This window comes from Mycobacterium sp. FW102-FHT13B02 (assembly GCF_058790275.1).
On the sequence record NZ_JBYTCM010000015.1, the window covers coordinates 1 to 57671 of the forward strand.

A 57671-nucleotide genomic window follows, 5' to 3' on the forward strand; every position below is an offset into this window, starting at 1 on the left:
AACCGAAGATGACACGCCGCGACCCCACTCAAAACCCGAGTGCATCAACCACGCAACACAAAACGCAACAGCCACCTGCCGCGGAAAATCGTGCACAAATCACTACTTCTTGGGCTTGTCGCTCGCCGCGTCGGAAGACAGGGCCGCGACGAAGGCTTCCTGCGGCACCTCGACCCGGCCGATGGTCTTCATGCGCTTCTTGCCCTCCTTCTGCTTCTCCAGCAGTTTGCGCTTACGGGTGATGTCACCGCCGTAGCACTTGGAGAGCACGTCTTTGCGGATGGCCCGAATGTTCTCGCGGGCAATGATTCTCGAACCGATGGCCGCCTGCACCGGCACCTCGAACTGCTGACGCGGGATCAGCTCCTTGAGCTTGGTCGTCATCTTGTTGCCGTACGCGGCCGCACCGTCCTTGTGGACGATGGCCGAGAACGCGTCGACGGCCTCGCCCTGCAGCAGGATGTCGACCTTCACCAGGTCGGCCTCCTGCTCGCCGGCCTCCTCGTAGTCCAGGCTGGCGTAGCCGCGGGTGCGCGACTTCAGTGAGTCGAAGAAATCGAAGATGATCTCGCCGAGCGGCATGGTGTAGCGAAGCTCGACGCGCTCCGGGGACAGGTAGTCCATGCCGCCGAGCTCACCGCGCCGCTGCTGGCACAGCTCCATGATGGTGCCGATGAATTCGCTGGGCGCGATGACCGTCGTCTTCACCACCGGCTCGTAGACGGCGCGGACCTTGCCCTCCGGCCAGATGGACGGGTTGGTCACGACGAGCTCGGTGTTGTCCTCTTTGACCACCCGGTACACCACGTTGGGCGCCGTCGAGATGAGGTCGAGGTTGAACTCGCGCTCCAGGCGTTCGCGGGTGATCTCCATGTGCAGCAACCCGAGGAAGCCGCAGCGGAACCCGAAGCCAAGCGCCACAGAGGTTTCCGGCTCGTAGGTCAGGGCGGCGTCGTTGAGCTGCAGCTTGTCGAGCGCCTCCCGCAGCACCGGATAGTCCGAGCCGTCGACCGGGTACAGGCCCGAGTAGACCATGGGCTTGGGCTCGCGGTAACCGGTCAGCGCTTCGGTGGCACCGTGGCGGGCCGACGTCACGGTGTCGCCCACCTTGGACTGGCGGACGTCCTTCACACCGGTGATCAGATAGCCGACTTCCCCCACGCCGAGGCCGTCGGAGGCCTTCGGCTCAGGCGAGACGATGCCGACCTCGAGCAGCTCGTGCGTCGCCCCGGTGGACATCATCTTGATCTTCTCGCGGGGATTGAGCTTGCCGTCGACGACGCGCACGTAGGTCACCACGCCGCGGTAGATGTCGTAGACCGAGTCGAAGATCATGGCCCGCGCGGGCGCATCCGCATCGCCAACGGGCGCCGGGATCAGCCGCACCACCTCGTCGAGCAGCTCACGCACGCCCTCACCCGTCTTGCCGGAGACGCGCAACACATCGGACGGTTCGCAACCGATGATGTGGGCGATCTCACCGGCATACCGATCGGGGTCGGCGGCCGGCAGGTCGATCTTGTTGAGCACCGGAATGATCGTCAGGTCCCGGTCCAGCGCCAGGTACAGGTTGGCCAGCGTCTGCGCCTCGATGCCTTGGGCGGCGTCGACCAGCAGCACGGCGCCCTCGCAGGCCTCCAGTGCGCGCGACACCTCGTAGGTGAAGTCGACGTGCCCCGGGGTGTCGATGAGATGCAGCACGAACTGCTCGCCGTTGACCTCCCACGGCAGCCGCACGTTCTGCGCCTTGATGGTGATACCGCGCTCGCGCTCGATGTCCATGCGGTCCAGGTACTGGGCCCGCATGTCCCGGTCGGCGACCACACCGGTGATTCCCAGCATGCGGTCGGCCAAGGTGGACTTGCCGTGGTCGATATGGGCGATGATGCAGAAGTTCCGAATCTGCGCCGGCGCAGTGAACGTCTTGTCGGCGAAACTGCTGATGGGAATCTCCTGGTGACGATGGGTCTGCGCGTATCACGCGCGGCTACCAGGGTATCTAGCGAGGACCCCGGCGGCTAAATCGCGGCCCCGAAACTCCCCTATGCTCGATGGCATGGCGTCGCAGTGGAGGACGTTCCAGCGTCTGGCGGAACAATTGGTGTTCAACGAGGCGCCCAAGCTCATCCGCACCTTGCAGCAGCCCGACGGGTTGTCCCGGACCATCCAGCAGGGCATCCGGTTCGGCATCGAGGTGGGTCTCACCGCACTCGGCGCGGTTTCGACGGAGCCTCAGGCGGCCATCACCGCCGGACGCCCGGTCACCGAGAACATCGTCCCCACCGCGCACCGCGCCCGGCGCATCGTCTACTCACCCAACCTGGACGGCCAGGCCGATCCGGGCGAGATCGTCTGGACCTGGGTCGTCTACGAAGACGACCCGACCCGCGGCAAGGACCGCCCGGTGCTGGTCGTGGGCCGCGATCGCAGCACCTTGCTGGGGCTGATGCTGTCCAGCCAGGACCGGCACCAGGGCGACCCCGACTGGGTCGGCATCGGCTCCGGCAGCTGGGACTACGAGGGACGCGCCAGCTGGGTGCGCCTCGACCGCGTGCTCGACGTGCCGGAGGAAGGCATCCGCCGCGAAGGCGCGGTCCTCGAACGCGATAAGTTCGAGATCATCGCCGCCCGCCTCCGCGCCAGCTATTCCTGGAGCTAGGCCCCCTTCCGCCCCTTTCCGCGAGCGTGCGTGTCTGTACCGCAATACGCCGCGTTCCGCGTACATTTTGGGCGCCCTCGCGGCCGCTGACGGTGCGCGCAGTGCGCTTTATCGCGCCGGCCGCCACATCGGAATCAGGCTGGGCCCGCCGTTCGGCAGCACCATCTCGCCGGTGACCTCGAATCCGAACCGCTCGTAATACGGCACGTTCACGGGGTTGCTCGACTCCAGATACGCGGGTGCATGTTCGGCGTCGACCCGGTCCAGCCGGGACTTCATCAGGGCCTGGCCGAACCCGCCGCCGCGAACAAGAGGGTCGCTGCCGATCACCGCCAGATACCAATGCGGCTCTTCAGGATGATGCTTCTTCATCAGTTCGGAAGCCGCCTGCCCGCGCAGCACGGCCGCGCCCAACGTCAGCAGCATGATGGGCGCGATCCGCAGTTCGTCGCGGCGCGTCTGCTGCCACGCCCCCGGGGGATCCCACAACGCCGCCGCGCCGATGCCGTCCGCCGACGAAGCGATCTCGATGCCGCCATGGTCCAGATGCTGATACTTGGCGAGCGCCGCGAACAGGCGCGGCAATCGGCGTCGACGCGCTGGGTCGTCGGGAATCATCCATGCCATGACCGGGTCGTCGGCGAAGGCGCGGGCGAGGGCGTGCGACAAAGCCCCGACGTCGGAACGCGTGGCCGCGCGGGTCTGAATTTCAGGCATGCCGCCAGCTTGCCGCGAACCGTCACGCTGATGGAAGATTCAGCCGCCCTGAGTGATGTAGTCCTGCAAGTGCTGCTGCTCGGTCTCGAGCTCTTCCATCCGGGTCTTGACGACGTCGCCGATGCTGACGATGCCGGCCAGCCGGCCGTCGTCGAGGACGGGCACGTGCCGCACCCGGTTCTGGGTCATCAGCACCACGAGGTGGTCAACGGTGTCCCGCGGCGTGCAGGTCGCCAGAACGGTCGTCATGATCTCCGAAACCGGCTGGCCCAGTAGGCCGCCGCCACGCTTGTGCAGCTCGCGGACCACGTCGCGTTCGGACACGATGCCGGCCAGGCCGTCCGGTCCGACCACCACCATGGCTCCGATGTTGAGCGCCGCCAGGCTGGCCAGTAGTTGGGACACCGTGGTTTCGGGGGCGATGGTCGCTACCGCGGCACCCTTGTTGCTCAGTACGTCCGCGATCCGCATTGCGCGCCTCCGATCGTGATACACCTCACACCAATGGTAGTCGGGCGCACACGTACAGAAGGGATTTAGCGCACCTGTCAGATATCAGTGTGAGTACGTCGACGCCGTCTCCGCGAGGCTCTTGCCCGCAGTCTCGGGCGCGAGCCACTGCGACAGCGCGGCCCCGACAAACGCGACCCCGGCAGCGACCAACATGCTCACCGACATTCCCAGATGCGCGATCGACCACGGCAACAGAAACGTGCCCATGCCCGCGCCGATCCGGCTGAATGCGGCCGCGAAGCCAGTACCGATGCCACGAACCTCGGTCGGGAACACCTCCCCCGGATAAACCTGGGTGAGCGTCGTGTAACCGGCATTGAAGAACGAGAAGGCGAAGAACATCACCAGCACGGCCATCGCCGGCGCACCGCTCCACAGCGCGATCAGCGCCAACAACACGGCACACAGCCATTGGGTGGGTACCGACAGCACGCGCCGGCCGAGCTTGTCGAGCAGCAGCGCGGTGCCAAGGACGCCGAGACAGGCAAGTGCCGACAAGCCGACCCCGCTCGCCAGGCCCTCGCCCATGCCGTACTGCTTGAGCACCTTGTCGGCGAAGGTGGCGATGGCGAAGTACGGGGTGACCGCGCAGAACCAGAAGCCGGAAGTGAACAGGGTGGCCTTCCAGTTGGCCCGATTGAACAGCATCGCGAACGTGCCGTCGACTCCCCGCTTGTTGTCGCAGCCCTCGCTCTCGCGGGTCACGGCGGCGGCCTCGAAAAGGTCCATGTACTTGTTCGCGATGGCCAACGCTTCTCTGCGCCTGCCCTTTTGGATCAACCAGCGCGGCGATTCGGGAAGGCCGATGCGGGCCAGGAACAAGCCAGACGCGATCACCGTGCTGGAGCCGATGATGATCCGCCAGTTCACCTCCGCGTCCATCAGGGCGTGCGCGACGATGAACGCCACCATGAACCCCACATACCAGGCCACCAGGGTTGCGCCGAGCAGACGGCCCCGCAGCCGCGCCGGTGCGAACTCGGTCATCAGCGGGAAGCCGATCGAGTACTCGCCGCCGATCGCGATGCCCATCAGAAAACGGATGATCAGCAACTGAAGCGCTGAGGTGATGAAGAACTGACCGAGCGCCACAAAAAATTGCAGGAACGACGCGATCACGAACAAACCCATGTCGATGAGGAACATGGGCTTGCGGCCGAACTTATCGGTCATCCAACCGCCGATCGGGGCGCCGACGAAGATGCCGAAAAGAGTGCCGGCAGCAATCAGCCCGATCCACAGATCGCTGACGCCGAGGTCGGACTGGATCAGGACGGTCGCCGGCCCGATGATGCCGAGGATGTAGCCATCGAGGAACATGCCGCCGATGAGCACAGCGGTGAGCCTGATGAGAAAACGGCGCCGGAACTCCGGCGTGCTGGTGGCGACGCCCTCGGCGTCCTTTCCAGCGGGGCTCGTGTCGGTCGTCTCAAGCACCACGTGTCTCCCCACGTTCTGTATGTGACGCAAATAGCGCAACGAACCGCGCCATATGCAACAGTGCGGGGTAGGTCACACAACGTGTCAAGGTGAGAGGTTCGGCACTCTCCCCCAGGTTCAGGCCAGCCGGGTGATCTCCACGACGACATCCAGATCAGTGGATCCCTCGCCCGAGTAGATGCCCTTCAGCGGTGTGACGTCCGCATAGTCCCGTCCCACTGCGACGGTCACGTACTGCTCGTTGATCTCGACGTCGTTGGTCGGGTCGTAGTCCCACCAGCCCCCGGTCCACGCCTGCACCCAGGCGTGGCTCTGTCCTTCGATGGTGTCGCCGACCTCGGCCCGGCGCTGCGGATGCAGGTAGCCGGACACGTACCGCGCCGGAATACCCATGGTGCGCAACAAGATCAGCGTCAGGTGCGCGAAGTCCTGACACACCCCCTTGCCTTCACGCAGCGCGTCCAGCCCGGACGAATGCACGCCAGTGGTGCCCGGGACGTAGTCCAGTTCGGTGTTGACCCAGTTCGCCGCGGCAGTCACCGCTTCCTGCGGGTCGTAGTACTTCATGATCCGCTGGCCGACCCGCTGCAGCCGCTTGCTGACCGGCGTGTACGCGGTCGGCACGAGCAGTTCGTCGAATCGGTCACGCACGCCGCCACTGGCCAGGTCGTCCCACGTGACCAGTTCGGCAGGCATCTCGCCCTTGTCGGTCTCGACGACCGACGACGACGTCACCTCCAGTTCGGTGTGCGGCGCATGCAGATCGAAGGTGGTCACCGCGGTGCCCCAGTAGTCGATGTACCGGTACGAGCGGGTGGCCGGTACGGTCTCCACCCGGTTGAGGATGACGTTCTGCCGCGAGTCCGAGCGTGGCGTCAAGCGAGCTTCGTTGAACGACGCCGTCACCGGTGACTTGTAGGCATACCCCGTGGCATGGACAACCCTGAGCCGCCACATATCAGATCTCACCTTCCTCGATGACCGCCACCGGGTGGCCCGCGTCGGTCCACGCGACCCATGGCGCCGCGTGAAAGTACTCCAGCGCCAACGCCTCTCCGATTTCCCGGCAGCTGCGTTGCAGACCCGCCAGGCGCGCCTCCAGGGAGTCCAGCAGCAGACCCGGCCGCAGGAACTCCAGCTCGCTGCGGGCCCGGCCGAGCAGGCGCTGCGCCTCCCCGGTGGCGCCGACCCGGTCATGCGGCCGGTGGTGCAGTTCATCCAGATGCCGCTCCGCCACCCGGAGCGAGTAGAACACCGACCGCGGAAACAGCCTGTCCAACAACATGAATTCGACGACACGGCCGGCGTCCAGCACGCCGCGGTAGGTGCGCAGATAGGTGTCGTGGGCACCGGCCGAGCGCAGCACCGTCACCCATGCCGGCGACGACGCACTGTCACCGACGCGGGCCAGCAGCAGGCGCACCGTCATGTCGACGCGCTCGATCCCCCGGCCCAGCATCATGAAGCGGTAGCCGTCGTCACGCGACAGCGTCGAGTCGGCCAGGCCGGCGAACATCGCCGCGCGTCCTTCCACGAAGCTCAGGAATTCGTGCGGCCCGAGCTTTCTGGCGGCCCGCTCGCGGTCCGCCAGGGCGTTGAAGGTGGTGTTGAGGCACTCCCACATTTCGGTGGACGTGACTTCTCTTGCACCGCGGGCATTTTCCCGCGCGGCCGAGATCGACTCGACGATCGAATTCTGTCCGTCACCCCGGCCGAACGCAACCAATTCGGTCAACGACCACATGTCCAAGGGCGCCGCAGGTGGTTCGATTCCCAAGACCCGCAACAATGTTCGGGACGCCAGGTCGGGGTCGACGCTCGAGTCCTCCAGCAACTGGTGCACAGTGACGTCCAAGATGCGGGCGGTGTCGTCGGCCCGCTCGACGTAGCGGCCGATCCAGTACAGCGATTCCGCGTTGCGTGCCAACATCAGTACATCACCTCCTGTTGCTGTTGCTGTTGCTGTTGCTGTTGCTGTTGCTGTTGCTGTTGGTGGGCGGTTTGCACGGCCTGCTGCGGGGGCCCGTCATCGGCCGCCTGACCGCCAGACGGCAGCGCGCGGACCACTTCGGCGGCGGCGAGTTCACGGTCGGCGGTCGATGCCCGCGATGCCAGCACCCAGGTGTCCTTCGATCCCCCGCCCTGGCTGGAGTTGACCACCAGCGAGCCCTCGGGCAGTGCCACGCGGGTCAGCCCGCCCGGCAACACCCACACGTCGTCGCCGTCGTTGACCGCGAACGGCCTCAGGTCGACGTGCCGCGGGGCGAGCTTGTCGCCGATCCGCGTCGGCACCGTCGAGAGCTGGACCACCGGTTGGGCGATCCAGCCGCGCGGGTCGGCGCGGACCTTCTTCGAGATCGCGGCGATCTCCTTCTCCGAGGCGTCCGGCCCGAAGACGATGCCGTAGCCGCCGGACCCTTCGACCGGTTTGATGACCAGTTCGCGAATCCGGTCGAGCACTTCCTCGCGCTCTTCGTCGAGCCAACAGCGGTAGGTGTCCACGTTCGCCAGTAGCGGCTTCTCGCCCAGGTAGTACTCGATGATCGTCGGCACGTAGGTGTAGACCAGCTTGTCGTCACCGACCCCGTTGCCCACCGCGCTGGAGATGACGACGTTGCCCGCCCGCGCCGCGTTGAGCAGTCCCGCGACGCCGAGCACCGTGTCGGGCCGGAACTGCATGGGGTCGAGGAACATGTCGTCGATCCGGCGGTAGATGACGTCCACCTGGCGCTCGCCTTCGGTGGTGCGCATGTAGACGACGTTGTCGCGGCAGAACAGGTCGCGGCCCTCGACCAGTTCGACGCCCATCTGCCGGGCCAGCAGAGAGTGCTCGAAGTAGGCCGAGTTGTAGACGCCCGGAGTGAGAACCACCACGGTCGGGTCCGCCTCGTTCGATGCCGCGGCGTTGCGCAAGGCCCGCAGCAGGTGCGACGAGTAGTCACCGACCGCCCGGACCCGGTGGGTGGCGAAGAGGTTGGGGAAGACCCGCGCCATGGTGCGCCGGTTCTCCATGACGTACGACACCCCGGACGGCGAGCGCAGGTTGTCCTCGAGCACCCGGAAGTCGCCCTTGTCGTCGCGGACGAGGTCGATACCCGCGACGTGGATGCGGACACCATTGGGCGGGACGATGCCCGCGGCTTCCCGGTGGAAGTGCTCGCACGAGGTCACCAACCGGCGTGGAATCACGCCGTCACGCAGGATCTCCTGGTCGCCGTAGACGTCGTCGAGATACATCTCGAGCGCCTTCACCCGCTGCTTGATGCCCTTTTCCAGCTTCGACCACTCGGTGGCCGAGATGACCCTGGGCACCAGATCCAGCGGGAACGGCCGCTCCTGACCGGACAGCGAGAACGTGATGCCCTGGTCGGTGAACGCACGGCCGAGTGCTTCGGACCGGGCCGCCAGTTCGGACGCGTCGGACGGCGCCAACTCGGCGAAGACACCCTTGTAGAGACCGCGAACGACGCCGTCGGCGTCGAACATCTCGTCGTACGCATCGGCATAGCTGTCGACATCGTCGTAGCCGCCGAACACACCGTCGTAGCGATTCCCTGGTGTGGTGCGCCGCGTCCGTACGGGGCCACTGTGCGATGTCCGTGGGCTCATGGCAGACATGCTGCATCAACCTGGCAGTTTCGGCAGGGCAACTTGGCATTCACCGATATGCTCGGGTCATCGCCAGTCAGTGCGCGGGCGCCGCGCTTTGGGGATTTCGCGTGGACGCTGGTAACCTGAACAGTCGCTGCCCGTGGACGGGCGAAGAGCGCAGACTTAAGACCGAGCATGCTCGTCCCAGAGCATGCCCAAATTGAGATTTAGAAGGAACGACACGCGTGGCCAACATCAAGTCGCAGGAAAAGCGCATCCGCACCAACGAGCTCGCACGTCTGCGCAACCAGTCGGTGAAGTCGGCGCTGCGTACGGCCATCCGCGGTTTCCGTGAGGCCGTCGAGGCGGGCGAGAAGGACAAGGCCGGCGAGCTGCTCGTCGCCACCAACCGCAAGCTGGACAAGGCCGCCACGAAGGGTGTCATCCACAAGAACCAGGCCGCCAACAAGAAGTCGGCGCTGACCCTGGCCTTCAACAAGCTCTGATCTGAGCCTGTAAGTTTTCGCGGAACCGCGGCCCGTTGATCGGGCCGCGGTTTTGTTGTGTCCGCCTCAGCTCTGGCGGCACATTCGGCAGCTCAGCTGTCGGCCAGCTCAGCGACGCGGCGCACCGCCGATTCCAACGCGTAGTCCGCGTTGGCCGCGACACCCTTGACGTCCGCGTTCAGCGCCGCGACCACCCGCAAGGCCTCGGCCACGGTGTCCCGGTTCCACCGCCGGGCCTGCTTCTGCGCCTTCTGCACGCGCCAGGGCGGCATACCCAGCTCCCCCGCCAACCGGTACGGGTCACCCGACACGCCACCGACGCGCGCGATCGAGTGCACCGCCTCGGCCAGTGCGTCGGCCAGCACCACATGCGGGACGCCGCCCGCCATCGCCCAGCGCAAGGCTTCGGCGACACCGCTGACGTCGCCCGAGACGGCCTTGTCGGCGATGTCGAAGCCGTTGACCTCCGCCTTGCCGGAGTGATAGCGGCGCACGGCCGCCACGTCGATCTGCCCCCCGGTGTCGGCCACCAGCTGTGAGCACGCCGCGGCCAATTCGCGGATGTCCGAGCCGACCGAGTCGAGCACGGCATTGATGGCGTCGTCACTGACCTTCACCTTCAGCGACCGGAATTCCTTGCGGACGAAGTCGGCACGCTCGGCTGCCTTGGTGATCTTGGCGCACGGATGCACCTCGGCGCCAAGCTTTTTGAGCTGATCCGCCAGCGCCTTGGCCCGGCCGCCACCGGAGTGCACGACGACGAGCATGGTGCCGCCCGGCAGGTCGGCCGCGGCGTCCGCGATGAGGGCGACGGCGTCCTTACCGGCTTCGGCGGCGGACTCCAGAACCACAACGCGTTCCTCGGCGAACAGCGACGGGCTCAGCAGTTCGGCGAGCTCGCTGGTGGACACGTCGCCGGCACGCAGTCGGTCGACCGGCACATCGTTGTTCATCGCCCCGCCGTTGCCGGCCTGCTTACGCGCATCGCGCAACACGGCCGCCACAGCACGCTCGACCAGCAGTTCCTCGTCGCCCAGCACCAGATGCAACGCCTCGGTCGATCCACTCACCCGTTGATCGTTTCATGGCGCGCTGACAAGCCCTCGCACGCACTCACACACTCCAAGCCAAACGGAACTTCTCGGCGAGTTCGGTGTCGGAGAGGCCGCCGTAGTTCTGGTGCTCGTAGCCGCGCACACCGAGGACGGCATCGGTGGCCGCGTTGCCGAGGATGTCGCGGACCACATCGCTGCTGCGCAGCGCGTCGAGAACCTCGATCTGCTTCACCGGCAGTGTCACCACACCGGCGCGCTCGCGTTCGGCTTCGGTCAGGGAACCCGGGTCGACGGTGACTTCGGGCGGCAGCGGCAGTGCACGGGTGATGCCGTCGAGCGCCAGCCCGAGGATGGTTGCCGACGCGAGATACGGATTGGCCGACGGGTCGATGATCTTCACCTCGACATTGGCGCCGTACGGATTACCGGATGCAGCGCTGACGAACCGCACCGCGGCCTCTCTGTTCTCGGTACCCCAGCAGACGTTGGCACCGGACCAGCTCCCCGGCTGGATGCGCAGCCCGGACACGATGGAGCCGCACAAGACCCCCTGCGCGCCAGGCAAACCGGCCAGCAGCCCCGCCACGGCGGCCTCGCCCGCCGGTGTCATCCCGCGCATCCCCGAACCGCCGGAGAACACCGGCACTCCATCATGATTCAACGAAAAATGCTGATGTGCACCAGAACCCACGCTGCCGGCGAAAGGCACTGGCGACAGACTGATCCGCAGGCCGTGGCGGCGGGCCACCCGTCCGATGATGATCCGCGCGAGCACCAGCTGATCGGCGGCGGCCACCGGATCGCGCGGTTCCAGCGAGAACTCGAATTGGTTCGCGCCGTATTCAGGGTGGAACTGTTCGATGGACACCCCTGCGGCGCCGGTCGCGTCCATCACGTCACGGACAAACCCTTCGAATTCGAGCACGCCGGCCAATCCGTACTGCGCCCACAGAACGGACGGCAGCTGCGCGCCGTCGGGGCCGACGACCACGAACTCGACCTCATGCCCGACGGAGGCCGTCAACCCGGCGGCCGCCAATCGCTGCGTAACCCGTTGCAGCACACCGCGACCGCAGTGCGGGTCTCGGTTGCCGTCCTGGGTGAAGAACGCCCCGGGCGCCCAGGCGAGTCCGTCGCCGAGGAGGTGTAGGCCCGCCAGGTCGATGCGCACCCGCCGGTCCCCGACCACACCGATCTGATCGCTCACCACGATGCCGGTCTGGTCAATGGCGAACACATGCCATGTCGGGCTGGTGCCCAGCCCGTGGTCAGCGAACACCGCCACCCGGCTGAGCGGAACCACCTTCGCTTGCGTCAGGCCCGCGGCGTTGACCACGGTGCCGATCAGGGTCCCGACGCCGGCCGCTTCGAGCGCCGCTACCGTCGCGGCCGCAGAGTCAGGAGAATGGTCGTCCACGTCAATAATTCTGCAACGCGGCGCCAGAGTTCACGGCCGTATCGCATTTCCTCGTCGTCGACGCCACGCGGCCAGCAGCAGCGCCACCCCCACCGTCGTCGTACCGAGCAGGAGAGCGCCGCCCCAACCCGACGGGACACTCACCGCCGCCCCGGGCACCGCGGCACTCCACCGCGCGACATGCAGGAGCCACCATAGTTCCGGCCCGGTGAACCGGATGAGCAGTTGCGCCGCGGCAGGCCAGAACCAGCCCACCGCGGCAGCCGCGGTACCGAGAATGGTGATGGGCGGAATAACCGGAGCCACAAGGAGATTGGCCGCCACCGCAACCAGACTCAGGCTTCCCGATATCGCCGCCACCAACGGCGCCGTCACAAGTTGCGCGGCAACGGCCACGCATACCGCGTCAGCGACCGGCTTCGGCCAGCCGCGGCCCACCAGCCGGCGCGACCAACCCGGCGCGATCACCACGAGTCCCGCCGTCGCCACCACCGACAGCGCGAATCCCGCATCCACGGCGAGCGCCGGTGAGATCACCATCAGCACCAGCACACTTGCCGACAACGCTGGGATCGCCTGCCGGCGCCGATGCACCAGCAGGCCCATCAGCATCACCGAACCCATTGCCGCAGCGCGCAATACGCTCGGGGACGGCTGCACGATGACGACGAACGCAAACAGCGTCAGCGCCGCCAAAGCCACGGCGATCCGCGGCCCGACCAGCGCCGCGCTCAGCAGAACCGCGCCGCACACGATGGTCACGTTCGCTCCCGACACCGCGGTCAGATGCGTCAGTCCGGATCGCCGGAAGTCCGCTGTGGTGTCCGACTCGACCGCCGACACATCACCCAGGACCAGGCCCGGCAACATCGCAGCCTGATCCGGCGGCAGCGCCAGTCGAGCGGCCTTGCCGAATTCCGCCCGCACGTGCGCCGCCGCGCGCTGCCCGGTCGAGGCCGTCCCGAACCGCGGCTGTCCCACCGCGGCCAGCACAGCCACGGACAGGTCGCGTCTCTTGGGCCGGGTGACCCTGGCCCGGAACGCCATCGGGCGGCCCACACCGACCTCCGAATACCCGACAGCAGGCGCGAAAACCATGACCCGCCCTGATGATTCGACGTCCTGAAGCCTCTGCAACGAGGCCGTGAACATCAGGCGGCCGCCCTGGATGGCCTTCGGGGACTCCGATGGCGTGACCGTGACCGTCACGGTGGTGCCGAACCGGGAAGCCAGCGGATGGGTGTCGACCGCATGCACACGCACCGTCGCGACGATCGCGAAGGCCGCCCCCACCGCCGCCACGGCGAGCACTGCGCGCCAGCGCACGTCGCCCATTCGCAGCCCGACTCCCACGACGCCTGCCACCGCGACCACCACCGCCGCCAGCGCCGCCCACGGCCCCCACCACAGCCCGACCGCGGTCACCGTCCAGCACGTCAGGGCTGCCGGCACCAACCGCAGGTCGACGCCCGGGACGTCCGGCGCGGGACTGCCCGTCACACCTTGACCAGTTCACGCAGTTTCTCCAGCCGACCCGGCCCGATGCCGTCCACCTCACCCAGCTGATCAACGCTCGTGAACCGGCCGTTGGCCACGCGCCACGCCACGATCGCTTTCGCCATGACCGGACCAATACCGGGCAACGCGTCGAGCTGCTCCTCGGTAGCGGTGTTCAGATCGACCGGCCCTTTGGGGCCAGCGCCTCTTCCATCACCGGACGGCCCCTTCTCCGGCGGTGCGGCCGTCGCGCCTGCCGAACTGCGCATCACCGCCGGCGCACCCACCGGAGCGGTGATGCCGACCAGGATCTGCTCGCCGTCGGCCACCTTGCGAGCCATGTTCAGGCCGACGAGGTCGGCGCCGGCCAGCGCTCCCCCGGCGGCGGTGACCGCGTCGGCGATCCGCGCACCGGCAGGGAGCGTCACCAGCCCCGGCTTGTGGACCAGGCCGGCGACGCTGACCACGACGTCCTCGGCCTTCACCGGGGGTGCGGGCGCTCCCGGTGTGCTGGACGAAACCATCTGCACCGGAGGCAGTCTCGCCGCGGTCACGGGCGGCTTGTCATCACCGAGCACCGCGATCACGGTCACCAGGACCGCGACCACGCCGACCACCGCAAGCGCGATCACCCCAGCACGCCCGGGGTCGGCCCGCACCGTCGCCAGCCACCCCGGCCCACCTGACACCGTGTCGGGCAGCCATCGCGACAGCGAGGTGTCGTCGTTCTGGTCTGGTTCTCCGTCGGGTTCCGTCGCGTCGCCTGGCTGTGCGGTCAGCCGCCGCTGCGCCCGGTCGACCGGTGTCTGAGTGACCATGTCCGCGACGTTAGGCACCGCCACCGACCGAAACGCCGCGAAAATGCCGCCACGCCGACTGCCTGTGGATCAATCGCGATCTGTGGATGATGTCGAGATGGAGCAAGGATTGATCAGACGCGCCTGCACACTTTCACAAATGTCGTGCGTGTCGCGTGGGCTTGTCAATCTTCGTTGCAAATGTACAGGCAAGACCGGCTTTGCTCATTGCCGTCAAACTTGCGCGATATGCATCGAGTAATTGACCGTTTATTCCACTATTCTGCCCGCAAATCGTGGTTCAAATACTCCCTCGACATCATTCATCGATTGCAGTTGAGATCAACATACGCAGTTTTATAGCGAATGAGATTTCCGACGTTCCCGGTCGGGCCTCGCTGTATCCAGGAGTGCTTGACAGCAGTGCCCTCCCGCACCGCGATCACCGTACATTGCTCGATGGGTGCGTTACCGATCTTGTTGACTATCGGCCGAAGTCCTTGTGCTTCCAGCTCACTGATCGTGGCCTGGGCCGATGCCTGCACCTCGGGCGCAGCCAGCGCCGGTGCCGCCGAGCCCAGATTCAACACGATCGCTACAGACGCAACCCCGGCACTCTTGGTAATACCGCCGCCCAACAATTCGATTTCCTTTCCCACATTGAGAACCGTTTATCTGCGCTTATCTCAAAGTTCAATTTTAGCCAGGATCGAACATGTGTCGAGATACTCATATGCGACGCATAATGATCGCCATGTCAATTTCATAATTGATTCATAGCCGTTTCAGAGATCGCCAGCTCATGGCGTCCGGATGAGAGGACTTGTCAATCTGTCTTGCATCTCGACAATGCGACGAATCGTCCGGCCGCCGGGACCCCCGACGTCGGGTAGACACCTGCGGCATAGTGTCTAGCGAAAGCGCACAGCCCCAACGAGGAGGCATCCATGACCAACGACCGACCGCTCCGCGTCATCCAGTGGACCACCGGCAACATCGGTAAGCGATCCCTGCACGCGATCATCGCTCGTGACGACATGGAATTGGTGGGCGTCTACGCGTACGGTGCCGACAAGGTCGGGGTCGACGCCGCCGATCTCGCCGGCTGGCCGGAGCCCACCGGCATCAAGGCCACCAACGACATCGAGGAACTGGTCGCCCTCAAGCCGGATGCCTGCTGTTACAACCCGATCTGGCCCAGCGTCGACGAACTGGTCCGCCTGCTCGAATCCGGCATCAACGTCTGTTCCAGCGCGGCCTGGATCACCGGCGGCAAGCAGTCCCCCGAAGATCTGGCGCGCATCCAGAAGGCCTGCGAGGCAGGCAATTCCACGATCTTCGGCAGCGGCGCACACCCTGGCCTGACGAACATGATGGGCATGGTGCTGTCCAGCGCGTGCGAGAGCGTCGACGAAATCCGCATCACCGAGTCGGTGGACTGCGGCGTCTACGAGTCGGCGGGAACCATGGCCGCGATGGGCTTCGGCAAGGACCCGGAGACCCCCGGGCTGGCCGAGAGCGTGCGCCTGGAGAGCGAAGTGTTCGCCGAGTCGGCCGCGATGATGGCCGACGCCATCGGCGCCAAGCTGGACAACATCACGTTCGACGTCACCTTCACCCCCGCGACCGAAGACTCCGACCTGGGGTTCATGCAGATCCCGAAGGGCACCGTGGCCAGCGTCTACGGCTATCACCGTGGCTGGGTCGGTGACAAGAACGTGGTCAGCGTCGGTTTCAACTGGATCATGGGCGAACACGTCACGCCGCCGAAGCCCGTCGCGCACGGCCATGTGATCCAGGTGTTCGGCGTGCCCAACATGCGCACCGTCGTGTACTGCCTGCCGTCGAAGGACTGGAGCGAGGTCAGCCTCAACGGGCTCGGCATGATCTACACCGCGCTGCCGGTCACCAACGCGGTGCCCGCGGTGGTTGCCGCCGCGCCGGGCATCCTGACCCTGAAGGACCTGCCGCCGGTCACCGGACGGTTCGCCGGCTAGGGAAATGCCGTTCTCAGCCGGTTGACCAACCACCGGGGTGCGGTGGGCCTGCCCGGGTCACTGACCCGGGTGGCGCTGCTCCTGCAAGTTGACGATCACGCCGACAGCCCCGGAGCCGACGTGCACCGCCAGCACCGGCCCCATGTCGGTCACCACGAGTGATTCGACCTGGGGCAGACGGGAAGTCAGGGCGGCACCGATCGACGCGGCGTCGTCGTGATTGTCGACGTGGTGCACGGCGATGGCTGCAGGCCGGTCACCGACCAGCGTGGTCACCCGGTCGATCAGCGCGGCATGCGCCTTGGCCACGGTCCGAATCCGCTGATCCAGCACCAGTCGGCCGTCGATGTCCAACTGCAGCAACGGCTTCAGCGACAACGCGGTGCCCAACCAGGATGCGGCCGTGCCGATGCGGCCACTGCGGCGCAGGTTGTCCAACCGATGCACGACGATGAAACCGTGTTGCTTGCCGGACTCCGACCGGGCCTGCGCCTCAACGGCGTCAAGGTCCGCTCCGGCCGCCGCGGCCCGGGCCGCGGCGAGGGCGACGAACCCGACCCCCATGGCCGCCGATCGTGAATTGACCACGCGCACGGCAGGACCCAGTTCCCGGCCGACGGCCGCGGCGGCGCTGAACGTGCTCGACAGGCCGGCCGACAGGTGCACCGCGACCACGCCGTCGCCGCCGCTGTCGGCCAGCGCCTGCGTGTAGACGTCGGTCAGATCCGCGGGCGCCGCGCCCGCGGTGGACACGTGCGACCGGTCCTGGATGTCCTGCGGAATCGGGTCGACCCCGTCCTGGTAATCGATACCGTCCTGCAGCACGTGCAGGGGGACCACCCGAATGTCCCAGCGCTTCAACTGATCCGGGTCAAGCCGGGCCGACGAGTCCGTGACCACCACCACGGTCATGACTAGTCGTCAGTCCGCTGCGACACCACACCGGCCTCGGCCAGCCCCTTGAGCATGAGTTCGGCAACCGCGCGGTGCGCCTCGAAGTTCCAGTGGATGCCGTCCGGATTCGCCCGGCCCGACATCACCTCGTCACCGACGGCGGCCTTGAGGTCGACGACCGGAATCTCCTTCGCGTCAGCCCAATCGGTGATCGCCGCCACCGTGGCGTCGCGCCACCGGTGCGAGCTCCCGTAGGTCTCCGCGATGTGCACCGACGGAATCGTCGCGACGAACGGAATACCGGGACGGTTGAAATCGATTGCCCCGCGGGTTTCTTCGAGGTATTCGACAGTCAGGTGCGCCGGCAGCGCGGGCCGGGCGATCGGCGACAGCCGCGGCTGCAGCCAGCCGTAGCCGTCCCGCACGATGGGGCGCAGCCACGACGGACGCACGTAGCGGATGAGCTCCCGCAGTGCCGTCGGCAACGGCGACGGCAAGGAGTCCATGCCGCACGTCGCGAAGATCACCGCGCCGGCCTTCGGTAGCGCCGCCCAGGAACGCGGGTCCTGGGTCGCCGCCCACCACACGTCGCGGCAGGTCCAGCCGATCCGGCCGATCAGCTCCAGGTCCCAACCGAGTTGGGAGGCAACGATGTTCGGCCAGATGCGCGGATCGTCGGACGGCAGGCCGCCCGTCGGGCCGTAGTAGGACAACGAGTCGCAGAAGACGAGCAGGACAGGACGGTCAGAGGACATCGTTGGCCACCTGAGCCGAGGCGTTCCAGACGTCCAGGCGCCACGTCACAGGATCGCCGTCGGCCAGTCCGGCGCTGTGTCCCGACAGCTGTACCCAGCTGGCGTTGCCCATGCCGCCGAGCACCGGCCAGTTGTCCACCGGGAGGTCCAGCAGGGCGGCGGTCAGCGCCGCGATCAGGCCGCCGTGCGCCACGAGCACCACTGGGCGGTCGACCTCGTCGACGCCCCACTCGGGCAGCTTGCGCAGCTGCTCGATCACCACCGGCAGACTACGATTCGCGACGTCCACCCGACTCTCGCCGTTGTGCGGCGCCCAGCGGGCATCCTCCCGCCAGGCCAGCCGCGCGCCGGGTGCGACGGCGTCGACCTCCTGATGCGTCAGGCCCTGCCAGTCGCCCAGGTGCGTCTCGCGCAACCGCTCATCGACGGACACCGGCATGCCGGCCTGGTCGCCCAGCGTGGTCGCGGTATCGAGGGCACGGCGCAGATCGGACGACACGATCACCAGTGGCTGCCGCTTGGCCAGCACCTCGGCAGCGGCGACTGCCTGGGCCCGGCCCAGATCACTGAGGTCGGTGTCGAGCTGGCCCTGCATTCGGCTGGTGGCGTTGTACTCCGTCTGGCCGTGACGCAGCAGCAGGAGCCGCCGGTTCCTCACTCGCCGTCCTCGTCCGACGCGTCGCCGTCGGGGTTCACCGGGAGCTCACCCTCGAGGTCTACTTCGACGGTCGGGCAATCCCGCCAGAGCCGGTCCAGCGCGTAGTACTCGCGCTCCTCCTGGTGCTGGATGTGCACGACGATGTCGACGTAGTCGAGCAGCACCCAGCGGCCCTCACGGGCGCCTTCGCGGCGGGCCGGCTTGTGGCCTGCCCAGCGCATCTTCTCCTCGACCTCGTCGACGATGGCGTTGACCTGGCGGTCGTTGGACGCGGAGGCGATCACGAAGTAGTCGGTGATGACCAACTGGTCCGACACGTCGATGACGCGGATGTTCTCGCCGAGCTTGGCGGCGGCCGCACGGGCGGCGACCGTCGCCATGTCGAGGGCTTCGGGGGTGGCCGTCATGTGTTCTCCTGCTGGTTCGCGGCCTGGTAGAGCCTCCGTTTGGATACGTATTGGACGACGCCGTCGGGCACCAGGTACCAGATGGGCCGGTTGGCCTGGGCGCGGCGACGGCAGTCGCTCGACGAGATGGCCAGCGCGGGCACCTCGACCAGGGTCAGGGCGTCGGGTGGCAGTTCTTTCTGTGCTTCCTCGATGTGCTTGCCGTCCAGCTCGTAGCCGGGCCGGCTGACGCCGACGAACCGGGCCGTGGAGAACATGTCCTCCCAGTTCTGCCAGGACAGGATCGAGGCCAGCGCGTCGGCGCCGGTGATGAAGAACAGGTCGGTGTCAGGGTTCTGCCTGGCCAGGTCGCGCAGCGTGTCCTTGGTGTAGGTGGGACCGCCTCGGTCGATGTCGACCCGGCTGACCGAGAAGCGCGGATTGGCAGCTGTGGCGATGACCGTCATCAGATACCGGTCCTCAGCGGCGGTGACGTGCCGGTCCCGCTTCTGCCAGGGCTGTCCGGTGGGCACGAACACCACTTCGTCGAGCTGGAACAGGTCGGCGACTTCGCTGGCCGCGACGAGGTGTCCATGGTGGATGGGATCAAAGGTCCCACCCATCACTCCCAGCCTGCGTCGAGTCACGATTGGCCAGCTTACGGCAGTGTTCGGAGCCAACTCGGGGGCAGGACCTCGCGGGCTAGACGGGCAGCAGGTTGTCGATCACCGCGGCGAGCTGCTTGGCGGACCGGCATTCGTGCATGGTGATGACGTCCTGGTACTTGGCCGTCGCCGAGTCCCCGCTGCCCCACAGGTGCTTGGGCTCGGGGTTGAGCCAGTGCGCATGGCGGCTGGCATTGACCATGTGCGCCAGCAGGTCGGCCTGCGGGTTGCGGTAGTTGTTGCGGCCGTCGCCGAGCACCAGCAACGCCGTGCGAGGCGACAGCGCACCCGGCCACTTGTCCATGAACGAGACGAAGGCGTGGCCGTAGTCCGAGTGCCCGTCCCGCGTATAGACCGCCGCCTCGCGGGTGATCTTCTGCACTGCCACGGCCAGGTCGGCATCGGGCCCGAACAGCTCGGTGACCTCGTCGGTGGTGTCGATGAAGGCGAAGACGCGCACCCGCGAGAACTGCTGACGCAGCGCATGGACCAGCATCAGCGTGAAGTGGCTGAAGCCCGCGACGGAGCCGGACACGTCGCACAGCACCACCAGTTCAGGGCGCGCCGGGTGCGGTTTCTTGAGGACGACGTCGATGGGCACGCCGCCGGTCGACATCGACTTACGCAGCGTCTTGCGCAGGTCGATCTGGCCGGAGTGAGAACGACGCCGACGGGCGGCGAGCCGGGTGGCCAGCGTACGGGCCAGGGGCGCAACGACATTGCGCATCTGGCGCAGTTGTTCGCCTGATGCCCTGAGGAATTCGACATTCTCGGCCAGCTGCGGGATGCCGTAGGTCTGCACGTGGTCGCGGCCGATCTGCTCGGCTGTGCGCCGCTTGGTCTCCGACTCGACCATATGTCGCAGCTGCGAAATACGCTTCGCGGCAATTGCTTTGGCGATCTGTTCCTGAGTGGGTGTCGGCTCGTCACCGTACGGCGCCAGCAGGCCGGCCAGCAGCTTGCCTTCCAGCTGGTCGAGCCCCATGGCCTTGAGCGCCTGGTACGACGAGTACGACGGACCGCGGCTCGAGTTGTATTTGCCGTAGGCGTCGACGATCTGCGCGATCATCGCCATCAGGCGGTCGTCGAGGTTGGCCATGTCGGCGTCGGAGAGCAGATCGAGGAGCGCCGAGCGCATGCCCTCGACGTCCTCGGGCGGTATCCGGTCGGGCCGGCTGTCCGGATCGTCTTCGTCGTCGAGTTCAAGCACGGCCCGGTCCCCCATGGCCGCCGGGAACCACAGGTCGAACAACGCGTTGTAGGTCTCACGGTGGTCGGGCCTGCGCAGCACCGCGCAGGCCAGCCCCTCACGCAGCACCATGCGGTCACCGAGCCCCAGGGTGGCCATCACCCGTCCGGCGTCGACGGTCTCGGACGGCCCGACGTTGATGCCCACCTTGCGCAGGGCTTCGACGAAGCCCACCAGGTGGCCCGGAATACCTTGCGGGGCAAGCGGTTGCGCGGGGGTGCGGGCGACGGCCATGGCTCGCTTCCCTAGTTGAGCTTCAGCTCGCCGGCAGCACGCTGCTGATCGGACTGGTGTTTGAGCACCACACCCAGCGTGGCGGCGATCATCGCGTCGTCCAGGGTGTCCATGCCCAGCGCCAGAACCGTGCGGCCCCAGTCGATGGTCTCGGCGACCGACGGCAGTTTCTTGAGCTGCATACCGCGCAGCACGCCGATGATGCGGACCAGCTCGTCGGCGATCTTCTCGGGCAGCTCGGGCACCCGGGACAGCAGGATGCGCCGCTCCAGGTCGGGGTCCGGGAAATCGATGTGCAGGAACAGACAGCGCCGCTTGAGCGCCTCCGACAGCTCCCGCGTGGCGTTCGAGGTCAGCACCACCAGCGGCGTCTGCTGCGCTTTGATGGTGCCCAGTTCGGGCACGGTGACGGCGAAGTCCGACAGAATCTCCAGCAGCAGGCCTTCGATCTCGATGTCGGCCTTGTCGGTCTCGTCGATCAGCAGCACGGTGGGTTCGGTCCGCCGGATGGCCGTCAGGAGCGGCCTGCTCAGCAGGAACTCTTCGCTGAACACGTCCATCTTGGTCTGGTCCCAGTCACCCGACTGCTGGCCTGACTGAATCCGCAGGATCTGCTTGGCGTGGTTCCACTCGTATAGCGCGCGGGCTTCATCGACCCCCTCGTAGCACTGCAACCGCACCAGCTCCGAACCGGTGCACTGGGCGATGGCCCGGGCCAGTTCGGTCTTGCCGACACCGGCCGGTCCTTCGATCAGCAACGGCTTGCCCAGCCGGTCGGCCAGGAAAACCGCGGTGGCCGTTGCGGTATCGGGCAGGTATCCGGTTTCGGCGAGTCGCTTGGCGACGTCATCGATGTCCGCGAACAGCGGCACCGAGCGAGCGGGTGTACTCAAGTTTTTCTCCTCTATGCAGGCCGGGTCTGGCCGTCGCCCCACACGATCCATTTGGTGGATGTCAGTTCCGGCAGCCCCATCGGGCCGCGGGCGTGCAACTTCTGGGTCGAGATGCCGATCTCGGCGCCGAAGCCGAACTGCTCGCCGTCGGTGAAGGCGGTCGACGCGTTGACCATTACCGCGGCGGCGTCCACCTGTTCGGAGAAGCGCTGGGCCGCAGCGAGATTGGTAGTGACGATGGCCTCGGTGTGCCCGGTGCCGTACTCGTTGACGTGGCTGATGGCACCGTCGACACCGTCGACCACGGCCACCGCCATGTCCAGCGACAGGAACTCGGCGCGCAACTCGTCCTCGCTCGGGTCCAGATGTACCGTCACCCCGGCGTCCTGCAGGGCTGTGACCAGCCGGGGCAGCGCGGTGTCGGCGATGGCCCGGTCGACCAACAGGGTCTCGGCCGAGTTGCACACGCTGGGGCGGCGGGTCTTGGAGTTCAGCAGGATGCTCTCGGCCATGTCGAGATCAGCCGCTTCGTGGACGTAGACGTGGCAATTGCCGACACCGGTCTCGATGGTCGGCACGGTGGCGTCACGCACCACGGCGTCGATGAGGCCGGCGCCGCCACGCGGGATCACCACGTCGACCAGACCGCGGGCCTGGATCAGGTGGGTGACGCTGGCCCGGTCCTCGCTGGGCAGCAACTGCACCGCGTCCTCGGGCAGGCCCTCGGCGGCCAGTGCCGCACGGAGCGCCGTGACCAGTGCCCGATTGGAGTGGGCGGCCGACGAACTGCCGCGCAACAGCGCAGCGTTGCCGGACTTGAGGGCAAGGCCGAAGGCGTCGACGGTCACGTTGGGCCGGCTCTCGTAGACCATGCCGACCACGCCGAGCGGCACCCGCTGCTGCCGAAGCTGCAGGCCATTTGGCAGGGTGCTGCCGCGCAACACCTCACCGATCGGGTCCGGCAGTCCGGCGACCTGGCGCAGTCCGGCGGCGATGCCGTCGAGCCGCTGCGGGTTCAGGGCCAGCCGGTCGATCATGGCTTCGGCGGTACCGGCGGCGCGCGCGGCCGCGATGTCCTCGGCGTTGGCGGCCAGCACCAGGTCCGCGGCGGCCAGCACCGCGTCCGCGGCAGCGTGCAGGGCGCGGTTCTTGGCTTGAGTGGTCAGCGTGGCCAGCGTGCGGGATGCGACCCGGGCCCGCCGGGCGGCGTCATGCACCTGCTGGCGCAGATCAGTGTCCGTAGCTGCGTGCACACTCATTAACCCAGGGTAACGAGGTATCTGCGGTTCAGGCCGGTCGGGGCTACCGTGGCCCCGTGACTCGCATCACCGTCGTGGGCAGCGTCAATATGGACCTGGTGTTCGGTCTGGCCCGTCTGCCCGGGCCCGGGCAGACGGTGCTGGCGTCGTCGTTGCATTCGGAGCCCGGCGGCAAGGGCGGTAATCAGGCCGTCGCCGCGGCCCGGGCCGGTGCTGATGTCCAGCTGGTCGCCGCACTCGGCGACGATGCCACCGGCGGTGCCTTGCGAAAGCACCTGCAGGACAACGGCGTCGGCCTCGACGGCGCGGTCAGCCTGCCGGTCCCCAGCGGCACCGCGGCGATCATGGTCGGTAGCAGCGCCGAGAACATGATCGTGGTGGCACCGGGCGCCAACGCGCACCTGACCCTGGACTCACGCCAGGTTCGAGCGGTCGTCGCCGATTGCGATGTGCTGTTGCTGCAGCTGGAAATCCCGCCGGCCACCGCGCTGGCGGCGGCCCGGCTGGCCAAGGACAGTGGCGCGACGGTGGTGCTGAACGCCTCCCCTCCGGGTGCGGACCCGCACGCCCTCGCTGCATTGGCCGCCGCCACCGACGTGGTGATCGTCAACGAAACCGAAGCCGCGGGGTGGCATTGGCCCGTCGCGCATCTGGTCATAACCCGCGGCGCTGACGGCGCCGTGCACCGCACCGCCGAAGGCGAGACGCACATCGCCGCACCCGAGGTCGAGGCGGTCGACACCACCGGCGCCGGTGACGTCTTCGCCGGCGTGCTGGCCGCCGGCTGGCGAACGGACCCCGAGCACGCTCTCCTGCGGGCCGTGACGGCGGGCGCGCTGGCCACCCTGGTCCCCGGTGCCGGCAACTGCGCACCGTACGACGAGGCCATCGAGGATGCGCTGGGTTCGGCGCCCTGACGAGCCCCGGCCTGGCCGATCACCCTGCCCATCGCCCACGACCCCACCCTGACGCAGCAAATACTGCAGGCACGCGACCGGTGGCCCTACAATCTGACGATCTGACGGACGACCACAAAGGAATCGCTGTGTCGCGGAGATTCTTCTTGCTCACGGTCGCCATCGCCGTCTTCTACGTGCCGCTTGCCCTCAACTACACCTGGCCGCTGTTCGCCCCCGAAATGTCGCGCTGGCAGGACTCGGTCAACACGCTGATCAACGGTCGCGCCTACGCGGTCGGTGAAGGGTCCGTCGAATCGGTCCGCCACGGCGCCTACGCCGAACATCGCATGGTCCTCATGGTCCACACCACGCTGGCCGGACTTGCCTTGGCGCTGGGCTTGTTTCAGTTCTCACCGAAGCTGCGCGCCCGCCGGCCCGCGCTCCACCGGTGGACCGGCCGGGCGTATCTCGCGCTGATGTCGGTCAGCATGTTGACGGCGTTGGTGTTTCTGTATGTCACACCGGCTGCGCAGCATTTCATCGGGCCGGCGTTCGAAACTCAGTTGCGCGCCTTGGCAATCGGCACGCTCGGCAGCGCCTGGTACGCGGTGTACGCAATCCGCCGCCGCGACGTCATCACCCACCAGGCCTGGATGACGTACGGCATCGCACTGATGATGACTGCGCCGCTGCTGCGCGTGATCTGGATCGGGATACAACCGCTGATCCCGCAGCACGACCTGCTGACCAACATCGGCGTGGGCTCCATCATCCTCGGCGTCGCCGCACCCGCGACCGCCGTCTTCGCCTTCATGCTGACTCAGCGCTCGGCTCCGGATGCGACCGTCGCGTCCGCCCCGCGGCGCGCGTACTTCTTCGCCCTCGCGCTGGCGGTTGCCGGCTCGCTCGCTTACACGACCCTGGTCGTCCGGTTGTCTGCGCCGATCCCGCACGCCTTGGTCCTTTTCCACCTGGTGCCGGCGTGGATCGTCATCGCACTCGCGGCGCGCGGGGTGTTCCGGGCGCGGGCCATCGGCGATACGGTGCGCGAACGGCAGTGGCGCTGGATCCTGTGGAGCTTCGCCGCCGCACCGACGGCCGCCAGCTTGTACGCACAGATCGTGCCGCCGGCTTTCACCGTTGCCGACGCCGTGCTCGCCGGCGGCATGGACGGACCGGTCATTCCCATCACCGTCGCCTTCGCACTGGTCGTGCACGCAGCGGCGCGGTCCCAGCGCCCGGCTGACGACGACCTTGATGAACCCAACGTTCTCGCGGCCGCCTGACCCACTTCTAGGCCGTGGAAAGTTATCCACAGGCTGGAAATTCTCTTGTGGCGCGGGTCCGGCGCGGGTCCGGCGCGGTAATTAGAGTCGAAAGTATGTTCGATCAGTTGGTCATCGAAGCCAAGGAAGCCGACGACGCCGCCCTGGTCGATTCGATGACCAGCGCCACCCGTGCCGAAGCCGGGGCGGCGGCCAGCCGGCTGGCCGCCATCGCCGAACTCACCTATCGCCGCTGCACCGATTACGAAGACCGCGACCTGTGGGCGTGCGACGGCTGGGACGCCGCGGCCAGCGAGATCGGCGCCGCCCTGAACATCAACCGCTGGCACGCCGCCAGCCAGATGCAACTCGCCCTGACCCTGCGCGACCGCCTCCCCCCAGGTCGGGGCGCTACTCGCCGCGGGCGACCTGTCCCTCGGGTTGGTCACCCAGATCTGCTGGCACACCGAGCACGTCCAAGACCCGGCCACCCTCGCCCTCATCGACACCGCCATGGCCGGCGCCGCACGCGACTGGGGACCCCTGTCCAAAGCCGACACCATCGGGCAGATCGACAGCTGGATTGAAAAATTCGACCCCGCTGCCGTCCGCCGCACCCGCAACGCCGTCCGCGGCCGCGACGTCGAATTCGGCAAGCCCGGTGACCCCGCCGGCGTCACCTCCATCTGGGGCCTGCTGCTGGCCACCGACGCCGAACTCCTCGACCGCACCCTCACCGCCATGGCACGTGAGGTCTGCGACGACGACCCGCGCACGCTGAGCCAGCGCCGCGCCGACGCCCTCGGCATCCTGGCTGCCCGCGGCGATCGACTGCCGTGCCACTGCGCCAACCCCGACTGCCCCGCGGCCGGCACTGATGCCCGCGCCGCAGCGGTCATCATTCACGTCTTGACCGACGCTGCGCCACAACCGATCAGCGACCCCCTGCTCGACGCTCCTGAGGTCACGCCCCCGGTCACGGCCGCCACCCCCGTCGCCGACGCACTAGCACCCCGACCCGAACCCGCACCTGTCATCGACCAGAAGGCCATCGGGCACCTGTCCGGCGGGCCCGTCATCCCCGCCGTGCTGTTGGCTGACCTCGCCGCCCGCGGCGCCACGGTGAAAAATGTTGTGACACCCCCGGTTCCGCCCGATGGGCAGCCGCACTACCGGCCATCGACCGGGCTCGCCACCTATGTCCGCATGCGGGACCTGACCTGCATGCACCCCGGCTGCGACCGCCCCGCTGTCGACGTTGACCTCGACCACACCATCCCGTGGCCGGCCGGACCGACCCATCCGGGCAACCTGACCCCCAAGTGCCGCAAACACCACCTGGCCAAGACCTTCTACACCGGCGCCAACGGATGGCACACCCGCCAGCACCCCGACGGCACCATCTCCTGGACCGCACCAACCGGCCACACCTACACCACCGTGCCCGGGAGCCGAATCCTGTTCCCCGACAAACACTTCCCCACCCCACCACCGCCACCAGCACCAGTGGCGACCAGCAGCGACCACCCCGACCGCGACCTCATGATGCCCACCCGCCGCCGCACCCGCACCGACGACCGCTCCCGGCACATCCGGCGCGAACGCGCCCTCAACTGGACCGAACTGCTGGAGTCCGCATCAACCCCCGACGCCAAACTCCAACTCGCCCAACAACTCATCGACGGCGACAGCTCACCACCGTTCTGACGCCGAGATGTGCGTCGAAAGCGACGCCGGCTCAGGCCTCCGGCACGTTGCGCTCGATCTCATCGAGCCAGATGCGCGCCGACATGTCCGACGGCGCTCGCCAGTCCCCGCGCGGGGACAGCGCGCCGCCGGCTGACACCTTCGGCCCGTTCGGCAGCGCCGACCGCTTGAACTGGCTGAACGAGTAGAACCGCTGGACAAAGACTTTCAGCCAGCGCCGGATGTCGGCCAGCGAGTAGGCCACGTGCTCGTCGTCGGGGAAGCCGGCGGGCCAGTCACCTGCGTCGGCATCCCGCCACGCATGCCAGGACAGGAACGCGATCTTCGACGGCCGGAACCCGTACCGCAGCACCTGGAACAGCGAAAAGTCCTGCAGCGCATACGGACCCACCTTGGCCTGGCTGCTCTGCACGTCAGCGCCTGGTACCAGTTCCGGGGTGATCTCGGTGTCCAGCACCGACTGCAACACATCGTTGACGTCGCCGCCGAACTGTCCCGACGAGATCACCCATCGGATCAGATGCTGGATCAGGGTTTTCGGTACGCCGCCGTTGACGTTGTAGTGCGACATCTGGTCACCGACGCCGTAGGTGGACCAGCCCAGCCCGAGCTCGGACAGGTCACCGGTCCCGAGCACGATGCCACCGCGCTGGTTGGCCAGCCGGAACAGGAAGTCGGTGCGCAGCCCGGCCTGCACGTTCTCGAAAGTCACGTCGTACACGGCCTCACCACGCGCGAACGGGTGCCCCATCTCGGCGAGCATCAGCCGTGCAGTGTCCCGAATGTCCAACTCGGAGAACGTGACTCCGAGTGCCTTGGCCAACGCGGTGGCATTGCTCTTGGTGCGGTCGCCGGTCGCGAAGCCGGGCATGGTGAAGGCGAGGATGTCGCTGCGCGGCCGGCCCTCCCGGTCCATCGCCTTGGCCGCGACGATCAGCGCATGGGTGGAATCCAGCCCACCGGACACCCCGATCACCACGGTCGGGAAGTTGAGTGCTCGCAGGCGCTGCTCCAGTCCGGACACCTGGATGTTGTAAGCCTCATAGCAATCTTGTTGCAGCCGCTGTGGATCCGACGGCACGAACGGGAACCGCTCGATCGCGCGGAGCAGGCCGATGTCGCCCATCGGCGGGGACAGCGTGAATTCGATGCGCCGGAAGTCCGAGGTCCGGTCGGCGAACTGGCGCCGGTTGTCGTCGAACGTGCCCATCCGCAACCGCTCGGCGGCCAGCAGCTCGGTGTCGACATCGGCGACCGACCGGCGCTCCCCACGCGGGAAACGCTCGGATTCGGCCAACAGCACACCGTTTTCGTAGATCATGGTCTGGCCGTCCCACGCCAGGTCGGTGGTCGACTCGCCCTCCCCCGCCGCCGCATAGACGTACGCCGCCAGGCAGCGCGACGACGCCGAGCGGGCCAGCAGTTTGCGGTCGTCGGCGCGCCCGATGGTGATGGGGCTGCCCGACAGGTTGGCCAGCACCGTCGCGCCGGCCAGCGCGGCCGTCGCACTCGGCGGCACGGGCACCCACATGTCTTCGCAAATCTCCACGTGCAGAACGAAGTTCGGCAGGTCGGCGGCGGCGAACAACAGGTCGCTGCCGAACGGGACATCGACACCGTTCACCCGGATGGTCCCGGTGATGTCATCACCGGCCGCTACCTGCCGCGATTCGTAGAACTCGCGGTAGGTCGGCAGGTACGACTTGGGCACGACGCCGAGGATCGATCCGCGGTGGATCACCACCGCGGTGTTGTAGATGCGGTGGCGGTACCGCAGCGGCGCACCGACCACCAGCACCGGCAGCAACTCGACCGACGCCTCGACGATCGTCTCCAGCGCCCCGGTCACCGACTCCAACAGCGTGTCCGACAGCAGGATGTCCTCGATCGAGTACCCCGACAGCGTCAGCTCCGGGAACACCGCCAACCCCACGGCGTCGTCGTGGCAGTCACGCGCCAGGCGCACCACCGACTGGGCGTTGGTCGCGGGGTCCGCGAGCGTGGTGTGGTGCGTGCACGCGGCAACGCGGACGAATCCGTGCCGATAGGCGGAATAGAAGTCCACGACTCGATTGTCGCACCGACACGTCGCGCAACACCGTGGACGGCCTACCCTCGATGGCGTGCAGGCTCCTGAACTGGTCAATCTGCTGGCCCACCGGCGTCTCGCCGTGCTGACCGGCGCCGGCATCTCCACCGATTCGGGCATTCCGGATTACCGCGGGCCGGACTCGCCGCCGAGCAATCCGATGACCATCCAGCAGTTCCTGTCCGGTCCGGCCTTCCGGCAGCGGTACTGGGCCCGCAACCACATCGGCTGGCGGCACATGGCCGCCCGCCGGCCCAACGTCGGCCACCGCGCCATCGCCGCGCTGGAACAGGCCGGTGTGGTCACGGGCGTCATCACTCAGAACGTCGACCTGCTGCACACCAAAGCCGGGTCCCGGACGGTGGTCAACCTGCACGGCACCTACGCGCGGGTGATCTGCCTGCGCTGCGGGCGCACCATGACCCGGGCCGCGCTGGCCGAAGAGCTGGAACGACTCAACCCCGGCTTCACCGAACGGGTCGCCACCCAGGTCGGCAGCATCGGCGTGGCTCCCGACGCCGACGCGACGGTCGAGGACACCACGACCTTCCGGTACCTCGACTGCCCCAGCTGCGGCGGCATCCTCAAACCCGACATCGTGTACTTCGGCGACAGCGTGCCGAAAGACCGCGTGCAGCAGGCCTACTCCCTGGTCGACGACGCCGACGCACTGCTGGTCGCGGGATCGTCGCTGACGGTGTACTCGGGCTACCGCTTCGTCCGGCACGCGGCCGCCGCCGGGATGCCCGTCGCGATCATCAACCGGGGCCCTACCCGCGGCGACGAGCTGGCGACGGTGAAGATCGACAGCGGGTGTTCGGAAATCCTGGCGCTACTGACGAACGAACTGCCGGCTCAGAACCTGTCCGGGTGCCAGTAGACGTCCTCGGGCGTCCCCGACAGCGCGTTGTCCACAGCCTCCCGGCCCTGCATGTACCCGTAATCCTGGTTGGACGACTCGTAGCGCCAACCGCCGAAGCGGCCCCGGCTGTAGAAGCCGTGGCTGCGCAGCCGCTCGTCGAGCGTCCGCACGATGTCGTCGCGGCCCAGCGTCGGCACCGGATAGCCCATCGGCACCTCCTGCACGAACCGGCTGACCACGTATTCGGACTCGGCGCCCAGTGCCCGCAGTGATTCCTCGGTGCGCCGCACCGCGTCATCACCGGTCAGCGTTTGCCCGGGCAGCAAAGGCACCTCGCACAGCACGTTCCAGCGGCCGGCGCCGGCGTTGGCGGGGTCATAGTTGTTCAGCATCGTGGCCCGGTACCAGGGCACGCCCCGGTCCGGGCAGTACAGCCAGGTCTTGTCGGCCAGCGCCGCCGGTGCCGGACCGCGGTAGCCGAGCCCGACCGCGTAGATACGGCTGGCGCACAGGGTGTTTCGCCGGGGTGTTCCCTCAGCGCCCGCCCCACCGAGCCAGTCCCACGCGGTGGTCAGGGGCGCTGAACTGACGCAGTGCTCGTACGCGACGGTCGAGCCGTCGTCCAGCGTCGCCAGCCGCCGAGCCATGTCGATGTCGACCACCCGGGTGCCCAGCCGGACCGTCTCGGGCGCCAGCATCTGGTCGTACACCCCTTGCCACAATGCGCCGGTGCCGCCGATCGGGTACGGAAAACTGCCCGCAGGCGCGGTTGCCGAGCCGGCCAAACCGAGGCGCGGCACGTTCGGCGCGGCACTGCCGCTGCGCAGCGACGTCCATTCGTGGTCGATCTGTTCGAGCGGGGCCGTCCACATCTTGTAGTTGTAGGGGCCAAAAAACTCGTCGAAAAGTTTGCCACCGAAATTGTTCCGGTAATAGTCGGCGAGGTTGTGCAGCGGTGCGTCCGGGTACAGATCGGTCGGCAGCTCGGTGAGTTGCTGCTGAATGGGCGTCGACACCAGGGCATGCGGTCCGCTGCCGTCCAACCACACCCAACCGTTCCGGGCGACATCGTTCATCTTGACGCCGGAAGCGGCGACCGCCCGGTCGAATTCTGCGAAGTGGCTGTGCAGCACATGGCCACCGAGATCCCACGTGAAACCGTGCGCGTCGCGAACCGAGGCTGCCATGCCCCCGACCTGATCGCCGGCGTCCACCACGAGGTGGTCGATGCCGAGTTCGGTCAGGCGGACAGCAGCGCCCAGCCCCGTCGGACCCGCTCCGACAATGAGAAAGGTCGGCACCGGGTCAGAAATCGACGACCAGTCGGGCCGGCTCGAAACCTTCGGCGAACGCCCGGCGGCACAGGAAGCCGTAGTGCTCAGCTGAACTGCGCACCCAGGAGGCACTGACCTTTTCGCTGGCCTCGGCCTGCGACACGTGCGACATGAGGGCTTCGATCTTCTTGTCCAGCGCATCCGAGATGTCCACGAAGGCCGTCGGATTGAAGCCGATTGCCGACGGTCCGCCGTAGGTCATGATCGACGACACCCACCGTGCGGCACCGAGGGTGCAGCGGGAAACCACTCGGTGATCCTGGTGGCTGTCGTTGGCCGTATGGGTGTAAACGATTGTCGCAGCAGACTTTTCGATGGCATCTTCGATCAGGTGCACCAGCTCGAACTCCTGGAGCGAGACGCGGCAGTCGCCGAAACCCTGGCCCCACAGCAGCTCGTGGACACCCAACACCTCGACGGCACGGAGTTGCTCATTCACCCGCTCCTGCGATTCGCCCGGCCCTTCTTCGCCGCGGGTCACCACCAGCATGGTGACCCTGTCGCCGGCCGCTACATGCTTTGCCAGCGCGCCGCCGCAGCCAAGTTCGATGTCGTCGGGATGCGCGCCGACCGCCAGTACGGACTGTCTCGCCATCGCCCCCCCAATTCTGTTTGCTGCGCAGGTGTCAAAGGCAGCATAACCCTAATTTAATAGGCATGGCTTCTCTAACAGGCAAAACACAGAATGAGGCCGTGATTCTAGCCAAATACACACAAAGTCGACGTCAAATTGCTACCAGGTCGTCGGCATGAACCGCAGGTCTGCGCAGCTCCACGGGCAGCTCGGGAGTGGACCGCCCAATGATGCCAGCGAGCTCGGAGTCGTCGTAGGCCACGACCCCGCGGGCCACCGCGGTGCCGTCCGGACCATGCAGTTCGACGACGTCGCCGCCGTGGAAGCGGCCCGACACCGCTGTGATGCCCGCCGGCAGCAACGATTTCCTTTGCCCGACGACGGCCCGCACCGCACCGGCGTCCAGAGTCAGCGTCCCCGTCGTCTCCGCCGCATAGCGCACCCAGAACCGCCGAGCCGACATGCGCTCGGGGCGGGCGGCGAACACCGTGCCCACCGAGGCGTCGGTCAGCGCGGCAGCCGCGTCGCTGGCGGCCGCCAACAGCACCGGAACACCCGCATCTGCCGCGAGCAGTGCCGACGACAGCTTGGACGCCATGCCGCCCGTGCCCAGCCGGCTGCCGCCGGTCGCCGACACGCCGTCGAGGTCGCCCGACGCGGCGACCTCGGGGATGAAGCGGGCCGGATTGTCCTTGGGCGCCTTGCGGGGATCGCCGTCGTAAAGCCCGTCGATGTCGCTCAACAGGATCAGTGCGTCGGCCCCGACCAGTTGTGCCACCAGGGCCGACAGCCGGTCGTTGTCGCCGAACCGGATCTCGTTGGTGGCCACGGTGTCGTTCTCGTTGACGATCGCCACCGCGTGCAGCGCCCGCAGCCGGTCCAGCGTGCGCTGGGCGTTGTTGTGCTGCGCCCGCTGGGCGATGTCGTGCGCCGTGAGCAGCACCTGACCGACGGTCCGGTCATACCGGCCGAACGCCGCGCTCCACGCGTTGACCAGGGCCACCTGCCCGACGCTGGCCGCGGCCTGCTTGGTGGCGAGGTCGGTCGGGCGCTTGGTCAGGCCGAGCGGCTCGATACCGGCGGCGATGGCGCCGGAGGACACGATCACGACGTCCGAGCCGGCCTTCATCCGCTTCTCGATGGCATCGGCCAGCGTGGCCAGCCGGCCCGCGTCGAACATGCCGTTAGGTGCCGTGAGCGCGGTGGTGCCGATCTTGACGACGACGCTGCGCGCGGTGCGCACGGCCTCGCGATGCGCCGAGACGACGGGTTCCGGGCGAGTCGTCACGACTCGTCCCCTGGACCCTCGCTATCCTCCGCCGACCGGCGGCGGTCTTTACGGGCCGCTTTACGTTCCGAGGCCCCGATGCGGTCGGTCTGCTCCAGGCGAATATCGGTGCCGCGACCGGACATCTGCATGTCGATGCCCGCGGGCGTCTGCGGCTCCCAGTCGAACGTGACGTCGCCGATGGTGACCGCGCAGCCGGCGCGGGCGCCCTTCTTGATCAGCGCGTCCTCGACACCCAGCCGGGCCAGCCGGTCGCCGAGGTAGCCGACTGCTTCGTCGTTGTCGAAGGCCGTCTGCGCGATCCAGCGCTCCGGCCGGGTGCCGCGCACGATGAAGCCACCGAAACCGTCCGATTCGACGGTGAAGCCGCTCTCATTGACCGCGACGGGCCGGATGACGGGGCGCCGCGGCGCCACCACGGGCTGTGCGGCCCGGTACGCGGCGACCATGTCCCACATGGCGAAGGTCAACGGGCGCAAGCCATCTCGGCTGACCGTGGAGATTTCGTAGACGGGCCAGCCGTACTTGGCCGCCACCTCTTCTTTCACGAAATCGGCGAGTTCGCGTGCGTCCGGCACGTCGATCTTGTTGAGCACCACCGCGCGCGGCCGCTCGGCCAGGTCGCCGAGCGTCGAATCCCCTTGCAGCGTCGGCGTATACGCCGCCAGCTCGGCCTCGAGCGCCTCGATGTCGGAAATCGGGTCGCGGCCCGGTTCCATCGTCGCGCAGTCCACCACGTGGACCAGCACGGCGCAGCGTTCGATGTGACGCAGGAAGTCCAGGCCCAGGCCGCGGCCTTCCGAGGCGCCGGGGATCAGACCCGGAACGTCGGCGACGGTGAAGGTGTTGTCACCAGCGGAGACCACACCCAGGTTGGGCACCAACGTGGTGAACGGGTAGTCCGCGATCTTCGGCTTGGCAGCCGAAATGGCCGACACCAGAGAGGATTTACCGGCCGACGGGAAGCCCACCAGGCCGACATCGGCAACCGTCTTGAGTTCGAGGGTGAGATCGCGGACCTCGCCCTTCTCCCCCAGCAGCGCGAAACCTGGCGCCTTGCGCGCCCGCGAGGCCAGCGCGGCGTTACCCAGCCCGCCGCGGCCACCGGCGGCGGCCTCGAAGCGGGTACCGGCGCCGACCAGGTCAGCCAGCATCCGGCCCTGATCATCGAGGACGACGGTGCCGTCGGGCACGTGGACCTCGAGATCGGCGCCCGCCGCACCGTCGCGGTTACTGCCCGCGCCGGGCTTACCGGAGGGCGCGTCGACATGCGGACGAAAGTGGAAGTCGAGCAGGGTGTGCACCTGCGGGTCGACGACCAGCACGATGCTGCCGCCCTTACCGCCGTTGCCGCCGTCGGGCCCACCGAGCGGCTTGAACTTCTCCCGATGTACCGACGCACAGCCATTGCCGCCGTTACCGGCGCGCGCGTGGATCACCACACGGTCAACGAACCGGGGTGCCATCTGACGTCCTCTCCATCACAAACCGTTTCCCCGTCGCTTCGCTCGCCCCGGAGAAAAAGAAAAGCTGCCACGAGGCGAAACCTCGTGGCAGCTTCACACCTCGTGGGAAAAGGTTAGACCTCTGCCGGGACGATGTTGACCGTCTTGCGGCCACGCTTGGTGCCGAACAGCACCGAGCCGGCGGCCGTGGCGAACAGAGTGTCGTCGCCACCGCGACCGACGTTCACGCCCGGGTGGAAGTGGGTGCCGCGCTGACGGACGAGGATCTCGCCGGCCTTGACGACCTGGCCGCCGAAGCGCTTGACGCCCAGTCGCTGGGCGGCTGAATCGCGACCGTTACGAGAGCTGGACGCGCCCTTTTTATGTGCCATGTCTGTTCGCTCCCTTACTTACTTGATGCCGGTGACCTTGACGACCGTCAGCTGCTGACGGTGGCCCTGGCGCTTGTGGTAGCCGGTCTTGTTCTTGAACTTGTGGATACGGATCTTCGGGCCCTTGGTGTGCTCGAGCACCTCACCGGTGACAGCGACCTTGGCCAGCGCGTCGGCGCTGGTGGTGACCTTCGCACCCTCGACCACGAGAGCGACGGGCAGCGACACCGAGGCGCCCTGCTCAACGTCGAGCTTCTCGATCTTGACCACGTCACCGACGGCAACCTTGTACTGCTTGCCACCAGTCTTGACGATTGCGTACGTGGCGTTATCGGCTGCCATCGTTGGTGTTCCTCTGTTCTTCGTTTCGTCTACTGCGGGGCGCGCGCCACCCGAAGGCTGCGAGCGCTGGTCTGTGATGCGGGGCCGTTATGGCACCCGCTGTCGCCGGTGTCGGCCAGGCGACAACTGGTCAAGGGTACGTGACCAGTTAATCGAGGGTCAAACCGCGAGGACCCTCACGGCATCAGCCATCGACACCTCCGACCGGCGGACCGGCGGGACGGGCCGCGGCGCGGCGCCGCTGCCGGACGACGGGAGCCGGGTTGACGACCGGCGCAGCGGGCTGATCAGCCTCTTCCTCGTCGTCCTCGTCCGAATCCTCATCGTCTTCGTCATCGGAGTCTTCGTCCGAGTCGTCCTCGTCCGAATCGTCGTCGTCCGAATCCTCATCGTCTTCGTCGTCCGAGTCTTCGTCGTCCTCGTCGAGGTCCAGCTCGTCGCCGTCGTCGTCGCTGTCCTCGAAGTCCTCATCCAGTTCGACTTCGAGTTCGTCGTCTTCGGCGTCGTCCTCGTCTTCGTCAACCTCGTCGGCGTCCAGGTCGTCGGCCTGGTCCAGCTCGGTCAGCGCTTCTGCGGACTCGATGGCATCGCCGTCGGTCGCCTCCTCGGCGATGTCTTCATCGTCGAGTTCGTCCTCGTGCTTGCCGTTCGCGGCCGCCATGGCCTTGAACATCGGGTGCTCGCCCTGCGGATGCGGCGGCACCTTCGCCACCGGAGTCTCCTCGGCGGGCGGCGCCGCCTTCTTGGCCCGCTTGCTGCGCCGGCCACCGCCACCACCGTTACCGCCCGCGACTTCGGTCTTGCGGCCGTTCGCCGACGCGGTGTCGACCGGATCGACGTGCAGCATGATGCCGCGGCCCGCGCAGTGCGTGCAGGTCGTGGAGAACGCTTCGATCAGGCCCGTGCCGAGGCGCTTACGCGTCAGCTGCACCAGACCCAGCGAGGTCACCTCGGACACCTGGTGCCGGGTCCGGTCCCGGGCCAGCGCCTCGGTCAGGCGGCGCAGCACCAGGTCACGGTTGGATTCGAGCACCATGTCGATGAAGTCGATCACCACGATGCCGCCGATATCGCGCAGCCGGAGCTGGCGCACGGTCTCCTCGGCGGCCTCCAGGTTGTTGCGGGTGACCGTCTGTTCCAGGTTGCCGCCCGAACCGGTGAACTTGCCGGTGTTGACGTCGATGACCGTCATGGCCTCGGTGCGGTCGATCACCAGGGTGCCGCCCGAGGGCAGCCACACCTTGCGGTCCATGGCCTTGGCCAGCTGCTCGTCGATGCGGTACACCGAGAACACGTCCGGCCCGGTCGGTCCACCCGCCGGCTCGTACTGCGACATCCGCGAAAGCAATTCCGGCGCAACGGAATTGACGTAATTGCTGATGGTGTTCCAGGCCTCGTCACCCGACACCACGAGCTTGGAGAAGTCCTCGTTGAACAGGTCGCGGATCACCTTGACCAGCACGTCGGGCTCTTCGTAGAGCGCCACCGCGGCGCCGGCGGCCTTGGCCTTGATAGTTGCGGCCTCGGCGTCGATCTCATTCCAGCGTTCCTGCAACCGGTTGACGTCGGCGCGGATGTCCTCTTCCTTCACGCCCTCGGACGCGGTGCGGATGATGACGCCGGCGTCGGCCGGGACGACCTCTTTGAGGATCTCCTTCAGGCGCTGACGCTCGGTGTCGGGCAGCTTGCGGCTGATCCCGGTCGAGGACGCGCCCGGCACGTACACCAGGTAGCGCCCGGCCAGCGAAATCTGCGTGGTGAGGCGGGCGCCCTTGTGCCCCACCGGGTCCTTGCTGACCTGAACGACGACATAGTCGCCGGGCTTGAGCGCCTGCTCGATCTTGCGGTTGTTGCCGCCGAGGCCGGCGGCCTCCCAGTTGACCTCCCCGGCGTAGAGCACGCCGTTGCGGCCGCGACCGATGTCGACGAACGCCGCCTCCATCGAGGGCAGCACATTCTGCACGATGCCGAGGTAGATGTTGCCGACCAGGCTGGCCGACGCCGCGGATGTCACGAAGTGCTCGACCACGACGCCGTCTTCCAGCACGGCGATCTGGGTGTACCGGGCACCTTCGTGCGGCGGTTCGGTGCGGATCTTGTCGCGCACCACCATCACGCGCTCGACGGCCTCGCGACGAGCCAGGAACTCGGCCTCGCTCAGGATCGGCGGACGGCGGCGGCCCGCGTCGCGACCGTCGCGACGGCGCTGACGCTTGGCCTCGAGGCGGGTCGACCCGGTGATGCCCTGAATTTCGTTGTTGTCCGACTTGGTGCGCGGGGCGCGCTCGTGGACGACGGTGTTGGGCGGATCGTCCGACGAACCGTTCTCGCCATCGGCATCGTCACCACCGGCACCGCCCGACTTGCGGCGACGACGGCGGCGACGACGGCGACTGGCACCGTCGGACGCGTTCGCGTCGTCGTCACCGGAGTCCTCGTCGGCCTCACCGTCGGTGTCCTCGTCGCTCTCGGCCGATGCGTCCTGCGTCTCGCCGTCGGCGTCTGCGTCTGCGTCGGTCGCGTCGTCGCTGCTCTGTTCGCCGCGGCCGCGGCCACGCCCACGGCGACCACGACGTCGGCGCCGGTTGGCGGGCCGGTCGCCATCGTCGTCGCCGCCGTCATCGGAACCGTCGTCGGCACCGTCGGCCGTGTCGTCGGCAGTGTCATCGTCGGCGAAATCGTCGGGCTCGGCGGGCGGCCGGAAGGTCACGGGCTGCGGCGCCACGAACAGCGGCAGGTAGTCAGCGGGCTCGGCTGAAGTCGTCGGGGCGGCCGGAACCGTCTCCAGCAGCAGCCGGGACTCGGGCTCGTCTTCGTCGGGCTGCGCGTCGCCTGCCTCGGCCGCCTCGCGGGCGATCTCGACGGCAGCTTCGGCGACGTCGACGGCTTCGACGGCGACCTCAGCGGCTTCGGTAGTGACCTCTGCGGCTTCGGTGGTGACCTCGACCAGCGCCTCGGCCACCGGCTCGACGGGTGCGGGTGCGGCGGCGTCGGCACCGAGACCCAGCAGGTCGCGGACCCGCTCGGCCTCGGCACGGGTCACCGTGGACGCGGGATTGCGGGGCCTGCCGTCGACCCCGGCGAGGGTCTCGGTGATCTTCTTGCTGGTGGTCCCGAGGATTCGGGCCAGCGAGAAAATCCGCAGGCGCTCGGGGAGCTCTATCGGCTCCGCTGCGCTGCCGGCGTCTTCGGATCGGGCTTCAAGTTGGGCATCGTCGGCCACGTATTCTCCTCAAGCCCCCGGGCGCGTCGTGCGACGCGGCCACGCGAGGGCTTCTTGTATTGGCTCGGGGAACTTCTCCCGAGATTGTTGTGGTCTCGCACCTAGCGGCCCATGGGAGCCCTCGGTGCCTGGCTGAATGATGGCTGGACGGTCGGCGCCGCACCCGGATTTCTCTGAGTGGTCGCGTCGTCTAAGTCTTCATCCGGGCGTCCGCTCCTGGTATGAAGCAGGTCACCCGTACGCCAGTATCCCACATCGCCGGCCAATCTCCGACGAGGTGCCGCCGGTAGCTCAGCTACCGGCGGCCCACAGTGTCAGTTACCGGGGAACCAGAGGGCGATTTCGCGGGCCGCGGACTCCGGGGAATCCGAGCCGTGCACCAGGTTGTCCTGGGTGAGAAGGGCCAGGTCACCACGGATGGTGCCGGTCGCGGCCTTCTCCACCGGGTCGGTGCCGCCGGCGATCTGCCGGAAGGCGGCGACGGCGCGCGGGCCCTCGACGATCGCGGCCACAACCGGGCCGGAAGTGATGAATTCCAGCAGGTCGCCGAAGAAGGGCTTGCCCTCGTGCTCGGCGTAGTGCTTGGTCGCCAGCTCCACGCTGACGGTCTTCAGCTCAAGAGCAGCAAAGGTCAGGCCCTTGCGCTCGATCCGGCTGATGATTTCGCCGATCAGGTTGCGCTTGACGCCGTCGGGCTTGATCAAAACAAGGGTCTGCTCAGTCACGGCGGACAGCGTACTAGTCAGTAACCGAATCCAGCGATTCGGGCGGAAATCACTGCTGGCCAGGCAGCAGACCGCGGTCCTGGCGGCGCTTGACCTCGGACCGCAGATAGAAGATCAGTACCCAGACGAGCAGGAAAATGATGCCGACCACGCCGATGGTCACGTCGATGAACGCACCGAGGATCAGCACGAACTGAATCCCGATGTTGGCCCACAGCGCCCAGGACCGGCCCTGCATCCCGGACAGCAGGGCCAGCACGATCGCCATGCCGATGAGGTAGCCGCTGCTGAGCGGCGTCAGGCCGCCGTGGAACACCGACACCACCGGCAGCGCCAGCAGCACCACGATGACTTCCAGGATCAGCGTGCCGGCCATCACGCCGCGGAAACTCCGCCACGGGTCGGGCTGCTGGTTAGGGGTGCTCACGCCGGGTCCTTTCCGAACAGGGTGCGGGCCGCTCCGGCTGTCACGACCGAACCGGTGATCACCATGCCCGCCCCGGAGAGGCCGTCGGACGAGCCGTAATCGTTGCCCGACTCCTCGACCAACGCTGTCGCCGCCTCGATGGCGTCGGGCAGCGTCGGCGCGGTGATCACCCGCTCCGGGCCGAAGGTTTCCTCTGCGAGGGATGCCAGCGTTTCGGTGTCCATGGCCCGCGGCGACCCGTTGTGGGTCACCACCAGCAGGTCGAAAGCCGGCTCGAGCGCGGTCAGGATGCCGGCCACGTCCTTGTCCGCCATGACGGAGATGACGCCGACCAGGAACCGGAATTCGAATTCCGTCTGGAGCGCGTCGGCGAGCGCCGCAGCCCCGGCGGGATTATGCGCCGCGTCGATGAATACCGTTGGGGCACTGCGCATCCGCTCCAGGCGACCAGGATTGGTCACCGAGGCGAAGCCGGCGCGCACGGTGTCGACGTCGAGTTGACGGTCGGCGCCGGCGCCGAAGAACGCCTCGACCGCGGCAAGCGCCAGGGCAGCGTTGTGTGCCTGATGTTCACCGTGCAGCGGCAGGAAGATGTCGGTGTAGACGCCGCCGAGCCCCTGTAGCTCCAGGAGCTGCCCACCGACGGCGACCTGCCGGCCACGGACGGCGAACTCGGAGTCCTCGCGGGCGACGGCGGCATCGGCCGTGACCGCCTGGGCCATCAGCACTTCCATGGCCTCAGGCACCTGACGGGCGATCACCGCGACGGTGCTGGGGTCGGTGCCGGCAGGCACCAGGTCCGCCTGCTGACGGGCGATGATGCCGGCCTTCTCCCCCGCGATCGCGGCGATGGTGTCACCGAGAAAGTCGGTGTGGTCCAGGCCGATCGGGGTGATGACGGCAACCGGGGCGTCGACGACGTTGGTGGCATCCCAGCGCCCGCCCAGCCCGGTCTCGATGACCGCGACGTCCACCGGCGCATCGGCGAACGCGGCGAACGCCATGGCGGTGAGCACCTCGAACTTGCTCATCTTCGGGCCCGGCTCCCCCAGTTCGCCGGCCAGCTCGCCGGCCTGAGACTGGCGGTCGACGATCTCGATGAACGGTTCGATCTCGGTGTAGGTCGCGACGTATTGCGCTGGGCTGATGGGCTTTCCGTCGATCGCGATGCGCTCGGTGGCGGCCTGCAGGTGCGGGCTGGTGGTCCGGCCGGTGCGACGGCTGAACGCGGTCAGCAGCGCATCGATCATCCGGGTGACCGAGGTCTTGCCGTTGGTGCCGGCCACGTGAATGCTCGGGTAGCCGCGTTGCGGCGAGCCGAGCATCTCCAGCAGCGCCTCGATGCGCACCGTGCTCGGCTCGATCTTCGTCTCCGGCCACCGCTGGTCGAGCAGATACTCGACCTGCAGCAGCTCGGCGATCTCGTCGGGCGTCGGCGCCGCACCAGCGGCGCCATCGAACCGGGGCTGCGGTTCCGTCATCGCAGACCGGCCAGCCGGGCGTTGATCCGGTCGACCTCTTCGGTGGCCAGCTGCTGGCGGGCCCGGATCTTGGCGACGACGTCCTCGGGCGCCTTGGCCAGGAACGCCTCGTTACCCAATTTGCCTGCGGTCTGGGCGAGTTCCTTCTGAGCGGCGGCCAGGTCCTTCTCCAGCCGGCGCCGCTCTGCGGCGACGTCGACCGTGCCCGAGGTGTCGACCTCGACGACGACCGTGCCCTTCGACAGCCGGACCTCCACTGCCGCGGAGGGGTTGAAGTCGGCAGCCGGCTCAGTCAGCCAGGCCAGCGACGTCACCGAGGCGACCTGGGCGTCGAGGTCGGCCTCGCTGATGCCCACGAGGCGCGCGGGCACCTTCTGCCGGTCATTGAGGCCCTGGTCGCTGCGGAACCGGCGGACCTCGGTGATGAGCTTCTGCATGTCGGTGATGCGCTCAGCGGAAACCTGGTCGAGCGCGACACCGGATGCCTGCGGCCACTGCGCGATGACGACCGACTCGCCGCCCGTCAGCGACTTCCACAGCGCCTCGGTGACGAAGGGCATCACCGGGTGCAGCAGCTTGAGCAGCACGTCCAGCACCGCGGCCAGCACGGCCTTGGTGTGCTCGGCGCGCGAACCACCTTCGAACAGTTGAGCTTTCGCGAGCTCGAGGTACCAGTCACAGAACTCGTCCCACGCGAAGTGATACAGCGACTCGCAGGCGCGGCTGAACTGATAAGTGTCGAGCGAGTCATCTACGTCGACACGCACCTCTTCGAGCCGGCCCAGAATCCAGCGGTCGGCGTCGGTGAGCTCGGACGCGTCCGGCAGCGCGGCGGGAGCCGCCCCGTTCATCATCGCGAAACGTGTTGCGTTGAACAGCTTCGTCGCGAAGTTGCGGGATGCGCGGGCGTGGTCCTCGCCGATCGACAGGTCGCCGCCGGGGCTGGCGCCACGGGCCAGGGTGAAACGCAGCGCGTCTGCGCCGAACATCTCCACCCAGTCCAGCGGGTCGATGCCATTGCCCTTGGACTTGCTCATCTTCTGTCCGAACTGATCCCGGATCAGGCCGTGCAGGAAGACATTCTCGAACGGCACCTTGGCGCCTTGCAGCACCGGGTCGTCGGCCACGAAGGTGCCGAACATCATCATCCGGGCCACCCAGAAGAACAGGATGTCGTAGCCGGTGACCAGAACCGTTGTCGGATAGAACTTCTCGAGCTCCGGTGTCTTGTCCGGCCAGCCCATGGTGGAGAACGGCCACAGCGCCGACGAGAACCAGGTGTCCAGCACGTCGGGGTCCTGCTCCCAGCCGGCCGGCGGCTCCTCGTCCGGGCCGACGCAGACGGTCTCGCCGTCCGGGCCGTGCCAGATCGGGATGCGGTGTCCCCACCAGAGCTGCCGCGAGATACACCAGTCGTGCATGTCGTCGACCCAGGCGAACCAGCGCGGTTCCAGGCTGGCCGGATGAATCACGGTGTCACCCGAACGCACGGCGGCTCCAGCGTTTCGGGCGAGCGATTCCACCTTGACCCACCACTGCATGGACAGCCGCGGCTCGATGGCCTCGCCACTGCGCTCGGAGTGCCCGACGCTGTGCAGGTAGGGCCGCTTCTCGGCGACGATCCGGCCCTCGGCGGCCAGCTTCTCGCGCACCTTGACGCGGGCCTCGAAGCGGTCCATGCCGTCGAATTCGGTTCCGGTACCGGCGATCGCGCCCTTGGTGTCCAAGATGGTCGGCATCGCCAGGTTGTGCCGCAGGCCGATCTCGAAGTCGTTCGGATCGTGCGCGGGCGTGACTTTGACTGCGCCGGTGCCGAATTCGGGGTCCACATGCTTGTCGGCCACGATGATGATGTCGCGGTCGAGGAAGGGGTGCGGCAGCGTGCTGCCGACCAGCGCGCGGTAGCGCTCGTCCTCGGGATGCACCGCGATGGCGGTGTCACCGAGCATGGTCTCGAGTCGCGTGGTGGCCACCACGATGTGGGGTTCCGCGTCGTTCATCGAGCCGTACCGGAACGACACCAGTTCGCCCTCGACGTCGTCGTACTTCACCTCGAGGTCGGAGATGGCGGTCTGAAGCACCGGCGACCAGTTGACCAGCCGCTCGGCGCGGTAGATGAGCCCGGCGTCGAACAGCCGCTTGAAGATGGTGCGGACGGCGCGCGACAGGCCTTCGTCCATGGTGAACCGGTCCCGGCTCCAGTCGACACCGTCGCCCAGGCGACGCATCTGGCCGCCGATGGTGCCGCCGGACTCGCGCTTCCATTCCCAGACCTTCTCGACGAAGCCCTCGCGGCCGAAGTCCTCCTTGGTCTTGCCCTCGGCGGCGAGCTGCTTTTCCACCAGGGTCTGGGTGGCGATACCGGCGTGGTCCATGCCGGGCAACCACAACACCTCGTAACCCTGCATGCGCTTGCGCCGGGTCAGCGCGTCCATCAGGGTGTGGTCGAGCGCGTGGCCCATGTGCAGGCTGCCCGTGACGTTCGGCGGCGGCAACACGATGGAGTACGGCGGCTTGTCGCTGGTCGGGTCGGCGGTGAAGTACCCGGCGTCAACCCAGCCCTGGTACATGTCAGCTTCTACCGCGCTGGGATCCCACGATTTGGGCAGGGAATCGGCCGCATTCACGGTCGTGGGATCAGGCGTATCGCTGGCAGTCACCGGCCAATTCTAGGTAAGCGCCGCGACCTGACGTAAACGCGCCCGACAAGCGGCACATTTCCGGCCGCGGGAGAACTACCTGCGGTTGCCGAACAACCCGCCCAGGACGCTGCCGAGCACGCCGCCGGCGCCCTGGTTGCCACCGCCGCCGAGGACGCTGCCCAGCGGGTGGTCTCCGAGACCAGCCATGGCTTCCCACCCCATGTCCCCCGGATGTGTGTGAAACCTCGCCGCCGACACTAGCCGGGTCGGCGACGAGGCACAGCACTTCCGCGCTGGCTGCGCGAATCAGCGCCCCAGCGCTTCGGTTTCGAACGTGACGCCGGCGGCCGGCAGCCGGGTGAGGAGCACGTCGCCCATGGCGGCGGCCGGGGTCAGGACGCCCTTCAGATCCGAAAGCCGGTCGCGGTCGAGCGCCAGCGCCAGGCCGCACTCCCCCAGCAGCACCGCGGTGGCCTTGTAGCCCGGGTCGCCCTGCTGAGCCATGACGGAGCGGTACCGGGCGCCACTGGTGGTCCGGGTGTATGTCTCGACGCGGTAGTGGCCGCGGTCGCGGGCCTGCTCGCTGGGCCCGGTGCCCGGCTTCGGTACGACGCGGTCGATGAGGCCGCGGGGCAGCTTGTTGAAGAAGCGACTACCGAGGTTCATCACGGCGGCGTTGACCGCGGTACCCAGCGCCGAGGCGACAGGAGCGATGGGCGACGACCCCAGGCTCATGTGCTCCGAGTACCGGAACCGGCGGCCGTAGTCCCAGTCCAGCAGCGCATTGGTGCGCCGCACGATGCGCGTGTTCGCGACCGCCATGACGAAGGCGCCGGTCCAGGTGCCGGCGAGCTCCGGCGCGATGTCCCGACCGCGACGCCACGGGGTATCGGACTGGTGGCCCATTTCCGGCTCGGCGGCGCGATCTGTGGTCAGCGTGTAGGGGTCCATCATGGTCCGGCGCAGCTCCTCGTCGCCGGACGTCAGCGAGAACAGCTCGAGCATGGAGGCGACGGTGCCGCCCGAGACGCCACCGGAGAAGCCACGCAGCACATAGTCGGTGTCGGTGAGCTCCCCGGCTCCGTCGGCCTGAGCCGCCTTGTACAGCGCGTAGACGGTGAGATCCGAAGGGATGGAATCGAATCCACAGGAGTGCACGATGCGGGCACCCGTGTCGGCGGCCTGTTTGTGGTACAGGTCGATGCTTTCCCGGATGAACAGGCTCTCCCCGGTGAGGTCGGCGTAGTCGGTGCCGGCCGCAGCGCACGCGGCCACCAGCGGCAGGCCGTATTTCAGGTACGGACCGACCGTGGTGACGACCACCCGGGTCCGGGCCGCCATCGCATCCAGGCTCTGCTGCGACGAGGCGTCGGCGTGGATCAGTCCCCAGCCCTGACCCGCTGCGCCGAGCGAGTCCCGGACCGCGGCCAGTTTGTCCATTGACCGGCCCGCCAGCGCGATCCGCGCCGCCCCCCCGTTCTCGGCCAGATATTGGGCGGTCAGCTTCCCGACGAAGCCGGTGGCGCCGTAGAGGACGATGTCGAATTCGCGCTGCGGTGCGGTCATGCTGCTCAACCTAGCCGTACGACGATCAAGCGGCGAGGAACGAGCCGCGATGTGGGGGTACCTCCCGCTTGCGGGGGCGAGTGCGGCAAATCAGACTAAGCCGAGGGTCTCCGGCAGGTCGACGTGTTCCTTGAGGACGTGCTCGGACAGGAACGCCGTCACCACCTGGTACCAGATCTTGGCGTGCTGCGGCGCGGCGATCCAGTGCCCTTCCGACGGGTAGTAGAGGTAGCGGTGCGCGGTGGTGCCGGTGTCGTCGGCGGGCAGCCCCGACCTGGTCAGCAGGTCGTTCCACAACCGAAGGCCTTCGCCGATCGGCACTCGATAGTCCTTGTCGCCGTGGATCACCAGCATCGGGGTCGTGATGTTCTCGACGTGCAGGTGCGGCGAATTGCGTTCGGCCATCTCGGGTGTCATCTCGCGGGCCCACCAGTAGGCGCCGTCGGTCGTCGGTCCGAATTGGTCCAGGGCCCACAGGCTGGCGTGGGTGACGATCGCGGCGAATCGGTCGGTGTGCCCGGCGATCCAGTTGGCCATGTAGCCGCCGAACGAGCCGCCCATCGCCGCGAGCCGGCCGGCGTCGATGCGCGGGTGGTCGCAGGCGGCGTCAACAGCAGCCATCAGGTCGGTGAACGGCGCGAAACCCCAAGCGCCCCAGCCACGTTGGACGAAGTCCTGGCCGTACCCGGTCGACAGCGCCGGGTCCGGCATCAGCACCGCGTAGCCGAGCGCGGTGAGCAGCCAGGGATTCCACCGCCAGTGCCAGGTGTTCCAGCTGCCCAGCGGTCCGCCGTGTACCCACAGCAGCAGCGGTGCCGGCGTGTCACCGGCGGGCAGTGTCAGCCAGGACCGAACGGGCATGCCGTCGTCCGTCGTTGCCGTCAACTCGACCAGCTCGCCTGGCAATTCGGGAAGTTCGACGCACGGTAGCACTGTCACGGCGCCGGAGGCGTCGACCCGGACCGGATGCGGCGGGGTCAGGTAACTGCTGCGCAGGGCATACAGCGCACCGCCTGCGACGGGGTGGATTTCGCCGTAGGCGAAGTCGTCGTGGGTCAATCGACTGACCGCTCCGCTCGCGGGGTCGACGGTGAAGATCGGCGCGCGGCCGTTGTCGTCGGCTGTCACCAGCAGCGTCGATCCGTCGTGCGACCACCGCACCGACGTCGGCCAGCGGTCCCACTGCGCGGTGAGCTCCACCGGCTCGCCACCGAAGACCTGGCGGCACAAGGTGATCCGCGGTGCTTGATTCGGCGTCGAATGCGTCTCGCGGAGGAACGCGACGGTGCTGCCGTCGGGCGAGATCGCGGGGCTGCCCAGGTCGGCATCGGGGTCGTCGGCGATCACGGTGCGCGCGCCGGTGCCGATGTCGATACGAACCAGGACACTGCGCAACGCCGCCCCCGGGGCGGCTATCTCCCACGACGCGACCGCGAAGGTCCCGTCGGCACTGATGTCGACGGCGGCTTCGTTCAACGCCATGCCGGGCTGCGGCGTGATGTCGTGAGCCGCACCGGATTCGACACGCAGCAGGTGCGCATGATCCGGTCCCAGGTCGTGATCCCAGTGCCGTACCGGGTAACCGGTGTGCAAGATGGCCGAGACCTTGTTGTCTTTGCGCAGGGTACGCAGTCGCTTGTCGTCGTCAGGCGTGGCGGCCGACGGGAGCATCGGCGCCGTCACCACCACGACATCAGCCGAACGGGCGGCGTGCACCGCGCTGACGCCGCCCGACAGCTCGAGAATCCGTTGTGCTTCACCGCCGTTCGCCGGTAAGCGCCACAGCGCCGCGGGCGGGTCGTCGTCGGCAGCGGTGGCTCGTGCCGCGACGAACAGCAGATCGCCGGCCGCGGTGAAGGCCGGCTGGGACTCCCCTTTGGCCCCGTACGTCAGCCTGCGCGCGTCGCGCTGCCCGTCCGGGTCGAGTTCCCAAGCTGCGGTGACAAATTCGTTGCCCTTGTCGGTCAGCTCACTGATCATCGTGACGACGCGACGGCCGTCGGGCGAGACCGCAAGCCCGGATACCCGGGGCAGGCGGAGGTAGGCATCGAGGTCATCGAACGGTGTCACGGCCATGCTCCGTTGTTAGCACATGACCGCTCGGCGCCTCACGCGATTATCGGCGGCGGTGGCTGTCGAGGAAGTCGTCGATGAGAGCGTTGACGGTGTCCGGCGCCTCATATGCCGCCAGATGACCGACCTGCTCCAAGACCACCAGTTCTGAGCCCGGAATCGCCGCGGCCATCCGGCGTACTTCGGCGACCGAAAAGCTCTCGTCTTCACGGCCGGCGACCACGAGAGTGGGAACGCCGATCCGACCGAACAACGCGTGCTGGTCCGGACGCCTGACCACGATGCTCTCCACCGCAAAGCTGGCGGACCGCGCGTTGTTGCGCTTGATCATTCCCACCAGTCCATCGACCAGGTCGGGCCGCTGCCGGCGGGTGGTCACCCCGAGGAAGCGCGGCACCACCGTCGATCGCACGAAAAGTGGGCGTCCGGCCAGTCGGGTCAGCCGGGCCGCCAGCGCGAGCTGCCGACGATCCCATCGGGGCCCCTCCGACGCGGTGCCGTTGAGCAACACGGCGCACCCGACCCGGTCCGGGAACATCGCAGAAATGGTGCCGCCGATCATGGCGCCCCACGAATTGCCCACCAGATGCGCCCACGGCAGCCCCAGCCCATCCAGCACATCGACATACGCCCGAGCACTCTCCTCGAAGGTGAAGGTGCCGCGCAGCGGCTGGCTGCGCCCCTGCCCGGGCGGGTCGATCGCGATCGTGGTGTAGCTGGCGGAGAAGTGGGCCACCTGCGCGACGTAGAGCGTGTGGTCGGTCAGCAGACTGGGCATCAGGAGGATCGGGTCACCGGAGCCGGTGACGTGGAGCTGCAGGGTGCCGAGGCTGGTCGCGATGTCATGCGTCGCCATGCCCCCATAGTTTCACCAAGTGCCAGACCGCCCTGGGCGGCTCCGACAACGACAGAGGGTGTCGGACCATCTGGTCCGACACCCTCTGTCGTCACGTTCGAGCGGTTGTGGCGCTCTTAGGCGCGGGGAGTTAGCCCCGACGGCCGCAGACCGGCCAGGCACCCATGCCCTGGCTGGCGCGCACGTTCTCGGCAACCCGGATCTGCTCTTCGCGACTGGCCGACGACGGCGAGCCGGAGCCGCCGTGGGCGTGCCAGGTGCCCATGGTGAACTGCAGGCCACCGTAGTAGCCGTTACCGGTGGCGATGCCCCAGTTACCACCGGATTCGCAAGCTGCAACGGCGTCCCAGTTGACACCGCTGTCCGCGTTCGCGGTACCGGTACCGATGACCATCGGGGCCACAGCAACTGCCCCGGCAACGGCAACCAGTCCAAGCGTTGTGCGGATGTTCTTCACTTCGTTCCTCTCGCCGAGCGCGCGCCATCCATCGCCCGCACATAGGCGGTGCGACTTGCTGCCTGCCAGGCAGGCGTAGGGGGCTGAATCGTGCCGTCTCGGTCAGACACGACAGCGGGGGCGGCTTGATCGGTCCGGGCTGAAGGCCGGCGGACGCTACGGGCAACAGGCCATCTGCTCTGGTGCCACCGCGATCCCGCTCACACGCAGGTTCATGGTTTTTTTCAGTTATTTGCTCTCTTCGAGCAGCGATAGGACCGTAGCAAGACTTCGGGCTTCTATGTCTAACCCATCGCGACCAGATAACAGCCAGATCACAACCGAACCTGTGAAGATCATAAGCAGGTCACAAGACGTATAAAGCTCCGCTAACAAATCACAGTTCGGCAACATTTCGTGATAGAGGTCACCATAAAATTGTGGCCTGGCGCACAAAATTCAATTCACATGAGTCACAGTCGTCGCAGGTCAGAAGCGCATTTCCGTGACACGGCACTAAACCTCTGGCGTGTCGCACTGTGAAATCAAGTTGCGCCGGCGCCTCAGTTCGCCGCCCACGCGGGTGCCGAACTGTGCCGGGATGGATCAGGCCGCTCGATACCGCCACTAATCAGGACTTTTCATCTCTACGACACGAACCGGTCGGGCACGGTTAAGCAACGTTCCACGGGGTGTGATCACCTAAATACGTTGTGCCACAAGATATTTGGAATTCAATCATTGGCCGGTCGGTAAATTGCCCGGAATTGCGTGGTTCTATTTGCATATTTGTTGCTAATTCCGCCGATAACGAGAAATGCAAATTCGCCGAACAGCGAGTAATTCAGGAATACGCTGCGCGGCCATGGACCTTTGCTGCGTTGCTCAGATGAAGTCGGTGGGGCTGTTGACGTTGACCAGGGCCCGCTGCCGGTCCATCACCACCCGCTGGGTGTCGGCGGTCTCGACCAGTGCCCGCATGCTGCGTCGCCCGTGGGCCACCAGCTCGTCGGCCCGGGTAGTCAGTGCGGTCCGGTAGATGCCGGCCAAATAGTGATCGCGGCCGTCCCAGGGCAGCACCACGTCGGCGTCCACGCGCGCCGCGTGCCGGGCGAGTTCATCGATCAGCTCGACTGTCAGATACGGCATGTCGACGGCACACACGAAGGCGCGGGCATAGCCGGCATCGGCCGCGGCCCGCAGCCCACGCGCAGTGGCCAGCAGGGGTCCGACGCCGGGCGTCGCGTCCCGCAGCACTTCAGCGTCCAGGTCGGGCAGCGCCTGGCCACGAGCGGCGATGACGAACACCCGCGCGCACCGGGATCGCAGGATCGCCACCACCTGCTCGACGAAGGTGATCTCCCCCACCGCTCCGCGGAACCGGACGGTGGCCTTATCTCGTCCCATCCGACGAGACGCCCCGCCGGCCAATACAACTGCGGCCAGCGGGGCGTCTTCGGTCAAAGCCAAAGCGTCGGAACTATTCGTCGACGGTCCAGGTGTCCTTGCCACGCAGCAAGGATTGCAGAGCGGCCGTGTCGTGCGCCTTGGAATCCATCGCCGACTTCACCTGCGCACGCGCTTCGTCGTCGTAGGTCGGCCGGTTCACCTGACGGAAGATGCCCATCACGGTGTGCTCGAGGTTCTGCTCCGACAGGCGCGACAGCGCGAATGCGTAGGCCGGGTCATCGATGTGCGCGTTGTGCACCACGATGTCACCGGGGTCGACATCACCGGTCTTGCCGATCTCCAGTCCGTAGCCGGACTTGGTCACGCAGTACTCGTTCTCCGCGCCGAAGGTGATCGGCTGGCCGTGCTGCAGGTTGATCAGCCGCTCCTCGGCGCCTTCCTTGCGCAGTGCGTCGAAGGAACCATCGTTGAAGATCGGGCAGTCCTGCAGGATCTCGACGATGGCAGCGCCGCGGTGCGCGGCCGCGGCCTTGAGTACCTCGGTCAGCCCCTTGCGGTCGGAGTCCAGCGCGCGGCCGACGAACGTGGCCTCGGCACCCAGCGCCAGCGACACCGGATTGAACGGCTGGTCCAGCGAACCCATCGGGGTCGACTTGGTGACCTTGCCGACCTCCGAGGTCGGCGAGTACTGGCCCTTGGTCAGACCATAGATCCGGTTGTTGAACAGCAGGATCGTGATGTTGATGTTGCGGCGCAGCGCGTGGATCAGGTGGTTACCACCGATCGACAGCGAGTCACCGTCACCGGTGACGACCCACACCGACAGGTCCGGACGCGCCAGCGCCAGGCCGGTCGCGATGGTCGGGGCACGACCGTGGATCGAGTGGAAGCCGTAAGTCTCCAGGTAGTACGGGAACCGGCTGGAGCAGCCGATGCCGCTGACGAACGCGATGTTCTCGCGGCGCAGGCCCAGCTCCGGCAGGAAGTTACGGATGGTGTTGAGGATGACGTAGTCACCGCAACCCGGGCACCAGCGCACCTCCTGGTCGCTGGTGAAGTCCTTGCCCTTCTGCGGCTGGTCCGTCGTCGGAACCAGGGCATTCTTGCCGAGGGCTTCGGTCAGTCCCAGATCAGCACCGATCAGATCCGTCATGCGTTTGCTCCCACACCGGTCTCCACGGTGGCGGCCGCCAACCGTGCGAACTTGGCCTTGTCAGTTTCCTTTTCGCGCAGCGATCCGTCCAGCGCCGCGCTGATGATGCCCTCGACCTCGTCGGCCAGGAACGCCATGCCCTCCACCTTGGTCACCGACTGCACGTCGACCAGGTACTTGCCGCGCAGCAGCAGCGCCAGCTGGCCGAGGTTCATCTCGGGCACGACGACCTTGTCGTACTTGCGCAGGACCTCTTCGAGGTTGGCCGGGAACGGGTTGAGGTGACGCAGCTGGGCGTGCGCGACCTTGACGCCGTTGCGACGGGCGCGGCGGCAGGCCTCACCGATGGGACCGTACGAGCTGCCCCAGCCGAGCATCAGCAACTCGGCTTCGCCGCTCGGGTCGTCGACCTCGAGGTCGGGGACCTTGATGCCGTCGATCTTGAGCTGGCGCAACCGGACCATGAGGTCGTGGTTCTTGGGCTCATAGGAGATGTTGCCGGAGCCGTTGGCTGCCTCCAGACCACCGATGCGGTGCTCCAGGCCGGCAGTGCCCGGGATGGCGAACTGGCGACCCAGCGTCTCGGGATCGCGCGCGTACGGCTGGAACGGCTCGCCGGCCTTGGCGAAGGTGTGCCGGATGGCCGGGTAGCTGGCGATGTCCGGGATGCGCCACGGCTCGGAGCCGTTGGCGATCGCGCCGTCGGACAGGATGATCACCGGGGTGTGATAGGTGATGGCGATCCGCGCCGCATCCACCGCGATGTCGAAGCAATCCGACGGCGAGGCGGGCGCCAGCACCGCGACGGGCGACTCGCCGTTGCGGCCGTAGAGCGCCTGCAGCAGGTCGGCCTGCTCGGTCTTGGTCGGCAGACCGGTGGACGGGCCACCGCGCTGCACGTCGATGACGATGAGCGGCAGCTCGGTCATCACCGCGAGGCCGATGGCCTCGGACTTCAGCGAGACGCCGGGACCCGAGGTGCTGGTCACGCCCAGCGCACCGCCGTACGAGGCACCGATGGCCGCGCCGATGCCGGCGATCTCGTCCTCGGCCTGGAAGGTCAGGACATTGAAGTTCTTGTGCTTGGACAGCTCGTGCAGGATGTCGCTGGCCGGCGTGATCGGGTAGGTGCCGAGCACCACCTGGATGTCACCCAGCTGGCCGGCGGCGACGATGCCGTACGCCATGGCCGTGTTGCCGGAGATCTGACGGTATTCACCGGACTTGAGCTTGGCCGGGGCCACCTCGTAGGTGGTGCCGAAGGCCTCGGTGGTCTCGCCGTAGTTCCAGCCGGCCTTGAGCGCCAGCACGTTGGCCTCGGCGATTTCGGGCTTGCGGGCGAACTTTTCGCGGATGAAGGCCTCGCTGTGCTCCAGCTCGCGGCCGTACATCCAGGACAGCAGGCCGAGCCCGAACATGTTCTTGGCGCGCTGACCGTCCTTCTTGGTCGCGCCGATGGCCTCGACCGCGGCCAGGGTCAGCGTGGTCATCGCGACGGGGATGACGACGAACTCGGACAGTTCGTCGTTCTCCAGCGGGTTCTCCTCGTACCCGACCTTGGCCAGGTTGCGCTTGGTGAACTCATCGGAGTTGGCGATGATCATGCCGCCGCGCGGCAGGTCGGCGACGTTGGCCTTGAGCGCGGCCGGGTTCATGGCGACCAGCACGTCGGGGCGGTCACCGGCGGTGAGGATGTCGTAATCCGCGATCTGGATCTGGAACGACGACACACCGGGCAGCGTGCCCTGTGGTGCGCGGATCTCGGCGGGGTAGTTCGGCTGCGTCGCAAGATCATTGCCGAAGAGCGCGGCTTCCGAAGTGAACCGGTCACCGGTCAGCTGCATACCGTCACCGGAGTCACCAGCGAAGCGGATGACGACCTTCTCGAGCTTCTGCCGCGAGGTGCCGTTGTCGCCGTCGTTAAGACCCACGACGCCTGCCTTTCACACTCTGTTTCGACAGTCCGTCGCACCGTTCCCGGAGACGCCGCAGGGCGTGCTCACGATCGCCAGCTCGGCGCCGCCAAAATTTTGATGTCACTGCTAGTACCGATTATTGCACTTCTCTTAGGGTGGGCTGACCCAGACGCGCCGATGACGGCTGGGTTGCGACCCGATGAATGCGCAGGTCCATGACTTGACAGGTGTTCACACCGATCAATTATGTGGCATTGGTCACGTCCGATGACCGAGTATTCCTAAGAAATCGGTTACTCGCCGGTAGCCGTCGGCACCAGCGCTAGGAGATGGCCGCCGGCGTCATCCGGCGCCCCTCGCGCCGCTGCGGAAAGCGCAGGTGACGCAAGCAATTGGGCGTCAGTCCGGTTCGCCGTCCGGACGGGTGTCCATACGGCGGCCGTGCCACCGCAGGCGGAGCAACATCAGCTGCCGGTGCGCCCGGAACCCCAACGCCAGCGGGTCGGCCCAGGCGCGGCGACCCGGCGTACCACGACCGGTATCGGTATCCATACCGCCATTGTCCAGATGCTGCGCAACCGTGCACGTCCCGCGATGGGGCGCCAACATGTCGGTTCGGTGAAGATTCGCGACATCATCCGGCGGCCCGGGTGTTAACGGCAACGCACTCGCGGCGGCTACCAGATCGCGACCACGGTGTCGACAAGGACATACGCGGCGACGGCGAAGACGAGATAGGCGAACCAATGCTGCAGCCGCCGCGTGTCGAGCCGGGTGCCCCGGTGGCCGGCGATCAACGAACCGACGATCGCCGTGCCGACGAACGCCGCGGCGATGGTCCAGTCGATGCTGGTGCCGCTCAGATGAGAAAGGAGACCCGCCACCGAGTTCGCGACGATGATGAGGAGCGAGGTACCGATCGCCACGGGCATCTCCACCCCGAGCATCAACACCAGCGCCGGAATGATGAGAAAGCCGCCACCGACACCGAAGAGTCCGGTGAGCACGCCGACGAGGAAGCCCGCAGGAATCGACCTGGAGGCACAGCGGCGCCAGTTGATTCCCGAATCGCCCACTTTGCAGGCGGTACCGGTGCCGCCGTTGTCCCGCAGCATCCGGAATCCGGCCAGCACCATCACCACCGCGAAGCCGACGAGGAGGGCGGGCTGAGGCAGGTGGCGGCCGATGGCGCTACCGACGAACGTTGCCGGGATGCCGGCGGCCGAGAAGATGGCGGCCAACCGCCACTGGACGTGCCCGGCACGAATCTTCGGCATCGCACCGACCGCCGACGCGATGCCGACGACCAACAGCGACAACGGAATTGCCTGCTCGATCCCCAGCCCCAGCACATAGACCAGCGCCGGCACCGCCAGGATGGACCCGCCTCCGCCGAGCAGGCCGAGCAGGACGCCAATGACGGCGCCCAAGCCAAGGGCGAGAACGATATTCACGGAACTTCACTCTCCTCGAGCGGAACGGCGGGTCGCGTCGTCGCGCACGGCGCGCGACGACATTTCGGTCAGTGCGTCTTGCCCGCGATTTGGGCCCGCACGTCGGCCATGTCGAGTTCCTTGACCCGGGTGATCAGATCCTCGAGGGCCGCAGCCGGCATCGCACCGGGCTGGCGGTACACGAGGACGCCGTCGCGGAATGCCATGATCGTTGGGATCGCCTGGATTTCGAGAGCGGCGGCAAGCTGCTGCTGCGCTTCGGTGTCAACTTTTGCGTGCACCACGTCGGGGTGCGATTGCGCGGACCGATCGAAAACCGGAGCAAAGGCACGGCAAGGGCCGCACCACGATGCCCAGAAATCGATGAGGACAATGGGATTTTCGGTGATGGTCGCCTGGAAGTCGGCGGCGGTCACAGTCTTGGTGGTCATTGCGATTTCCTTTCGTGGGTGAGCAACAACGTTGCTAGGCAAGGCCTTTCAGCATGAGATTCCAATACATGAACGGCAGCCCGTACTTCTTCAGGTACCAATACGCCCGGTGTGGGATGGTTGGGTCGAGCAGCGGGAACGAGGGTTCCAGATTGAGTTCGTAGTCGAATTCGGCGAGCAGCATCGCGTGCGATGACGTGACGATCGGGCACGACGAGTAGCCGTCGTACGACGCCCGCAGCGGCCGGCCTTTCAGGAAGGAGTCGATGTTCTCGACCACCACCGGGGCCTGCTTGCGGATGGCGGCGCCGGTCTTCGAGTTCGGCGAGGAACCGGCGTCGCCGAGACCGAAGACGTTGGGATACCGCACGTGCTGCATGGTGTGCTTGTCGATGTCGACGTAGCCCATAGCGTCGCCCGTCGACAGCGCGCTGCGTTTGATCCAGTCCGGTGCGGACTGCCGCGGCACGGCATGCAGTACGTCGTAGGGCAGCATGGTGTCGGTCCCACCCGCCCCGACGCTGGTGACGCCGACCTTGTGTGACGCCGCGTCGACCAGGGTCACCTCGGAGTTGGTGTGCAAGGTGATGCCGTAGTCGGCGATCACCTTGTCGAGACTGTCCGCGATCGCCGGAATCCCGAAGGGCCGCGCGCCCGGCATGACGAGGTGGACGTCGATGTCCTTGAGCACACCCTGCGACCGCCAGTAGTCGGCAGCCAGATAGGCGATCTTCTGTGGAGCTCCGGCACACTTGATGGCTCCGGACGGGACGGTGAAGACCGCGGTACCCGACCGCAGGTTTCGGATGAAATCCCACGTCCGCGGCGCGAGGTCGAATCGGTAGTTCGACGAAACGCCGTCCCGGCCCAGGGTCTGGGCCAACCCCTCGGTGCGATCCCAATCGAGTTGGATACCCGGGCAGACCACGAGCGCGTCGTATTCGTAGGTGGCGCCGTCGGCGCAGGTCACCGTGTTCGCGTCGGGGTCGAAAGCGCTCGCGGCGTTCCTGATCCACGTCGCGCCCTTGGGCATCACCGAGGATTCGGCGCGCTCGGTCTCGGCGGCCTGCGCCTGTCCGCCGCCGACCAGAGTCCACAACGGTTGGTAGTAATGCTTGTCCGAGGGTTCGATGACCGCGACGTCGGTGTAACCCTTGCGCAGCAGCCGGGCCGCGACCGTGATGCCGGCGGTTCCGCCGCCGACGATCACGATCTGATGCTTGGCAGTGATGGTCATATCTGTGATATCTCCGATCTTCAGGCGTTTCTTCAGGCGTTCTCGACGGCTTCTGCCCAGGCGCCATAACCGCCCAAGATGTCACTCACGTCGTTGAATCCGTTCCGCCGCAACAGGCTTGCTGCGACGGACGAGCGGTACCCACCGGCGCAATAGACGACGGTCGGTTTGGCGGGGTCCAGCTCACCCAGCCGAGTGGGCAACTGCCCCACCGGGATGCCGATGGCGTTCGGGATGGTCCCGGCCGCAACCTCACCGGGGTTGCGGACATCGACGATCTGCAGGTTCGGCAGCTCGGCGGCCCTTTCGCCAAAGGCTTTGGCGGTCAGCCTCGACGCCACCTGGACATCGCCCTGATGGTCGACCAGTGCCCCGTACGGCTCGGCCACGTAGCCGATCACCCGGTCGAAGCCGATCCGGGCGAGCCGGTTCTTGCCCTCGAGCTCTTCACCTGGTTCGGTGAACAGCACGATGTCGACATCGGACGGCAGAACCGAGCCGGCGAACTCGGCGTAACGACCTTGCAAGCCGATGTTGACCGCACCACGCAGGTGGCCCAGCGCGAATTCTTCGGGACCGCGCCCGTCCACCAGGACGGCGCCGTCGTCGATCGCCGCGCGGGCCTGCTCGTAGGTCATCGCCGCCGGCATCTTGGTCTCGTCCAGCAGCTCACGGTCCTTGCGGTTGAGAATCGCGTCGTACACGAAATAGCCCGGCGCGGGCGGCTGCCCCTCCGTGACGAGATTCATGAACGAGGTCTTGTCGGCGGCCCGCAGCGCGTAGTTCGTCGCCTTTTGATCACCGATCGTCGACCACAGGTCCGTCGACAGATTCTTGCCGCACGCCGACCCGGCGCCATGTGCCGGGTACACCCGAGTCGCATCGGGCAGCGTCATCAGTTTGTTGTGCAGTGACTCATAGAGCTTGTCCGCCAGTTCCTCTCGGCTGAAGCCGATCGAGGCCAGCAGGTCGGGACGACCCACATCGCCGATGAACAGCGTGTCGCCGGTCATGACGCCGTAGGGCGTCTGGTCATCCGCGTGCTCGTAAACCACCACGCTCATCGATTCGGGGGTGTGCCCGGGGGTATGCCGGAACTCCAGCGTCACGTCGCCCAGCGAGTACCGCTCACCGTCGGCGACACCCATCGACTCGAACTCGGTCTCGGCGACCGACGAGTAGACGATCTTGGCCCCGGTGGCCTTCGCCAGCTCCAGGTGCCCGGAGAGGAAGTCCGCGTGAAAGTGGGTCTCGATGACCAG

The 57671-nt window shown here is 67.2% G+C and carries 50 protein-coding genes and 2 pseudogenes (1 of these 52 running past the window's edge); 8 read left to right on the forward strand and 44 right to left on the reverse strand.

The window, feature by feature from the left end; all coding sequences use genetic code 11:
* Nucleotides 1-102 precede the first annotated feature (102 nt).
* Entirely contained in the window at nucleotides 103-1950 is a 1848-nt protein-coding gene (lepA, locus tag AC3WTE_RS22180; RefSeq protein WP_492441163.1) for a translation elongation factor 4, read from the reverse strand.
* Nucleotides 1951-2044: 94 nt separating this feature from the next.
* On the opposite strand from lepA, the gene AC3WTE_RS22185 reads away from it, so the two are divergent.
* A complete protein-coding gene (locus AC3WTE_RS22185) occupies nucleotides 2045-2659 on the forward strand; it encodes a type II toxin-antitoxin system PemK/MazF family toxin (RefSeq protein ID WP_492440967.1) in 615 nt (204 codons plus the stop codon).
* Nucleotides 2660-2767: 108 nt separating this feature from the next.
* Here the strand turns inward: AC3WTE_RS22185 and AC3WTE_RS22190 are convergent, their stop codons facing one another.
* The 6 genes from AC3WTE_RS22190 to AC3WTE_RS22215 all read right to left on the reverse strand — a co-directional run bounded on the left by AC3WTE_RS22190 (nucleotide 2768) and on the right by AC3WTE_RS22215 (nucleotide 8815).
* Complete coding sequence (locus AC3WTE_RS22190; RefSeq protein WP_492440969.1) at nucleotides 2768-3376, reverse strand: GNAT family N-acetyltransferase; 609 nt, start codon at nucleotides 3374-3376, stop codon at nucleotides 2768-2770.
* 39 nt (nucleotides 3377-3415) lie between these two features.
* A complete protein-coding gene (locus AC3WTE_RS22195; protein ID WP_492440971.1) occupies nucleotides 3416-3847 on the reverse strand; it encodes a CBS domain-containing protein in 432 nt (143 codons plus the stop codon).
* A gap of 84 nt (nucleotides 3848-3931) precedes the next feature.
* Nucleotides 3932-5209 (reverse strand): MFS transporter, encoded by a 1278-nt coding sequence (locus AC3WTE_RS22200; RefSeq protein ID WP_492441165.1) that lies wholly within the window; start codon nucleotides 5207-5209, stop codon nucleotides 3932-3934.
* A gap of 237 nt (nucleotides 5210-5446) precedes the next feature.
* Nucleotides 5447-6286 carry a transglutaminase family protein gene (locus AC3WTE_RS22205; protein ID WP_492440973.1) on the reverse strand — a complete coding sequence of 280 codons (840 nt, stop codon included), beginning with the start codon at nucleotides 6284-6286 and terminating at the stop codon, nucleotides 5447-5449.
* Nucleotide 6287: 1 nt separating this feature from the next.
* Nucleotides 6288-7259, reverse strand: coding sequence for an alpha-E domain-containing protein (locus AC3WTE_RS22210; protein ID WP_492440975.1), 972 nt, complete (start codon nucleotides 7257-7259; stop codon nucleotides 6288-6290).
* Nucleotides 7259-8815, reverse strand: coding sequence for a circularly permuted type 2 ATP-grasp protein (locus AC3WTE_RS22215; protein WP_492441167.1), 1557 nt, complete (start codon nucleotides 8813-8815; stop codon nucleotides 7259-7261). The genes AC3WTE_RS22210 and AC3WTE_RS22215 overlap by 1 nt, the downstream gene beginning before the upstream one ends.
* 350 nt (nucleotides 8816-9165) lie before the next feature.
* On the opposite strand from AC3WTE_RS22215, the gene rpsT reads away from it, so the two are divergent.
* Complete coding sequence (gene rpsT, locus AC3WTE_RS22220) at nucleotides 9166-9426, forward strand: 30S ribosomal protein S20 (RefSeq protein WP_459369099.1); 261 nt, start codon at nucleotides 9166-9168, stop codon at nucleotides 9424-9426.
* Between the two features lie 92 nt (nucleotides 9427-9518).
* Here the strand turns inward: rpsT and holA are convergent, their stop codons facing one another.
* The 5 genes from holA to AC3WTE_RS22245 form a co-directional block, all read right to left on the reverse strand.
* A complete protein-coding gene (gene holA, locus AC3WTE_RS22225; RefSeq protein ID WP_492441169.1) occupies nucleotides 9519-10475 on the reverse strand; it encodes a DNA polymerase III subunit delta in 957 nt (318 codons plus the stop codon).
* Nucleotides 10476-10539: 64 nt separating this feature from the next.
* Entirely contained in the window at nucleotides 10540-11898 is a 1359-nt protein-coding gene (locus AC3WTE_RS22230; RefSeq protein ID WP_492440977.1) for a type I glutamate--ammonia ligase, read from the reverse strand.
* Between the two features lie 30 nt (nucleotides 11899-11928).
* The gene (locus tag AC3WTE_RS22235; protein WP_492440979.1) at nucleotides 11929-13398 is read right to left on the reverse strand and encodes a ComEC/Rec2 family competence protein; all 1470 of its coding nucleotides are present in this window, start codon (nucleotides 13396-13398) and stop codon (nucleotides 11929-11931) included.
* Nucleotides 13395-14213 carry a ComEA family DNA-binding protein gene (locus AC3WTE_RS22240; RefSeq protein ID WP_492440980.1) on the reverse strand — a complete coding sequence of 273 codons (819 nt, stop codon included), beginning with the start codon at nucleotides 14211-14213 and terminating at the stop codon, nucleotides 13395-13397. The genes AC3WTE_RS22235 and AC3WTE_RS22240 overlap by 4 nt, the downstream gene beginning before the upstream one ends.
* 302 nt (nucleotides 14214-14515) lie before the next feature.
* Nucleotides 14516-14851, reverse strand: coding sequence for a hypothetical protein (locus AC3WTE_RS22245; RefSeq protein ID WP_492440982.1), 336 nt, complete (start codon nucleotides 14849-14851; stop codon nucleotides 14516-14518).
* Nucleotides 14852-15139: 288 nt separating this feature from the next.
* On the opposite strand from AC3WTE_RS22245, the gene AC3WTE_RS22250 reads away from it, so the two are divergent.
* A complete protein-coding gene (locus tag AC3WTE_RS22250) occupies nucleotides 15140-16189 on the forward strand; it encodes an NAD(P)H-dependent amine dehydrogenase family protein (RefSeq protein WP_492440983.1) in 1050 nt (349 codons plus the stop codon).
* A 57-nt stretch (nucleotides 16190-16246) separates the two neighbouring features.
* Here AC3WTE_RS22250 and AC3WTE_RS22255 read toward each other — a convergent pair whose 3' ends face one another.
* The 8 genes from AC3WTE_RS22255 to AC3WTE_RS22290 all read right to left on the reverse strand — a co-directional run bounded on the left by AC3WTE_RS22255 (nucleotide 16247) and on the right by AC3WTE_RS22290 (nucleotide 23182).
* Nucleotides 16247-17101 carry a DegV family protein gene (locus tag AC3WTE_RS22255; protein WP_492440985.1) on the reverse strand — a complete coding sequence of 285 codons (855 nt, stop codon included), beginning with the start codon at nucleotides 17099-17101 and terminating at the stop codon, nucleotides 16247-16249.
* A 2-nt stretch (nucleotides 17102-17103) separates the two neighbouring features.
* A complete protein-coding gene (gene octT, locus AC3WTE_RS22260) occupies nucleotides 17104-17838 on the reverse strand; it encodes a diglucosylglycerate octanoyltransferase (protein WP_492440987.1) in 735 nt (244 codons plus the stop codon).
* A complete protein-coding gene (gene gpgP / locus AC3WTE_RS22265; protein ID WP_492440989.1) occupies nucleotides 17828-18496 on the reverse strand; it encodes a glucosyl-3-phosphoglycerate phosphatase in 669 nt (222 codons plus the stop codon). Before gpgP ends, octT begins: the two co-directional genes overlap by 11 nt.
* Nucleotides 18493-18903 carry a ribosome silencing factor gene (rsfS, locus tag AC3WTE_RS22270; RefSeq protein ID WP_492440990.1) on the reverse strand — a complete coding sequence of 137 codons (411 nt, stop codon included), beginning with the start codon at nucleotides 18901-18903 and terminating at the stop codon, nucleotides 18493-18495. The genes gpgP and rsfS overlap by 4 nt, the downstream gene beginning before the upstream one ends.
* Nucleotides 18900-19514, reverse strand: a complete 615-nt coding sequence (gene nadD / locus AC3WTE_RS22275) for a nicotinate-nucleotide adenylyltransferase (protein ID WP_492441171.1) — start codon at nucleotides 19512-19514, stop codon at nucleotides 18900-18902. The genes rsfS and nadD overlap by 4 nt, the downstream gene beginning before the upstream one ends.
* A gap of 70 nt (nucleotides 19515-19584) precedes the next feature.
* Entirely contained in the window at nucleotides 19585-21030 is a 1446-nt protein-coding gene (locus AC3WTE_RS22280; RefSeq protein ID WP_492440992.1) for a vWA domain-containing protein, read from the reverse strand.
* Nucleotides 21031-21041: 11 nt separating this feature from the next.
* Nucleotides 21042-21923: an AAA family ATPase gene (locus AC3WTE_RS22285; protein WP_029105383.1), complete on the reverse strand. Its 882-nt coding sequence runs from the start codon at nucleotides 21921-21923 to the stop codon at nucleotides 21042-21044.
* Nucleotides 21924-21934: 11 nt separating this feature from the next.
* Nucleotides 21935-23182: a glutamate-5-semialdehyde dehydrogenase gene (locus AC3WTE_RS22290; protein ID WP_492440994.1), complete on the reverse strand. Its 1248-nt coding sequence runs from the start codon at nucleotides 23180-23182 to the stop codon at nucleotides 21935-21937.
* Between the two features lie 56 nt (nucleotides 23183-23238).
* On the opposite strand from AC3WTE_RS22290, the gene AC3WTE_RS22295 reads away from it, so the two are divergent.
* The 4 genes and pseudogenes from AC3WTE_RS22295 to AC3WTE_RS22310 all read left to right on the forward strand — a co-directional run bounded on the left by AC3WTE_RS22295 (nucleotide 23239) and on the right by AC3WTE_RS22310 (nucleotide 27053).
* On the forward strand, nucleotides 23239-24099 hold the full coding sequence (locus tag AC3WTE_RS22295) for a ribokinase (protein WP_492440995.1): 861 nt from the start codon (nucleotides 23239-23241) through the stop codon (nucleotides 24097-24099).
* A 128-nt stretch (nucleotides 24100-24227) separates the two neighbouring features.
* On the forward strand, nucleotides 24228-25367 hold the full coding sequence (locus AC3WTE_RS22300) for a DUF2306 domain-containing protein (protein ID WP_492440997.1): 1140 nt from the start codon (nucleotides 24228-24230) through the stop codon (nucleotides 25365-25367).
* 155 nt (nucleotides 25368-25522) lie between these two features.
* A pseudogene (locus tag AC3WTE_RS22305) lies at nucleotides 25523-25681 on the forward strand (hypothetical protein); the annotation flags it as partial.
* 106 nt (nucleotides 25682-25787) lie between these two features.
* A complete protein-coding gene (locus tag AC3WTE_RS22310) occupies nucleotides 25788-27053 on the forward strand; it encodes an HNH endonuclease signature motif containing protein (RefSeq protein WP_492440999.1) in 1266 nt (421 codons plus the stop codon).
* Nucleotides 27054-27084: 31 nt separating this feature from the next.
* Here AC3WTE_RS22310 and AC3WTE_RS22315 read toward each other — a convergent pair whose 3' ends face one another.
* On the reverse strand, nucleotides 27085-29118 hold the full coding sequence (locus AC3WTE_RS22315; protein ID WP_492441001.1) for an NAD(+) synthase: 2034 nt from the start codon (nucleotides 29116-29118) through the stop codon (nucleotides 27085-27087).
* A 58-nt stretch (nucleotides 29119-29176) separates the two neighbouring features.
* Here AC3WTE_RS22315 and AC3WTE_RS22320 point away from each other — a divergent pair, with 58 nt between their 5' ends.
* On the forward strand, nucleotides 29177-30022 hold the full coding sequence (locus tag AC3WTE_RS22320; protein ID WP_492441003.1) for an NAD-dependent protein deacetylase: 846 nt from the start codon (nucleotides 29177-29179) through the stop codon (nucleotides 30020-30022).
* Here the strand turns inward: AC3WTE_RS22320 and AC3WTE_RS22325 are convergent.
* The 23 genes and pseudogenes from AC3WTE_RS22325 to AC3WTE_RS22435 form a co-directional block, all read right to left on the reverse strand.
* A complete protein-coding gene (locus AC3WTE_RS22325) occupies nucleotides 29998-31305 on the reverse strand; it encodes a protoporphyrinogen/coproporphyrinogen oxidase (RefSeq protein WP_492441005.1) in 1308 nt (435 codons plus the stop codon). The two genes, AC3WTE_RS22320 and AC3WTE_RS22325, sit on opposite strands and share 25 nt — an antisense overlap.
* Nucleotides 31306-31309: 4 nt before the next feature.
* The gene (locus AC3WTE_RS22330) at nucleotides 31310-31933 is read right to left on the reverse strand and encodes a PIG-L deacetylase family protein (protein ID WP_492441007.1); all 624 of its coding nucleotides are present in this window, start codon (nucleotides 31931-31933) and stop codon (nucleotides 31310-31312) included.
* Nucleotides 31934-32063: 130 nt separating this feature from the next.
* The gene (gene proB, locus AC3WTE_RS22335; RefSeq protein WP_492441008.1) at nucleotides 32064-33200 is read right to left on the reverse strand and encodes a glutamate 5-kinase; all 1137 of its coding nucleotides are present in this window, start codon (nucleotides 33198-33200) and stop codon (nucleotides 32064-32066) included.
* On the reverse strand, nucleotides 33197-34666 hold the full coding sequence (gene obgE / locus AC3WTE_RS22340; RefSeq protein WP_492441010.1) for a GTPase ObgE: 1470 nt from the start codon (nucleotides 34664-34666) through the stop codon (nucleotides 33197-33199). The genes proB and obgE overlap by 4 nt, the downstream gene beginning before the upstream one ends.
* 113 nt (nucleotides 34667-34779) lie before the next feature.
* Nucleotides 34780-35037 (reverse strand): 50S ribosomal protein L27, encoded by a 258-nt coding sequence (gene rpmA, locus AC3WTE_RS22345; protein WP_043394256.1) that lies wholly within the window; start codon nucleotides 35035-35037, stop codon nucleotides 34780-34782.
* Nucleotides 35038-35055: 18 nt separating this feature from the next.
* On the reverse strand, nucleotides 35056-35379 hold the full coding sequence (gene rplU / locus AC3WTE_RS22350; protein ID WP_459369077.1) for a 50S ribosomal protein L21: 324 nt from the start codon (nucleotides 35377-35379) through the stop codon (nucleotides 35056-35058).
* A gap of 184 nt (nucleotides 35380-35563) precedes the next feature.
* Nucleotides 35564-38602 carry a ribonuclease E gene (gene rne / locus AC3WTE_RS22355; protein ID WP_492441012.1) on the reverse strand — a complete coding sequence of 1013 codons (3039 nt, stop codon included), beginning with the start codon at nucleotides 38600-38602 and terminating at the stop codon, nucleotides 35564-35566.
* Nucleotides 38603-38916: 314 nt separating this feature from the next.
* Nucleotides 38917-39327 (reverse strand): nucleoside-diphosphate kinase, encoded by a 411-nt coding sequence (gene ndk, locus AC3WTE_RS22360; protein WP_492441014.1) that lies wholly within the window; start codon nucleotides 39325-39327, stop codon nucleotides 38917-38919.
* Between the two features lie 49 nt (nucleotides 39328-39376).
* Complete coding sequence (locus AC3WTE_RS22365; protein ID WP_459369075.1) at nucleotides 39377-39754, reverse strand: DUF4233 domain-containing protein; 378 nt, start codon at nucleotides 39752-39754, stop codon at nucleotides 39377-39379.
* Complete coding sequence (folC, locus tag AC3WTE_RS22370) at nucleotides 39751-41235, reverse strand: bifunctional tetrahydrofolate synthase/dihydrofolate synthase (RefSeq protein WP_492441016.1); 1485 nt, start codon at nucleotides 41233-41235, stop codon at nucleotides 39751-39753. The genes AC3WTE_RS22365 and folC overlap by 4 nt, the downstream gene beginning before the upstream one ends.
* Complete coding sequence (locus AC3WTE_RS22375) at nucleotides 41232-43895, reverse strand: valine--tRNA ligase (RefSeq protein ID WP_492441017.1); 2664 nt, start codon at nucleotides 43893-43895, stop codon at nucleotides 41232-41234. The genes folC and AC3WTE_RS22375 overlap by 4 nt, the downstream gene beginning before the upstream one ends.
* A 288-nt stretch (nucleotides 43896-44183) precedes the next feature.
* The gene (locus AC3WTE_RS22380; protein ID WP_492441019.1) at nucleotides 44184-45443 is read right to left on the reverse strand and encodes a saccharopine dehydrogenase family protein; all 1260 of its coding nucleotides are present in this window, start codon (nucleotides 45441-45443) and stop codon (nucleotides 44184-44186) included.
* 90 nt (nucleotides 45444-45533) lie between these two features.
* Entirely contained in the window at nucleotides 45534-47519 is a 1986-nt protein-coding gene (locus AC3WTE_RS22385) for a S9 family peptidase (protein WP_492441021.1), read from the reverse strand.
* Between the two features lie 40 nt (nucleotides 47520-47559).
* Nucleotides 47560-48372: an alpha/beta fold hydrolase gene (locus AC3WTE_RS22390; RefSeq protein ID WP_492441023.1), complete on the reverse strand. Its 813-nt coding sequence runs from the start codon at nucleotides 48370-48372 to the stop codon at nucleotides 47560-47562.
* Nucleotides 48373-48502: 130 nt separating this feature from the next.
* A pseudogene (locus tag AC3WTE_RS22395) lies at nucleotides 48503-48727 on the reverse strand (transglycosylase family protein); the annotation flags it as partial.
* A gap of 966 nt (nucleotides 48728-49693) precedes the next feature.
* Nucleotides 49694-50272: a molybdenum cofactor guanylyltransferase gene (gene mobA, locus AC3WTE_RS22400; protein WP_492441025.1), complete on the reverse strand. Its 579-nt coding sequence runs from the start codon at nucleotides 50270-50272 to the stop codon at nucleotides 49694-49696.
* 16 nt (nucleotides 50273-50288) lie between these two features.
* A complete protein-coding gene (locus AC3WTE_RS22405; protein ID WP_492441027.1) occupies nucleotides 50289-51371 on the reverse strand; it encodes a 2-oxoacid:ferredoxin oxidoreductase subunit beta in 1083 nt (360 codons plus the stop codon).
* Complete coding sequence (locus AC3WTE_RS22410; RefSeq protein ID WP_492441029.1) at nucleotides 51368-53302, reverse strand: 2-oxoacid:acceptor oxidoreductase subunit alpha; 1935 nt, start codon at nucleotides 53300-53302, stop codon at nucleotides 51368-51370. The genes AC3WTE_RS22405 and AC3WTE_RS22410 overlap by 4 nt, the downstream gene beginning before the upstream one ends.
* 384 nt (nucleotides 53303-53686) lie before the next feature.
* Nucleotides 53687-53839, reverse strand: a complete 153-nt coding sequence (locus AC3WTE_RS22415; protein ID WP_459369064.1) for a hypothetical protein — start codon at nucleotides 53837-53839, stop codon at nucleotides 53687-53689.
* A 125-nt stretch (nucleotides 53840-53964) separates the two neighbouring features.
* Entirely contained in the window at nucleotides 53965-54741 is a 777-nt protein-coding gene (locus AC3WTE_RS22420) for a sulfite exporter TauE/SafE family protein (protein WP_492441031.1), read from the reverse strand.
* 68 nt (nucleotides 54742-54809) lie between these two features.
* Complete coding sequence (gene trxA, locus AC3WTE_RS22425) at nucleotides 54810-55172, reverse strand: thioredoxin (protein ID WP_492441033.1); 363 nt, start codon at nucleotides 55170-55172, stop codon at nucleotides 54810-54812.
* A gap of 34 nt (nucleotides 55173-55206) precedes the next feature.
* Nucleotides 55207-56409 carry an NAD(P)/FAD-dependent oxidoreductase gene (locus tag AC3WTE_RS22430; protein WP_492441034.1) on the reverse strand — a complete coding sequence of 401 codons (1203 nt, stop codon included), beginning with the start codon at nucleotides 56407-56409 and terminating at the stop codon, nucleotides 55207-55209.
* 32 nt (nucleotides 56410-56441) lie between these two features.
* Nucleotides 56442-57671 carry the 3' portion of an MBL fold metallo-hydrolase gene (locus AC3WTE_RS22435; protein WP_492441036.1) on the reverse strand. The gene runs 150 nt beyond the window's last position, so the window shows 1230 of its 1380 coding nt (coding positions 151-1380); the start codon falls outside the window, past its right edge — the gene reads right to left on this strand; it ends in the stop codon at nucleotides 56442-56444.

Coding starts and splice junctions, on each gene's coding strand:
- AC3WTE_RS22185 (WP_492440967.1), top strand. CDS start 2,045: ATGCTCGATGGCATGGCGTCGCAGTGGAGGACGTTCCAGCGTCTGGCG.
- AC3WTE_RS22190 (WP_492440969.1), bottom strand. CDS start 3,376: ATGCCTGAAATTCAGACCCGCGCGGCCACGCGTTCCGACGTCGGGGCT.
- AC3WTE_RS22195 (WP_492440971.1), bottom strand. CDS start 3,847: ATGCGGATCGCGGACGTACTGAGCAACAAGGGTGCCGCGGTAGCGACC.
- AC3WTE_RS22200 (WP_492441165.1), bottom strand. CDS start 5,209: ATGTTCCTCGATGGCTACATCCTCGGCATCATCGGGCCGGCGACCGTC.
- AC3WTE_RS22205 (WP_492440973.1), bottom strand. CDS start 6,286: ATGTGGCGGCTCAGGGTTGTCCATGCCACGGGGTATGCCTACAAGTCA.
- AC3WTE_RS22210 (WP_492440975.1), bottom strand. CDS start 7,259: ATGTTGGCACGCAACGCGGAATCGCTGTACTGGATCGGCCGCTACGTC.
- AC3WTE_RS22215 (WP_492441167.1), bottom strand. CDS start 8,815: ATGTTCGACGCCGACGGCGTCGTTCGCGGTCTCTACAAGGGTGTCTTC.
- AC3WTE_RS22240 (WP_492440980.1), bottom strand. CDS start 14,213: ATGGTCACTCAGACACCGGTCGACCGGGCGCAGCGGCGGCTGACCGCA.
- AC3WTE_RS22250 (WP_492440983.1), top strand. CDS start 15,140: ATGACCAACGACCGACCGCTCCGCGTCATCCAGTGGACCACCGGCAAC.
- AC3WTE_RS22255 (WP_492440985.1), bottom strand. CDS start 17,101: ATGACCGTGGTGGTGGTCACGGACTCGTCGGCCCGGCTTGACCCGGAT.
- octT (WP_492440987.1), bottom strand. CDS start 17,838: ATGTCCTCTGACCGTCCTGTCCTGCTCGTCTTCTGCGACTCGTTGTCC.
- rsfS (WP_492440990.1), bottom strand. CDS start 18,903: ATGACGGCCACCCCCGAAGCCCTCGACATGGCGACGGTCGCCGCCCGT.
- AC3WTE_RS22280 (WP_492440992.1), bottom strand. CDS start 21,030: ATGGCCGTCGCCCGCACCCCCGCGCAACCGCTTGCCCCGCAAGGTATT.
- AC3WTE_RS22290 (WP_492440994.1), bottom strand. CDS start 23,182: ATGAGTGTGCACGCAGCTACGGACACTGATCTGCGCCAGCAGGTGCAT.
- AC3WTE_RS22330 (WP_492441007.1), bottom strand. CDS start 31,933: ATGGCGAGACAGTCCGTACTGGCGGTCGGCGCGCATCCCGACGACATC.
- obgE (WP_492441010.1), bottom strand. CDS start 34,666: ATGGCACCCCGGTTCGTTGACCGTGTGGTGATCCACGCGCGCGCCGGT.
- rpmA (WP_043394256.1), bottom strand. CDS start 35,037: ATGGCACATAAAAAGGGCGCGTCCAGCTCTCGTAACGGTCGCGATTCA.
- rplU (WP_459369077.1), bottom strand. CDS start 35,379: ATGGCAGCCGATAACGCCACGTACGCAATCGTCAAGACTGGTGGCAAG.
- folC (WP_492441016.1), bottom strand. CDS start 41,235: ATGACGGAACCGCAGCCCCGGTTCGATGGCGCCGCTGGTGCGGCGCCG.
- AC3WTE_RS22380 (WP_492441019.1), bottom strand. CDS start 45,443: ATGACCGCACCGCAGCGCGAATTCGACATCGTCCTCTACGGCGCCACC.
- AC3WTE_RS22385 (WP_492441021.1), bottom strand. CDS start 47,519: ATGGCCGTGACACCGTTCGATGACCTCGATGCCTACCTCCGCCTGCCC.
- AC3WTE_RS22390 (WP_492441023.1), bottom strand. CDS start 48,372: ATGGCGACGCATGACATCGCGACCAGCCTCGGCACCCTGCAGCTCCAC.
- AC3WTE_RS22405 (WP_492441027.1), bottom strand. CDS start 51,371: ATGACGGATCTGATCGGTGCTGATCTGGGACTGACCGAAGCCCTCGGC.
- AC3WTE_RS22415 (WP_459369064.1), bottom strand. CDS start 53,839: ATGGATACCGATACCGGTCGTGGTACGCCGGGTCGCCGCGCCTGGGCC.
- trxA (WP_492441033.1), bottom strand. CDS start 55,172: ATGACCACCAAGACTGTGACCGCCGCCGACTTCCAGGCGACCATCACC.
- AC3WTE_RS22430 (WP_492441034.1), bottom strand. CDS start 56,409: ATGACCATCACTGCCAAGCATCAGATCGTGATCGTCGGCGGCGGAACC.